Here is a 56,205-nt window from a genome sequence, read left to right on the forward strand (position 1 = left end):
TTTGTCGCGGGACTTAAAAATCATAAGTACCAGATATTGAAAATTCTTAATTCGTCTAGATCTCTCTATTTAAGACGCCGTTCTACCCCAAAAGCCCGATAACGCCTCACCTCAAGTAGCGAAGCGGTAGGCTGGATAACGCCTCACCTCAAGTAGCGAAGCGGTAGGCTGGATAACGCCTCGCCTCAAGAAACACAGCGTCAGACGTGTTAATACCTCATCGACAAGGTGGTCTCTATATCGGACCACTCCTCATCTTTTGGACAGGCCCCGGCGTGACTTACGCTGCTCACTGCACCTGCTGATCGGGTTGGATGGTATCATTTCTCCGCCAACAGGACATCGCCGGTGGCTTGCCGCCCAAGGCCGAGTGAGGACGCCCATGGCTCTGGAAGATCACCAGCCTATTCACCCTATCTTGGCATGGAGCTTGTTGACCTGCTCCTCCTCAATCACCGGTGTTTTGCGGCTGCCGCCTCCGAACACGCCGGACGCACCCTCGACAAGCGCAGGTTTCCAGTGATGGATCATGGTCGGACGCACTCCGCACCCGCTGGTCGGCTCCGGCGCCGTTTCCTCGCCCTACAGGGCTTGCAACGCCATCTTCGCCTCGAACTCTGGCGCGTGTTTCTTGGGTTTCGGCATCTGTGATTCCCGCCTCCTCGAAGATCAGCAGACTGCAAAGCTCAGCCTGTGTCAGCGTCCGAATCTGGCGGTTGTTGGTTGAGGGGGAGCGCGGCTCCGTCTTTACCGTTCAACAGATCCGCAAATGAGACACCCTTTCTCTCTGAACGCCCGACCAACGGTATTGGGGGTTGCACCCAAGGCATTGATCTGATCCTGTTTTCATCCTAGCCGTGTTAAGCGTATCTTTGCTCGAAACCAGTACGGTGTTGTATGAAGTTTTCCATTGTAACGGCTGTCTTCAACAGCGCTGAGACAATCGCCGATACGGTCACAAGCGTCCAATCGCAGAACTATTCCAATATTGAACACATCATCCAGGATGGTGGGTCCAGCGATGGAACCCTGGATGTGATCCGAAGGCTGGACAGTCCGTTGACAAAGCTCGTCTCGCAACAGGATGCCGGAATCTACGATGCCATCAACAAGGGGATTTCCAGGGCGACAGGCGATGTTATAGGCCTCATGCACTCCGATGATTTCTTCGCCCACGACCGGGTCCTGGAACGCATCGCTGGTTTCTTCGACGGACAGGCGGTCGATGGCGTCTATGGTGATCTCGATTACGTGTCTGCATCAGATACCCGCAAAGTGAGACGGCATTGGCGTTCAGGACCATATCGCGCCTCACTCCTTTCGCGAGGATGGATGCCGCCGCATCCAACGCTCTATCTGCGGCGCGAAGTTTACGACCGGTGGGGTCTGTACGATACGAAATTCGATATCGCGGCGGATTATGATGCCATTCTCCGCTACCTTCACCGCGGCAATATACGGCTTGCCTATATTCCCGAGGTGCTGGTCAAAATGCGGACCGGCGGCGAAAGCAATCGGTCTCTCGCCCGCATTCTGCACAAGAGCCGGGAGGATTACCGGGCCATCCGTCGCAACGATATCGGCGGACTTGCCACCCTGACGATGAAAAACGCCAGCAAGCTGGTGCAGTTCGTTCAAAGAGAAAGATACTGATCATGACCAAACGCGCGCTCATTACCGGCGTTACCGGGCAGGACGGTTCGTATCTGGCGGAGCTCTTGCTGGAAAAGGGCTACGAAGTGCACGGCATCAAACGCCGCGCCTCGCTGTTCAACACAGACCGCATCGACCACATCTACCAGGATCCACATGCCAACCACCAGCGCCTCAAGCTGCACTACGGCGATTTGACCGACAGCTCCAACCTGACCCGCATCCTCAGCGAAGTGCGCCCTGACGAGGTCTACAACCTCGGGGCACAGAGCCACGTGGCCGTCAGTTTCGAGGCCCCGGAACACACCGCCGATGTCGACGCAATCGGCACGCTGCGGTTGCTCGAGGCGATCCGCTTCCTCGGGTTGGAAACGACGACACGGTTCTACCAGGCCTCGACCTCGGAGCTTTTCGGCCTCATTCAGGAGATGCCACAGAGCGAGACGACCCCCTTTCACCCCCGCTCGCCCTATGCGGCGGCCAAGCTCTACGCCTTCTGGACCTGCGTGAATTATCGCGAAGCCTATGGCATGTATGTCTGCAACGGAATCCTGTTCAATCACGAGAGCCCGCGACGAGGCAAGACGTTCGTGACGCGCAAGATCACGCGCGGCCTTGCCAACATCGCCCAGGGGCTGGAGAACTGCCTTTACATGGGCAATATCGACGCGCTGCGCGACTGGGGCCATGCAAAGGATTACGTGCGCATGCAATGGATGATGCTGCAACAGGACTTGGCGGAGGATTTCGTGATCGCCACGGGCAAGCAGTATTCGGTACGCGAGTTCATCATCTGGTCAGCGCGAGAGCTGGGCATCGAGCTGGAATTCTCCGGTGCGGGGCTCGAGGAAATCGCCACGGTCGCGTCGGTCGCGGGCGACAAGGCACCAGCGGTCAATCCCGGCGATGTGATTATGCGTATCGACCCGCGGTATTTCCGTCCCGCCGAGGTCGAAACGTTGCTTGGTGATCCATCAATGGCCAAGGAAAAGCTCGGCTGGGAACCCAAGATTACGGCACAGGAAATGTGTGCCGAAATGGTCGCTCACGATTTGCACACCGCTCGGCGGCATGCCTTGCTCAAGGAACATGGCATGGAATTGCCCGTATCATTGGAAGTATGAGCACATGACGAGGATATATGTGGCAGGCCATCGCGGCATGGTCGGTGGCGCCATCCTGCGCCAGCTGGAGGCGCGCTCTGCGGCCGGCGAGGACATCACCCCAGTTACCGCCACCCATTCCGAGCTGGACCTGACCCACCAGTCCGAAGTGCGCGATTTCATGGCCGACGAGCAACCAGACGTGGTCATCCTGGCGGCGGCCAAGGTGGGCGGCATTCATGCGAACAACACCTATCCGGCGGATTTCATCTACGAAAACCTGATGATCGAATGCAACGTGATCCACCAGGCCTACGCCGCGGGTGTGCAGCGTCTGCTGCAACTCGGATCGAGCTGCATCTATCCCAAGGCGGCGGCGCAGCCGATGGCCGAGGATGCGCTTCTGACAGGACCTTTGGAGCCGACGAACGAGCCCTACGCCATCGCCAAGATTGCGGGCATCAAACTGTGCGAAAGCTACAACCGGCAGCACGGGACCGATTACCGGTCGGTCATGCCCACCAATCTTTATGGGCCCGGCGACAATTTCCACCCGGAGAATTCCCATGTGCTCCCCGCGCTCATCCGCCGCTTTCACGAGGCGCGCCAACACGGGCGCGCGCAGGTCGTGCTATGGGGTAGCGGCACGCCAAGGCGTGAGTTCCTGCATGTCGATGACATGGCCAATGCGTCGCTGTTCATCATGGACCTCGACAAGGCCACGTATGACGCCAACACCAACCCCATGCTCAGTCATATCAACGTGGGCACCGGAGAGGATATCACCATTCTGGAGTTGGCAAGGATGGTGGCGCGGGTCACCGGTTACGACGGGCACATCACCACCGACCCGTCAAAGCCCGACGGGACGCTGCGCAAGCTCATGGATGTCGACCGCCTTGCTGACATGGGCTGGCGGGCCTCCATCGATCTGGAAGAGGGGATCGCGCAAACCTACCGCTGGTTTCTGGACCATCGGCACGGTTTGCGCGGCTGAACAAAATTCAAGGATAAGGTGAATCATTGACACAGGATATTCACCCGCTCTTGCTTTGCGGTGGTTCAGGCACGCGGCTGTGGCCGCTGTCGCGCAAGAGTTATCCCAAACAGTTCACCAAGTTGACCGGCGCGGCAAGCCTGTTCCAGGCCTCTGCCAAGCGTCTTTCCGACGCGGGCTTTGCCGCGCCCGTGGTAATCACGGGCGCGGACTACCGCTTTGTGGTAACTGAGCAGCTTGCTGGCGTCGAGATCGTCGCAGCCGCGACGCTTATCGAGCCGGCGGGCCGCAATACCGCGCCCGCGATCCTCGCCGCGGCGATGGAGTTACATGCCCGTGCACCGGGTGCGCTGATGCTGGTCGCACCGTCCGATCACGTGATCCCGGACGCATCAAGGTTCCGTGACGCGGTTCGTGCCGCCGTTCCGGCGGCTGAGGCGGGGCAGCTCGTCACATTTGGCATTCGGCCCGATCGAGCTGAGACGGCCTATGGTTGGCTGGCCTTAAGCGAACGGTCCGACGACACCTTCACACCGGTGCCGCAAGCGCTCAAAGGCTTTGTCGAAAAGCCCGATAAGGCCGCGGCGCAAGAGATGCTCAACGGCGGGATGCACCTGTGGAACGCGGGTATTTTCCTGTTCTCAACCGACACCATTCTGTCCGCTTTCGAAAGCTATCAGCCCGAAATTCACGCCAATGTCGCAAGGGCTTTCGAGGGATCGCAGCGTGATCTGCACTTCCTGCGCCTTGATCCAGAGGCGTGGGAGGCCTGCGACGACATCTCGGTCGATTACGCGGTGATGGAACAGGCCGCCAACCTGACCGTGGTGCCCTATGGCGGCGCCTGGTCCGATCTTGGAGGCTGGGACGCGGTCTGGCGCGAGGCCGACCCTGATGAACAGGGCGTCGTGACGGCGGGTCCCGCAACCGCCATCGACTGCACCCGCAGCCTCCTGCGCGCCGAGGACGGGCAACAGGCTCTGGTGGGCATCGGGCTTGAGGATATGATTGCCGTGGCGATGCCCGATGCCGTTCTGGTGGCCCACAAGGATCGGGCACAGGATGTAAAGCAGGCTGTCGCGGCCTTGAAAGCGCAGGGCGCGTCTCAGGCTGAGACGCTTCCACGCGACTTTCGCCCCTGGGGGTGGTTTGAAAGCCTCGTCGTTGGAGGGCGCTTCCAGGTCAAGCGCATCCATGTCCATCCCGGCGCGGCGCTGTCCCTGCAAAGCCATCACCATCGAGCCGAGCATTGGACCGTCGTCGAGGGGACCGCGAGGGTCACGATTGACGACGAGGTCAAATTGGTCGCTGAAAACCAGTCTGTCTATATTCCGCTCGGCGCGATGCACCGCATGGAAAATCCCGGCAAGGTACCGATGGTCCTCATAGAAGTGCAGACCGGATCGTATCTGGGGGAGGATGACATCATTCGCTATGACGATGTTTATGCACGGGGTCAGGGGCCAAAGGGATGAGCCTATCCTGTTTCAAAGCCTATGATATCCGCGGGCGGCTTGGCACCGAACTGAATACGGATATCGCTTATCGTATCGGACGTGGCTTTGCCCGCACCTTGGGCGCCGGGCGTTTTGTATTAGGACGCGATTGTCGTGAGACCTCGGAAGACCTAGCCCGGGCTGTGTCGCAAGCCCTGAGGGACGAAGGGAGCGAGGTTTTGGATTTGGGACTGTCCGGCACCGAGGAGATGTATTTCGCCACCACGCATTTCGGGGCGAATGGCGGCATTTGCGTGACCGCCTCGCATAACCCCATGGACTGGAATGGCATGAAAATGGTCCGCGCAGGATCGGCGCCTCTTGACGCACAGACAGGGCTGTACTGCATTCGCACACTGGCTGAAGAGGACAATTTTGGCGCTGTGAAAGCCGGTGGACGTTTGCGGGATGTCGCGGAGGAGGCGCGGGCGGCCTACGTCGAGCGGGTCCTGTCATTTGTCGAGCTTGGATCGCTCAGGCCCCTTCATATCCTCGTCAATGCCGGGAACGGCGCAGCGGGACCCACATTTGACGCGATTGATGCGGAACTGACTGCACGTGGGGCACCTTTGCGTTTCACGCGTATGCACCACCGCCCCGATGGCCGTTTCCCCAATGGGATTCCCAATCCGCTCTTGAAGGAGAACCAGCCTGAAACATCCAAAGCTGTCCGCGCAGCAGGCGCCGATCTCGGGGTAGCTTGGGATGGCGACTTTGATCGCTGCTTCTTCTTCGATCATACCGGCGCCTTCATTGATGGGGAGTACGCTGTCGGGCTTCTGGCCGACGCCTTTCTCGCAAAGGATCCAGGCGCCACGATCATCCATGACCCGCGCATTATCTGGAATACGCAGGATATCGTGGCAAACGCGGGTGGCCGCTCTGTGCAGGCCCCCACCGGGCATGCGTTCATAAAGCAGGCCATGCGGGACGAAGATGCCGTTTACGGTGGCGAGATGTCGGCGCATCACTATTTCCGGGATTTCGTCTATTGCGATAGCGGCATGGTTCCCTTGCTCTTGATAGCTGAGCTGGTTAGCCGAAATGGCACACTGCGCGATCTGGTGGCCGCGCGACGGGCCGCTTTCCCGTCGTCCGGCGAGATCAATTTTACGCTGACGCACCCAGGAAAAGCGATTGCGCGGGTGCATGCCGAATTTGCGCCCAAGGCAAGGGCCATCGACGATACCGACGGGCTTGGGTTTGACCTTGGCGTCTGGAGGTTCAATCTGCGCAGTTCCAATACTGAGCCTGTCGTTCGACTGAATGTTGAAGCGCGCGGTGATGTAGCGAAAGTCGCGGAGGGTGTCGCACTGGTGCGATCGTTGCTGTCGGGTTAACGCGATCCGTCACTTTGTTCTCACCGAACGAGTCGATTATCGCCTTGGGCTTTATGCCGCTTTGTATCCGTTCAGGCCTTAGTCGAAGACGATGGCTGATCACACTCTAAAACGGTCCATCACGACCAAGCCCCGTGACAATCCAGCCACCGCCGGCACATCGTTCACGATCTGCCGAGTCATGCAAACCGGTCAACCCGCAGGGACCCGTTCCTTTAGGTGCACATGGCTGAACAGTGCCCCGCTGGCCGCGTCGGTTCCGCGCTCCGTCACCTCCATTCATGACCGGAGAAGGGGGAATCATGTTCTAAGATCCCTGTCGAAGCGGCGTCTTTGAGCAGCTTTCTCAAGGATGCCGGATCTGTCGCTGCAAAAGTCAGAGCACTTTAGCCGCGTGATTTGTGCGGCCCAGCTGCGGCCCAGACGTCGTCAGAGGGAAAACGACACGTCTGGTGATGCGCCTAAGTACTTGAAAATAGTGGTGAGCCGTGCAGGATTCGAACCTGCGACCCACTGATTAAAAGTCAGTTGCTCTACCAACTGAGCTAACGGCCCACTAGGCGGCGTCTTTAGAAAGAGCATGGGCGGGGGTCAACCCCGGAATCGATTCAATCTCTGGATTCGGGTCACGGCCTCTACTATACGCCCGCGCATGGGTGCGACGGATCGAAAATCATTGGCCTTCATGAAAATGCATGGGCTGGGCAACGACTTTGTCGTCATCGACGCACGTGCGGGCGATCCGTGGCCATCAGAGGCAACGGTCAAGGCCATGGCCGACAGGCACAGGGGCGTCGGGTTCGACCAACTCGCCGTGATCTCGGCGGCGGACGGTGTGGACGCCCACCTGACCTTCTACAATGCCGACGGCTCGCGCTCGGCGGCCTGCGGCAACGCCAGCCGCTGCATAGCACGTCACCTCATGGAAGAGAGCGGGAAGGTCGCACTGACACTGGCCACCGACCGAGGGCACCTGGCCGCGCGGGACGCCGGTCATGGCAATACATCCGTTAACATGGGCCCGGCCCTGACCAACTGGGAGCAGGTGCCGCTAGCGCGAGAGATGGACACGCTGGAATTGCCCGTCGCAGGGGCCCCGACCGCCACCGGCATGGGCAACCCGCACTGTACCTTTTTCGTGACGGATGCCGAGGCCGTGGACCTTGCTGCCCGCGGCCCCGAGATCGAGCATCACCCGTTGTTTCCAGAGCGAACCAATGTGCAGTTCGCCCATGTGATGGGGCCGGATCATTTGCGAATGCGGGTCTGGGAACGCGGCACCGGGATCACCCTGGCCTCGGGGTCGTCCTCTTGTGCAACCGCGGTCGCCGCGCATCGGCGCGGCCTGGTGGGCCGGGACGTGTCCATCGAGTTGGACGGTGGCACGATCCGCATTCACATCGGCACGGACGGCGTCTGGATGACCGGGCCCACGGCGCATGTGTTCGACGGGGTCTGGCATGGCTGAGACCCCGCATTTCACCACGCTCGGCTGTCGCCTCAATGCCTATGAAACAGAGGCGATGCGCGACCTGACCCGGCAGGCCGGGCTGGAAGATGCCATGGTGGTGAACACCTGTGCCGTCACCGCCGAGGCCGTGCGCAAGGCCAAGAAAGAAATCCGCCGCCTGCACCGCGACAATCCCGTGGCCCCGCTGATCGTGACCGGCTGCGCGGCCCAGACCGAGCCCGAAACCTTCGCCGCCATGCCCGAGGTCAGCCGCGTCATCGGCAATACCGAAAAGATGCAACCCGAGACCTGGGCCGCCTTGGCCCCTGACCTGATCGGAGAGACGGAAAAGGTGCAGGTCAACGACATCATGTCGGTGACGGAAACCGCGGGCCACCTTATCGACGGGTTCGGGACGCGCAGCCGCGCTTATGTTCAGGTGCAAAACGGCTGCGACCACCGCTGCACCTTTTGCATCATCCCCTATGGCCGGGGCAATTCGCGCTCGGTGCCGGCGGGCGTGGTTGTAGAGCAGATCACGCGACTGGTCGACAAGGGCTTCAACGAGGTCGTGCTGACCGGCGTGGACTTGACCAGCTGGGGCTCTGACCTGCCCGCCAGCCCGCGACTGGGCGACCTGGTCATGCGCATCCTGAAGATGGTGCCGGACCTGCCGCGTCTGCGGATCTCGTCCATCGACTCGATCGAGGCGGACACGGCGCTGATGCAGGCCATCGCCGACGAACCGCGCCTGATGCCGCATTTGCACCTGTCGCTGCAGCATGGCGACGACCTGATCCTGAAGCGGATGAAACGCCGCCACCTGCGCGACGATGCCATCGCCTTTTGCGAAGAGGCCCGCCGACTGCGCCCGGACATGACCTTCGGAGCCGACATCATCGCCGGCTTTCCGACCGAGACCGAGGCGCAGTTCGACAATTCCCTGAAGTTGGTCACGGACTGCGGCCTGACCTGGCTGCATGTCTTTCCCTATTCCAAGCGCTCGGGCACCCCGGCGGCGCGGATACCCGACCAGGTGGCAGGCCCTGTGATCCGCGACCGTGCGGCGCGGCTGCGGGCGGCCGGAGCCGAGCGCGTTCAGGCCCACTTGGCAGAACAGGTCGGTCGGACGCATTCCGTGTTGCTTGAAAGCGCCCGGATGGGCCGGACCGCGCAGTTCGCCGAGGTCGCCTTTCAAACAGATCAGCCCGAGGGGGGCATGGTCACCACCCGGATCACTGGCACCGCGGGTGATCGGCTGGTGGCATGACACCAATCCTCTGGTCCTTTCGCCGATGCCCCTATGCCATGCGCGCCCGGCTGGCACTGGCGAGTGCCGGGCAAGGGGTCGCATTGCGCGAGGTGGTCCTGCGCGACAAGCCGCGGGCGTTCCTCGATACCTCGCCCACGGCGACCGTGCCATGCCTGAGCGGCCCGGACGGGGTGATCGACGAAAGTCTCGACATCATGCTCTGGGCGCTTGGGCGTCACGACCCCGAGTCGCTCTTGGACATGCCGGAAAATGGCTTTGCCCTGATCGAGACCTGCGACGGCCCCTTCAAGGCGGCGCTGGACCGCTACAAGTACGCCAGCCGTTTCGACGACGCCGACCCGAATGCCGAGCGCACCCTCGCGGGGGCCTTCCTCGCCCGGCTTGACGATCAATTGACAGATCGGCCATGGCTGTTCGGAACAGCGCCACGGCTGGCCGACCTGGCCGTCCTGCCTTTTGTCCGCCAGTTCGCCCATGTTGACCCGGGCTGGTTCAAGGCTCAGCCGTGGCCGAACGCTATCCGTTGGCTTCAGGCCTTCAAGGTCTCGGACCGGTTCGAGAGCATCATGGCCAAGTATCCCAGGTGGCATCCCGGCGATCCCGAGGTTCCCTTTCCTTGAGGCGCATGTCCCTTTCCCGGCGTCCGAGAGGCTGGCGCGCATGATTCGAAAAGCCACACCACGACGCGCTTGATGGACACCCCGGACGGCGCCCAGGGTGCCGACACCATTGCGAAAGGCCGGCTTGTGCGGTTTATCATGTCCCCGCCATCCCCCTACGCCCGCAAGGTTCGCATATTGATCCGCGCGGCGGGCCTTCAGGACGCGATCACCGAGCACGAGGTCACCGCGACGCCGCTTCAAAGCGGTCCGCAGGCCCTCGCGGCCAACCCTCTGGGCCGAATTCCGGCGCGGATCCGGACCAAGGGTCCGGCGCTTCACGACAGCCGAGTGATCTGCCGCTATATCGACAGCCTCTCCGATGTCGCCCTCTACCCCGAGGCCCACCGGTGGGAGGTGCTGACACTCGGGGCGACCGCCGGGGGAATCCTCGGCAGCGCCGTGTCCATGACCTGCGAGTTCCGCCTGCGCGGTGACGGGGCCTGGGACGACTGGATCGAGGCGCAATGAGCTAAGATCGACCGCGCGCTTGACGCGCTAGAGGCACGCTGGATGAGCCACCTTGCCGGCCCCGTGACCATGGGTCAGATTGCCACCGGCTGCGCGCTGGGCTATCTAACCCTGCGGTAGCCCGAGCGTGACTGGCGCGCCGGGCGCGCCGCCCTGGCCGAGTGGGAGAGGCGATTCTCGACACGCCCGGCCATGCGCGCCACTGCCACGGACTAAACCCGAACCTAGGCCCGCAAGGGGAACCTGCCATTGCCATCGCGACAATTTGGCCCTCTGGACGGCTGCGCCAAACGCCGCATCTGTGCTGTGCGACCGATTGGAAACTGGACTGCACCGGTTTGTGCCGCTAGAAGCGGCGCGAATGGCGCCTGTCTAGGGCACCCCATCGTATACGAGTGGCCCGGTTTCATGACCGTGCCTGAAGAAAATCGGAGATGAACACCGTGTCAAACGCAGAAGACCACCAAGGAACGCGCCGCGACTTCATCTATTATGCGACCGCCGGTGCCGGCGCCGTCGTGACCGGCGCCGCCGTTTGGCCGCTGGTCGACCAGATGAATCCCTCGGCAGACGTTTTGGCCCTGGCCTCGATCCGGGTCGATGTCAGCACCATCTCGGCGGGCAGCCAGCTGACCGTGCTGTGGCAGGGCAAGCCGGTGTTCGTGCGCCGCCGCACCGAGGAAGAGATCGCATTGGCCCGCAGTCAGGACGAAGCCCTGTCTTCGATGCCCGACCAGATGGCCCGCAACGCCAATCTGGGCAGCCCGGCCGAGGCGCTGGACGAGAACCGCACCCTGGACGAGAACGGCGAATGGCTGGTTCAGATGGGCGTCTGCACCCACTTGGGGTGCGTGCCGCTGGGCAACAGCGCCGGTGACTTCGAGGGCTGGTTCTGCCCCTGCCATGGCTCGCACTACGATGCCTCGGGCCGTATCCGCCGCGGCCCCGCCCCGGAGAACCTTCCGATCCCCGTCGCATCCTTCGTCGACGACGCCACCATTCAGCTGGGTTAAGGAGAGCCGAAGATGTCCGGAATCCCCCACGATCACTACGAACCGAAGTCCGGCGGCGCCAAGTGGCTTGAAAGCCGCTTGCCGATCATCGGGCTGCTGCACGACACACTCATGATCCCCACGCCCAAGAATCTGAACTGGATGTGGATCTGGGGGATCGTCCTGGCATTCTGCCTGGTCATGCAGATCGTCACCGGCGTTGTGCTGGTCATGCACTACACGCCGCACGTGGACATGGCCTTTGCCTCGGTCGAGCATATCATGCGCGACGTGAATGGTGGTCACATGATCCGCTACTTCCACATGAACGGCGCCTCGCTGTTCTTTGTGGCCGTCTACGCCCACATTTTTCGCGGCCTCTACTACGGTTCCTACAAGGCCCCGCGCGAGGTCACCTGGATCATCGGCATGCTGATCTACCTGATGATGATGGGTACCGCCTTCATGGGCTACGTCCTGCCCTGGGGACAGATGTCGTTCCACGGCACCGCCGTGATCACCGGCCTCTTCGGGGCCATTCCCTTTGTCGGGGAAAGCATCCAGACGTGGCTGCTCGGCGCGTCCTCGGTGGGTCAGCCGGCGCTGAACCGTTTCTTCTCGCTGCACTACCTGCTGCCCTTCGTGATCGCCGGGCTGGTTATCGTGCACATCTGGGCCTTCCATTCGACCGGCAACAACAACCCCACCGGGGTCGAGGTGCGCCGCACCTCGAAAGCCGAAGCCGAGAAGGACACCCTGCCGTTCTGGCCCTATTTCGTCATCAAGGACCTCTTCGCGCTGGCCGTAATCCTGGCCGTGTTCGTCGCGATCGTCGGCTTCATGCCGAACTACCTGGGCCACCCCGACAACTACGTTGAGGCCAACCCGCTGGTGACACCCTCGCACATCGTGCCGGAATGGTATTTCCTGCCCTTCTACGCGATCCTTCGTGCCTTCGACGACAGCGTCTGGGTCGTCCAGTTCACGAGCTGGATCTCCTTCGGGATCATCGACGCCAAGTTCTTCGGCGTGCTGGCAATGTTCGGCGCGATCATCGTGATGGCCCTGGCCCCCTGGCTGGACACCTCCTCGGTTCGTTCGGGCCGCTATCGCCCCATGTTCAAGTGGTGGTTCGCCCTGCTGGTCGTGGACTTCATCGTCCTGATGTGGGCGGGGGCCATGCCCGCCGAGGGTATCTACCCGATCATCGCCCTGATCGGCTCGGCCTATTGGTTCGCCTACTTCCTGATCATCCTGCCGCTGCTTGGCGTGATCGAGAAGCCGGAAACCCCGCCCGCCACGATCGAGGACGATTTCAACGCGCACTATGGCAACCAGGCCGCCGATGGCTCGGCGACCCCGGCCGAGTGAGAAAGGACCGCAAGACAATGATCCGCACACTCACCCTCACCGCAGCCGTCGCCCTCGGGCTGGCCAGTGGCGCCAGCGCCGCGGGGGCCGACGACACGCATATCACCGACTATTCCTTCTCTTACGAAGGACCGTTCGGGGCGTTCGACCAGTTCCAGCTGCAGCGCGGCCTTCAGGTCTACACCGAGGTTTGCGCGGCCTGTCACGGTCTGAAATACGTCAACTTCCGCAACCTCAGCGACGAGGGCGGTCCGCAGATGCCGGAAGATCAGATGCGCGCCTACGCGGAACAGTTCTTCATGAGCGACTATGACTCGCCCGAGAACTTTGACCTGATCGACCCGGATACCGGCGACCAGAAAACCCTGACCCCGGCCGACCACTTCCCGGCCAACAACACCCAGGGTGCGCCCGACCTGTCGCTGATGGCCAAGGCGCGCGCCGGGTTCCATGGCCCCTACGGCACCGGACTGTCGCAGCTTTTCAACGGCATGGGCGGCGGTGAATACATCGCGTCGCTTCTGACCGGCTACACCGGCGAGACCAAGGACGAGGCGGGCACCCTTCTCTACGAGAACGAGGCGTTCTCAAGCGGCTACATCAACATGGCGCCGCCGCTCTATGACGATGGTGTCGTCTACGCCGACGGGACAGAGGCCACGATCGAACAGCAAGCCATGGACGTTTCTGCTTTCCTGATGTGGACGGCCGAGCCCAAGATGATGGCGCGCAAGCAGGCTGGCCTGACCGGCGTCATCTTCCTGACCGTCCTCGCGGTTCTGCTCTACATGACGAACAAGAGACTCTGGGCGCCGCATAAGAAGACAGCGCGCAAAGACTGAGGTCTGCCACACGTCATTCCAAAGGCCCGCCCGAACCGGCGGGCCTTTTCTATTTGCCCAAGTAGGCCCGCAGCGGCCCGGAGGGGGCGTCCAGCACGTCGGTCACCGGGCGCGGCGGAGACATCGTGCCGTCGATGACCACGCAAATCGCATCTGCTTGCGCAGCATCCACGGGGTCATGGCTGACAAACAGCACCGTGCGCCCCGCTCCGCCAAGAACCTCGCGGCAAAGGGCCAACATCTCTTGCCGCTGGCCGGGGCCAAGCGCCGAGAACGGCTCATCCAGCATTACGAGGGGCTTGTTCTGCAATAGCACACGCGCCAGCGCGGCGCGGCTCTGCTGGCCACCCGACAGCGTGCCCGGCATCCGCGCACCCATACCACTCAGCCCGACCCGCGACAGAGCCTCTTCGGCACGCCGGGTGTCGTCCTTCGACGGTCGTGCGCGGGTCGTCAGCGCCAGCGCCACGTTTCGCGCCACGTTCAGATGTGGAAACAGGTTGTTGTCCTGAAACAGGGTTGCGACAGGTCTGTCCCCCGGCGGCAGGTGGTCGATCCGCGCATCGCCCCAACGGATCGCGCCCGATGCGAGGGGCACGAACCCGGCCACGGCATTCAAAACGGTCGACTTGCCGGCACCCGAGGGGCCCAGAAGGGCAATGAAGCCGCCCGTACCGACCTTCAGATCGGCGCAGAGCTCGAACCCATCAAGGGCGATGTTCACATGTTCAAGTTCCAGCGCCAACGCGGCCTCCTCTGTCAAACAGCCAGAACACGCCCAGGCTCAACGCAACGAGCAGGACCGCAGCGCCCGCCGCTGCCTCGGTCTGGTAGGCGGCCATCAAGCGAAACATGGCCAGCGGCAGGGTTTCCTGCCCACCCGAAGCGAATAAGGTGATCACTCCCAGATCGCCCATGGACAGCGCCGCCGCAAGCCCGGCGGCAAAGCCGAGCGGGCGCCGGATACGTGGCAGGATCAGCAATCGCATCCGCGCCCACCCCTTCAAGGCCAATCCGTCCGCCAGGCGCCCGAATTGCGCCTCGGCATCGTCCCGCGCCGCTGACAGTATCCGCACCGCGAAAGGCAGGGCGAAAAGCGCGTTCATCAGCGCCGTGACCGGCAGCGCCACACTGGAGGGCCGCAGCATCGGAAAGACCACGATAAACAGGCCCGTGCCCAGCACGAGTGCCGTCAGCGACAGAGGCAGGGTCGCCACGATCCGTGGCCAGGTGCGGCCATGGGTCACGATGGCAATGGCCAGCCCCATGCACAACGTCATCGACGCCAGCGCCACGAGGACCGACCGACCCGCCGCCGCATACACAGAAACAGGCATTCGTTCCAATCCCGTCAGTCCCGATTGCAGGATTGCCAGCAGAGGCAGGAGCAGGAACATTGCCGCAAGTCCCAGCACCGCGGCATCCCGAACGGTCGAGCCGTCCCAGCGGTCGACCGTCCGGTCCAGTCCCGCGCCCAGCGCGTCGGGGACATCGGTCAGCAACAGGGCCGCCATGGCCAACACGCAGATTCCCAGTTGCACGAGGGCCAGCGTCGCCGCACCGCCTAGGTCGAAATCGAACCTCACCGCCTGGTAAATCGCCAGTTCCAGCGTCGTGGCACGGGGTCCACCCCCAAGGATCAGCGCCACCGCGAAACTGGTGGTGCAGACAAGAAAGACGACGGCAAGGACGCCCGGCACCGTGCGCCGCAGCATGGACTTTTCCAGCAGCCGCCCCACCGGCTGTCCCAGTTGCGCCGCGACGCGGAACCGCTCCGCCGGGATGGCAAGCCAGCCATGCAGCAACATGCGCACCGCCAGAGGCAAGTTGAAAAAGACGTGGGCCAGGATTACGCCTTGCGGCCCGTAAATGGTCATCGGGGGCAGACCCAACACTCCGATGACCGTATTGACCAGGCCAGACCGGCCGAATATCGCCAACAAACCCATGACGGCGACGATTACCGGCAAGACGAATGGCGCACCAAGAAGCGTGATCAACGCGGACCGCCCCCGGAACCGCCGCCGCGCCAGCGCGCGGGCCACGGGAATGGCCAGCCCCACGCTCAGCGCCGCCGAGACCAGCGCCTGCCAGACGGTGAAGCGGAACGCCGCCCAGTCGGCGGCGTTCAGCCCGGCGATCCCCCCGGCTGTCCAGATCACGGCCCCGATCGGGACCGCGATCAGCGACAGCACGAAAAGCGCCGCTATTGAGCCAGGGCGGCGCGCCATTCCTCAAGCGCCGCGTCACGTTTCGCGGCCGCCTCTTCCGGGGACAACAAAAGGGCCCGGGCGGGTTCGATCAGGGTCTCGAAGCCATCGGGCAGGCCGCCCTCGGGCACCACTGCCGGATACATCCAGTTGGTCGTCGGAATAGCCGACTGGAATTCCTCGGCGAGCATGAAGGCCAGAAACCGATCGGCCAGGTCAGGGACATCGGTGCCAGCAACCTTGCCGGCCACCTCGACCTGCATGTAATGGCCTTCTTCGAAGGCCCAGGCCACCTTGCTCTCGTCCTCTTCGGCAATCAGGTGGTAAGCGGGCGACGTCGTGTAGGACAGCACCGCGTCGGACTCGCCTTCAAGGAACAGGCCATAGGCTTCCGACCAGCCCGGCGTGACCGTCAGGATGTTGTCGGAAAGATCCTGCCACAGCGTGCCGGCCTCCTCGCCATAGGCGGTCTTGATCCACATCAGCAGACCAAGCCCCGGTGTGGACGAGCGCGGGTCCTGGATCACGATCGAAAGGTCACTGTCGGCAAGTTCGCGCAACGAGTCCGGCGCCGGATCCCCGGCATTGCCGACAAAGGCGAAATAGCCCCAGTCAAAGGGCAGGAAGTGATCGTCGGTCCAATCCACCGGAAGGTCCAGGTCGGGCGAGATTCCGTGTTTCGCGAACAGCCCGGTTTCACGCGCCGCCGCCGTCAGGTTGGTGTCCAGGCCCAGCACGATATCGGCCTCGGTGCGCGGACCTTCGAGTTGCAAGCGCGACAGCAGCGCGGCACCGTCGCCGGCGCCCTCGAAGCGCAGGTCGCAATCGCAGGTCTCTTCAAAGGCAGCCTCGACCACGGGGCCGGGACCCCATTCGGTGACGAAGCTGTCATATGTGTAGACTGTCAACACGTTGTCCTGTGCCACGGCGCTCGTGGCCAGAAGTCCTGCGATGACGGAAAAGGTGATCTTCATTTGCATCCTCCATACCGCCGGACGGACGTCGGGGATTGAGGATCGCTCAACACCTTCCCTCCGCCGGTCTTAACCGGTTCAGGTTCAACGGGTTCGCGTGACGCATCTCAGCCCGTGCGGGCACCCCGAGGTGGGCCAGAACGTAGGCCGTACCGATGGGCTTGGCAAGGGCCGCACTGCCCGCTAGACGGAACATAGCAAGGGAGCGCACGAAATGAGCCTGAACACCTACGGTCATCTTTTCCGCGTCACCACGTGGGGCGAAAGCCACGGCCCGGCCTTGGGCGCCACCGTGGATGGCTGCCCGCCGGGTGTGCCGCTGACCGCGCCCATGATCCAACACTGGCTGGACCGGCGGCGTCCCGGTCAAAACAAGATGACCACCCAGCGCAATGAACCCGACGCGGTGGAAATCCTGTCCGGCGTGTTCGAGGACACCACGACCGGCACCCCGATCCAGTTGATGATCCGAAACACAGACCAGCGGTCCAGGGACTATGGCGAGATTTCCCGCACCTTCCGCCCCGGTCATGCGGACATCACCTATCACCAGAAATACGGGTTGCGGGACTATCGCGGCGGGGGGCGCAGCTCGGCCCGGGAAACCGCGGCCCGGGTGGCCGCCGGGGGCGTCGCCCGCGAGGCAATCAAGCAGCTGGCACCCGCCGTGCAGATCAAGGGATGCATGGTCCAGATGGGCGAAATGACCATCGACCGAAGCCGCTTCGACTGGGATTCCATAGACGGCAACGACTTCTGGTGTCCCGACCCGCAGGCGGTGCCCGAGTGGACCGAATACCTCAACTGGCTGCGCAAGGACGATCACAACTCGGTCGGGGCCATGATCGAGATCACCGCCCGTGGCGTGCCCGCCGGAATCGGCGCGCCAGTATATGCCAAGCTGGACGCCGACCTGGCCGCCGCGATGATGAGCATCAATGCCGTCAAGGGCGTCGAGATTGGCGAGGGCCTGGCCGCGGCGGGGCTGACCGGGCGCGACAACGCCGACGAGATATTCATGGGGCCGGATGGTCCGGAGTATTCGAGCAACCACGCGGGCGGCATTCTTGGCGGGATCAGCACCGGGCAAGACATCGTGATGCGTTTTGCCGTGAAACCGACAAGTTCGATCCTGTCGCCGCGCCGGTCAATCCGCACCGATGGAAGCCCTACGGAGGTTGTCACCAAGGGCCGTCACGACCCCTGCGTCGGTATCCGCGCCGTGCCCGTGGGCGAGGCGATGATGGCCGCCATCATACTCGACCACATTCTTCTGAATCGTGGCCAGACCGGCGGTCTACTTGGGCGGATCGGCTAGGCCGGCTGTTCGGCCGGTACCGTCGGTTTTTGCTTGGAAAGCTGCACCACGAGAATCCCGACGGTGATGATCGCAACTCCGATCACATCGCCCCAGCCCATCGGCTCACCCAGCAACGCCCAAGCGGTCAGCACACCGAAGAAGGGCGTCAGGAAGTGAAACACCGCGGCGCGCACTGCGCCGATGCGGTTGACCAACACGAACCAGACCAGCGTCGCCATCAACCCCGGCACGATCACGGTGTAACTGAAAGCCAGGCCGAGTTGCCATGTCCAGGTGACCCTGAAAGTCTCAAGCGACAGCGCCGCGACCGAGAGCAATGCGCTGCCGACAAGCATCTGAATTCCGACAATCATCAGGAGGTTCCCACTCGAAGAGGCCCTGCGCACCGACATCGTCGCGACGGTCAACGAGAGAACGGCGACGGCACACAGCGCGATCCCGTATAGATCCGCCCCGCCCTGCAAACGCTTTCCCATGATGATCGCCACGCCGACAATCCCCGCGAACAGCCCTGCGATGCCGATGGACGGCAGCTTTTCCCCGAAAACGGCCCAGCCCGCGATGGCCACGACAAGCGGCATTGTGGAGGCGATGATCGCCGCGAGCGAGGCCTCGACCGTCTGCATGGCCACGAAGTTGAGCCCGAGGTAGAGCGCGTTCTGGCAAATGCCAAAAATGATCGTGGCAATCCACTGGCGTCGGGTCAGGCGCCAGCTCTGGCCCAACATCCGCGCCAGCACCACGCCGATCAGCCCCGAGATCAGGAACCGGATCGCCAGCGCATGCAGGGGCGCGACATATTGGACGATAACCCGTGCCGACGTGAAGGCCGAGGACCACATCACAACAAATGCCAGGCCCAGCGCAATGGCCCTGATATCCACCTCGGTCTTCATGGCTTCGGGGTGTCCTTGCCGTTGTGCCGCCGGGACCTGACCACGAACCGTCGATATTGGAAAGGGTTGTCCATGAACGAAAAAGGGTCACCCGCAAAGGCGACCCTTTTCCGCCGATCCCATCAGGGATCAGGAATTCACGCTGTCCTTGAGCGCCTTGGCGATGGTCATCTTGACCACCTTGTCGGCGTCCTTCTTGATCTGCTCACCGGTGGCCGGGTTGCGGACCATGCGCTCGGGGCGTTCGCGGCAGTAGATCTTGCCTACACCGGGAAGGGTCACGGCACCGCCGCCCGAAACCTCGCGGGTGATGACATCGGTCATCGCATCAAGGGCCGCGCCAGCGGATTTCTTGTCGGTGCCCATTTCCTCGGCCAGTGCTGCGACCAGCTGGGTCTTGGTCAGGGGTTTTGCCATGTGTCGTCTCCTCGCTCTGCCCGATTGATAGGGCTTTTCTACCGATATTAAACGGCATCTTGTGTGTACCCACAACGGTTAGTGTAAATCCGAGCACAAAAAAACCCTATTTTGTTGGCATTTTTGTCGATCAGAGGAAAGCTGTCTCCTCGAATGACCGCAGTTTTCGGCTGTGGATACGCTCCAGCGGCATTTCGCGGAGATGTTCCATCGCGCGGATGCCGATCATCAGGTGACGTGCCACCTGTGTCTTGTAGAAATCACTGGCCATTCCGGGCAGCTTGAGTTCCCCGTGCAGCGGCTTGTCGCTGACGCAAAGAAGAGTGCCATAGGGCACCCGGAACCGGAACCCGTTCGCCGCGATTGTCGCGCTTTCCATGTCCAGCGCAATGGCGCGGGACTGTGACAACCGCTGCACCGGGCCAGTATGCTCGCGCAGCTCCCAGTTGCGATTGTCGAGCGAGGCGACCGTGCCCGTCCGCATCAGCCGCTTGAGCTCGTACCCCTCCAGCGCGGTTTCGCCGGCCACGGCGGTTTCCAACGCGATCTGTATTTCGGCCAGCGCCGGGATCGGCACCCAGACCGGCAGATCGTCGTCCAGCACCTTGTCTTCGCGCAGATAGCCGTGGGCCAGGACGAAGTCTCCCAACCGCTGGGAATTACGCAGTCCGGCGCAATGCCCCACCATCAGCCAGGCATGCGGGCGCAGCACGGCGATGTGGTCGGTTGCAGTCTTTGCGTTGGATGGTCCCACCCCGATGTTGACCAGCGTTATCCCCGCATTGCCCGGCCGTTTCAGATGATAGGTGGGCATCTGCGGGAGCTTTTCAGGTAACGACAGCGGCGCAAGCGGATCGCTGATCTCGTCGCAACCGGGCGCGACGAAACCGGTGTAGCCGCTTTCGGGATCGGCCAGCATGGCGCGGGCAAAGGCCTCGAACTCCTGCACGTAGAACTGGTAGTTCGTGAACAGCACATGGTTCTGGAAATGCTCTGGCGCGGTGGCCGTATAATGCTGCAACCGGGCCAGTGAATAATCGATGCGCGGGGCAGTGAAGGGGGCCAGCGGGGCCGAGCCGTCCTCGTGCCGAAATCCGATCCCGTTGACGATGTCATCATGCATCTGGGCCAGGTCCGGCACGTCGAAGACATCGCGCAGGGCATAACGGATCGCTCCATCCTGAGGCACCGTGATCTCTCCGCGAACCGCGAAATGCACCGGCATCGCCGTGTCCGAGACCCCCACGGTCACCGGCTGGTCATGGTTCTGGATCAACAGGTCGATCTGCTGGGTCAGATAGCCATCGAAGAGATCTGGCCGAGTGATGGTCGTGGAATAGGTGCCCGGCTCGGCCACGTGACCAAAGCTCAGGCGGGTGTCGTTTTGCGCGAAGGTCGTGGTGGTGAACCGCAGCTCGGGATAGAAGGCGCGGAAGCGGGTGTCGGGCCTCTGGCCTACCACGTTGTCCTGAAACGACCGCGTGAGGAAATCCACGGCGATATCGTAGATTTCGCGCAATCGCGCCACGGCGCTGGCCGCATCGGAGAAGCTCTCTGGCCCCGGGACCTCGGGGGACCGGACAGGCAGGTCTGCATCGGACGGGATCATCGCGCCTCTCCCCTCTGGCGTATATCAAAAAGCACCGCCTGCGCCCTGCGGGTGCGGTGCATGTCGGTTATCGGCTCTGCCGACCGCAACCCTGACACCACATTGCCGCTGGCCGCAAGTCGTTGATCCGGGCTTTTCGCCTTCCCGCGTGGCACTCTGGGTCCAGGGCGGCTCGCGCGGGCCTGGAAAGCGGACAATCCTCTTGCCAGCCGGGCACACCTGCCCCAACTAGGGATCATGACGCGGCTCATCTCCTTCGGACACGGCTATTCGGCCCGCGCACTTGCGCGGCGGCTTCTGCCCCAAGGCTGGGATATCGCGGGCACCACCAGAAACCCGGACAAGACGGAAGACCTGCGCGCAGACGGTGTCACTCCGCTGCCCTGGGACCGCACCGCGATCGAGGCCGCGCTTGACGGGACAACCCACCTGTTGATTTCGGCAGGTCCGACCGAGGCTGGCGACCCGACGCTGGCGCTGATGGGCGCGGCGCTACGCGACCGGGCCGACCAGTTCACTTGGGTCGGCTACCTATCGACCACCGGCGTCTACGGCGACCACGGCGGCGCCTGGGTGGACGAGGACACCGCCCTGACCCCGGGTACCGAGCGGGGCGCGCGCCGCGTCGCAGCAGAGGCCGCCTGGGCCGACCAAGGCCTGCCCGTGCACACCTTCCGCCTGGCGGGCATATACGGGCCCGGGCGCGGCCCCTTCGAAAAGGTCCGCCAAGGGACCGCCCGCCGCATCATCAAGCCTGGCCAGGTCTTTTCGCGTATCCACGTGGACGATATCGCACAGGTGCTCGAAGCCTCGATCACCCGGCCCGACCCCGGCGCGGTCTACAATGTCTGCGACGACGATCCGGCCCCACCGCAGGACGTTCTGTCCTTCGCCGCCCGGCTCCTGGGCCGCCCCGAGCCGCCCGCGGTGAATTTCGAGGACACCGATATGGCGCCAATGGCCCGCAGTTTTTACGCGGAGTCGAAGAAGGTCCGGAATAACCGCATCAAGACAGAACTTGGCGTGACGCTGCGCCACCCCGATTACCGCAGCGGCTTGCGCGCCCTGCTCGCCGCAGAGGCCCTCGCCGATTGACAGAAACCCCATTTCAAGACCGCGTATCATGACCTTCAGAAACAGAACCGCCATATTCATGGACAGACCGCTGGTGCGCAACGTCATCATCGGCGTGATCATCTTCAACGCGATCATCCTGGGACTGGAGACCTCGGACGTCGTGATGGGCCGATGGGGCCCGCTGATCTATGCGCTCGACACGGCCTGTCTTGTCATCTTCGTGATCGAGATCGGGGCCAAGCTCTTCGCCCATCGCCTTCGCTTCTTCGCATCGGGGTGGAACATTTTCGACTTCACCATCGTGGCCATTGCCCTGGTGCCTGCCGGACAAACCCTGTCAGTGCTGCGCGCGCTGCGCATCCTGCGGGTGCTGCGTGTCGTTTCCGCCGCCCCGCGCCTGCGCCGGGTGGTCGAGGGTTTCGTCACGGCGCTGCCAGGCATGGGCAGCGTGTTCCTGCTGATGGCGATGATCTTCTACATTGGCGCGGTCATCTCGACCAAGCTCTTTGGCGATGCTTTCCCCGACTGGTTCGGCACGCTCGGGCTTTCAGCTTACACGCTGTTCCAGATCATGACCCTGGAAAGCTGGTCCATGGGTATTGTCCGCCCGGTCATGGAGGTTTATCCTCAGGCTTGGGTTTTCTTTGTGCCCTTCATCCTGCTGACGACCTTTGCCGTGGTGAACCTGCTGGTGGGTCTCATCGTCAACTCAATGCAGGACGCCCACCACGAGGAAGCCGACGCCGCCACCGACAGCTACCGCGACGAGGTACTCAAACGGCTAGATGCAATCGAGCGGCGGCTGAACGACCGGCGCTGACAACACGCTCTTGATCCCGACAGATACACCCGCCCAGCGACCCCGTGGCACAGAACCCGTCGTGGTGACCGGCAGATGTCCCCGGCGAACCTGCGCGGCGGCGCCGCACAACGGGATCACGCCCGCTTGCCCATGACGCCGATGCCAAGAACATCAAGCACCTTCGCTTCGATATGCTCGGCGTTCATGCCGGCCACCTCGTACATGTCGCGTGGGCTGGCCTGGTCGATGAAGATGTCCGGCAACACCATGGAGCGGTATTTCAACCCCCGGTCGAAGACACCTTCCTCGGCGAGAAACTGCGCGACATGGCTGCCAAAGCCGCCTACAGCGCCTTCTTCTATCGTGATCAGCGCGTCGTGATCCTCGGCCAGTTTCAGGATCATGTCCCGGTCCAGCGGCTTGGCGAAACGGGCATCGGCGACAGTGGGCGTGATCCCCTTGCCACCCAGTGCCTCGCAGGCCTTTTCGACTTCGGCCAGCCGCGTTCCGAAGGACAGGATGGCGACGCCCTGCCCCGCCTGAATGATGCGGCCCTTGCCGATTTCCAATGGCGCGGCATCGGAGGGGATTTCGACCCCCACCCCCTCGCCGCGTGGAAAGCGAAAGGCGATGGGGCCCTCGTCATGTGCAGCCGCCGTGGCCACCATACGCACCAGCTCGGCCTCGTCGGCGGCCGCCATCACCGTGAACCCCGGCAGCGCTGCCAGGTAACCGATATCGAATGATCCTGCATGGGTCGCCCCGTCGGCCCCGACCAGACCGGCCCGGTCGATGGCGAAACGCACCGGCAGCCGCTGGATGGCCACGTCATGCACCACCTGGTCATAGCCGCGCTGCAGGAAGGTCGAGTAGATCGCGCAGAAGGGCTTCATACCGCCGGCAGCCAGCGCCGCGCAGAACGTCACGGCATGCTGTTCGGCAATTCCCACGTCAAAACAGCGGCTGGCGTACCGGTCCATGAAGCGGGCAAGCCCGGTCCCGTCGGGCATCGCAGCTGTGACCGCGACGATCCTGTCATCCGCGTCGGCCTGCTTGATCAGCGCCTCGGAAAAGACAGAGGTATAGCTGGGCGCATTGGACGGTGCCTTCTTCTGCTCACCTGTCACCATGTCGAACTTGGCAGTGGCATGGCCACGGTCCGTGGCGCTTTCGGCGGGGGCATAGCCCTTGCCCTTTTGCGTGATGGCATGAATCAGGATCGGCCCGGTCGCCCGCGCATGGACCGTGCGCAGCACGGCAAGAACCTGGTCAAGGTCATGGCCGTCGATCGGCCCAACGTAGGAAAAGCCCAGCGACTCGAACAGCGTCCCGCCCACGGCCATGTGCTTGAGCACGTCCTTGGCCCGGCGCGCGCCCTCCTGCAGGGGCGGCGGCAGGAAGGAAACCGCCCCCTTGGCCGCCGCCTTGAGGTCCTGGAACGGCGCCCCGGCGTAAAGCTGCGACAGATAGGCGGACATCGCGCCCACCGGCGGGGCGATAGACATCTCGTTGTCGTTCAGGACCACGATCAGCCGCTTGCCCAGGTGCCCGGCGTTGTTCATCGCCTCGAAGGCCATGCCAGCGCTCATCGCGCCATCCCCGATCACGGCGATGGCGTCGCCTCCCTCGCCGCCCAGGTCCCGCGCCACCGAAAACCCCAGAGCCGCGCTGATAGAGGTGCTGGAATGGGCCGCGCCAAAAGGGTCATAGGGGCTTTCGGATCGCTTGGTGAACCCGGACAGACCGCCCTTCTGCCGCAGGGTCCGGATACGGTCGCGCCTGCCAGTCAGGATCTTGTGCGGATAGGTCTGGTGGCTGACATCCCAGACGATCTTATCCGTCGGTGTGTCAAAGACCGAATGCAGCGCCACGGTCAGTTCCACTACACCCAGTCCCGCGCCAAGGTGCCCACCGGTCTCGCTGACCGCAGAGATCGTCTCGCGCCGCAATTCGTCGGCCAGTTGCCGCAGTTGCGCATCCGAGAACCCCTTCAAGTCCGCCGGGATTCGCACCTGGTCCAACAGTGGGGTGTCGGTTAGCTGGCTCATCATTTCTTCCGCGCAATCACGTAGCGGGCCAAATCCCGCATCATCTCCGCGTCTTCACCATAAACAGCTAGGGCATCGCAAGCCTCTGTCACGAGATCGCACGCGCGTCGCTTGGCCTCGTCCAGCCCCAGCAGCGACACGAACGTTGCCTTTCCCGCCCCGTCGTCCTTGCCGATGGCCTTGCCCAGGGTAGCGATATCGCCCTCGACATCCAGCACATCGTCCCAGATCTGGAAGGCCCGGCCGAGCGCATCGCCAAAGCACTCCAACGGCTTGGCATCCGCCCCTGAGAGCACCGCACCCGCGGTCGCCGACCAGAGGATCAACGCACCGGTCTTGCCCGCTTGCAGGGCCTCCACCTGGGTCAGGGCCGGCGGTCCCGCGGCACTTTCGGCGGCGATGTCCATCGCCTGGCCGCCCACCATGCCGCGCACCCCGGCCGCGCGGGCCAGGCCGCGGCTCAGGGCCAGCACATTGACCGCATCCCCGTCCGCCTGTGATACCAGCTCGAAGCCGAGCGATTGTAGGGCATCGCCCACCAGCACCGCCGTGACCTCGTCCCACTTCACATGGACCGTCGGCTGCCCACGCCTCAGGGCGTCGTTGTCCATGCAGGGCATATCGTCATGGACCAGCGAATAGCCATGAATGCACTCGATCGCCGCGGCGGGCGCGATGGCATCGCCGATCCCGTGCAAGCGCGCACTCTCTGCGACGAGGAAGGCGCGCAGCCCCTTGCCGCCGCGCACGGCATACAGCATCGCCCGCGCAACCGGCAGATCCACACCGGCAAGCTCCGCTGAAATCCGCGCCTCGGCCGCGAAACGAGCGCGCTCGACCGCCGCCTGCAACGCCAAGGCTCAGCCCGCGTCCAGCGGTTCGGTGCCTTGCGGCACCCCCTCGCCGTCCAGCGTCAGCTTGGCGACCTTCTCCTCGGCCTCTTTCAGCTTTGCCTCGCAGCGCCGGCGCAACTCTGCGCCCCGTTCGTAAAGCTTGATGCTCTCGTCCAAGGGCACTTCGCCGCGCTCCAGTTTCCCCACGACCTCTTCCAGTTCGCGCAGGGCCTCTTCGAAACTCATCTCGGCAACAGGGCGGTCACTCATCAGGCATTCTCCATCAGGACAGTCACATGGGCGGCTACGCTGGGGCCCAAGGCCTCCAAATCATACCCACCCTCCAGCGCCGAGACCACACGCCCCCCGCATGTCTCGCGCGCGATTGCGCAGAATTTCTCGGTGATCCAGGCGAAATCAGCCTCATCCCAGTTCAACTGCGCCAGCGGATCGTCCCGATGCGCGTCGAACCCGGCCGAGAGCAGGATCAACTCGGGCGCAAAGGCCCGCAGACGGGGAAAGACCTCTGCCTCGTAGACCCGCCGCATGTGTGCGCCGTCGCTGTCGGTCGGCAAGGGCAGGTTCATCACATTGTCGAACGCGCCGGTCTCGTCAGATCGCCCCGTCCCAGGCCACAGCGGCATCTGGTGCGAAGATATGAACAGCGCGCGCCGCTCGTCCCAAAGCAGGTCCTGCGTGCCGTTGCCATGATGCACATCGAAATCGACCACCGCCACGCGGGACAGGCCATGATGCTCCAGCGCATGTTTCGCGGCCGCGGCCACGTTTCCGAACAGGCAAAACCCCATGGGCATCTCTGTCTCGGCATGGTGCCCCGGCGGGCGCACGGCAGCAAAGGCGTTGCCCACTTCTCCGGTCAGCACCATGTCGACCGCGCGCAGAACCGCCCCTGCCCCCCGCCAGGCCGCCGCCAGCGACCCGGGTGAAACATGCGTGTCCGCGTCCAGCGCCCGCGTACCCGTCTCGGGCACCGATGCGGCAATCCGGTCCAGATAGGCCCGGGGATGAACGCGCAGCAGATCCGCCTCGGCGGCCATCGGGGCCTTTACGCGGAGCAGGTCCATGTCGCCGAGCGCGCGATGGACGGCATCCATCCGCGCCACCTGCTCGGGGTGTCCGGGCGGGGTGACGTGGCCGAGGAAATCGTGGTGGGTGACAAGTGCCGTGGTCATGGCGCCAGAGAAACCCCATCCGGCGGCATAGCACAAGGGCCGTTCATCCCGTCACCGAACGCACGACGCGACCGGCACCGGTGGGCGCCGCCCCTTCCCGTGGCACCGCCTGCGCAAATGCCACCGAGGCCCCGCGACGCCGTTGATATCACAAGTCGACTCGGGTCAGTCCGGGGCCAGCATGTAGCCGGCACCCCGGACCGTCTGAAGATAGCGCGGCTGCTTGGGGTCGTCTTCCAGCTTGCGGCGCAACCGGGTGATCTGCACGTCCACCGCACGTTCCTGCGCCTGTCCGCCGCTTCGGCCCAGCCGCACGACCAGGTCGGCCCGGCTGACCGGCGCCCCTGGCTGACCCGAGAATATCTGCAGCAGCTGGCTCTCGGTTGCGGTCAGCCGCACCAAGTCCTGGCCGCGCCACATCTCGCCGCGCTCCAGATCATATCTTAGCGGCCCCATATGCAGCACCTTGGGCACGCCCGCGCCGGGCTCGGCAGCGGGCATCCGCCGCAGGATCGAGTTGATACGAAGCAACAGCTCCTTTGGCTCGAAAGGCTTGGCGAGATAATCGTCAGCCCCCGCCTCCAGCCCCGCAATCCGGTCTTCTGTCCCGCCACGGGCGGTCAGAAGCAGAATCGGCGTCGCCCTCTGCGCGCGCAGTTCGCCGCACAAGGTCACGCCGTCGTCGCCAGGCATCATCACGTCCAGCACGATCAGGTCAAAGTCCAACCCCGCCAATATACGCCGCGCGTGTTCGGCATCACGCGCCGTAGTGACCAGGAAGTCATTCCGGGTCAGGAATTTCTGCAACAGTGCGCGAATGCGCTCATCGTCATCCACCACCAGAAGATGCGGCCTGTCCGCCGCCTTGTCCCCCGTCCTGTCACTGGTCATGTCACACCTTCACATCCTTCATCTCGTGGTAGTGGCGGTGCAAGTCATCGTCCATCATCGCCTCCAGAACCTGGCGGAACCCGGCCACCGCCTCAGGCCCCGCGGCGCGATAGGCGGCACGCATACGGTCCCGCTGAGCGTCCGACAGCCGCTGTTCCAGCGCCCGGCCTTCGTTTGTCAGGTAAAGGTTGCGCTCGCGCTTGTCCGTCCGCCCGATTTCGCTCGTGACAAGGCCATCCTCGATCAGCGTGCGCAACACACGGTTGAGCGATTGCTTCGTGACCCCAAGGACCGAAAGAAGGTTGTTCACCGTCGTCCCCGGCCTGCGCCCGATGAAGTGCACGGCCCGATGATGCGCACGGCCGTAGGCCAATTCGGCCAGGATACGATCAGGATCGGCGGTGAACCCGCGATAGGCGAAGAACATCGCCTCGATTCCCTTGCGCAGCTGGTCGTCGGTCAGGAACAGAAGCGCCTGTCCGCCCTCGGGTCCCTCCGCCACATCTGCCTCCTATTCACGCTTACCGTAACAATACGTCAGTGTTGTTGACATTCCAAGACGTGATCAGTATCGAATGACGGATTTTGCGAAACTTTGTGTCCGGTGCGGACCTAAATAGCGCAACAAATGCAAAGACTGGAGGAGGTCGCAATGGCGGGTGCCTATGATGATCGCGACGGAAAGATCTGGATGGACGGCCAACTGGTGGAGTGGCGCGACGCCAATGTCCATGTCCTGACCCATGCACTGCACTATGCTTCCTCGGTGTTCGAGGGCGAGCGCGCCTATGGCGGCACCATCTTCAAGAGCCGCGAACACTCCGAACGGCTGCACTTCTCGGCCGGAGAACTGGACTTCGAAATCCCCTACACGGTAGACGAGATTGAGGCCGCCAAGCACCAAGTTCTTGCCGCCAACGGCCTGTCCGATGCCTATGTCAGGGCGGTCGCCTGGCGCGGTGCTGGCGAGGACATGGGCGTCGCTTCGGCGCGCAACCCGGTCCGGCTGGCCATCGCCGCCTGGGAGTGGGGCGCCTACTATGGCGATGCCAAGTTCAAGGGCGCGAAGCTGGATATCGCCAAGTGGAAACGACCCAGCCCCGAGACGATCCCGGTTCATGCCAAGGCTGCCGGGCTCTACATGATCTGCACCATCTCCAAGCACGAAGCCGAGGCCAAGGGCTGTTCGGATGCGCTGTTCATGGATTATCGCGGCTATGTCGCGGAATGCACGGGGGCGAACATCTTCTTCGTCAAGGATGGTGAGGTGCACACGCCCAAGGCGGATGTCTTCCTCAACGGACTGACCCGCCAGACGGTGATCGAGATGTTGCGGGACCGACACGTCAAGGTGCACGAGCGGGTGATCATGCCGGAAGAACTGGAAGGTTTCGAACAATGCTGGCTGACGGGTACCGCGGCCGAGGTCACGCCGGTCGGCCAGATCGGCGACTACAACTTCGATGTGGGCACCTTGGCCAAGGACATGGTCGAAGGCTACGAAAAACTGGTGCGGGGCCAGGCCTAGGCCTTCGGGTGCAGGACGCCCCCGGAATAACCCGGTGGGCGCCGCTGTTCCGGTTCAGGCCGAGCGTCCCCGCTCGATGCGCAGGAATTGCTTGAGTCGCCCAACGCCATGCTCGCGCGGTTGGCGCTGAAGCCGCTGAGTCGAAGCGTTGGGGTGCACATCCCTTTGAATCCTGAGGAATGCCTTTGCCCGGGACGTGTCGTCACGGGATTGCGGGCGGTCCACGATATGGCGCGTCATTGGGTCCTCCTTTCGTGTTTCAAGGTTTCTCCTTATCATGTGGGGGCACGGAATGCACTCGTTCAACCCCGACGCCGCTATTGCAGCCCTTTCGCACGGACTTTGCGGCGCGCCGTGGTCTCATTTCCCAATTGCCTTTCACGCAGCACGATGACAACGCCCGCCAGGATCACGAGCGCCGCCCCGAAAAGCATTGGCCGCGTCGGCACCTCGTCGAACCAGACGTAGCCGATCACGACCGACCACAGCATCGAGACATAGGTAAACGGGGCCAGCACCCCCGCATCGGCCAGCCGGTAGGACGAAGTCAGCAAAATCTGCCCCATGCCGCCCACCAGCCCCGCGCCCACCAGGTAAGCCGCCTCGCCCGGATCGGGCCAGACCCAGCCGAATGGCAGGGTCAGAAGCGAGGCGCCGGTCGAAGTCAGCGAGAACCAGAAGACGATGGCCGCTGTCGTCTCGGTCCCACTCATGCCCTTGACAAAGACCTGTGCCAGCGCCGCAAGGCAGGCCGAGCCCAGAACCATCAGCGCGCCCAGCGCCTCGGTGTTGTTCAGGCCGAAACTCAGCCTTGGCCAGATGATGATCACCACGCCGACAAGACCCAGCGCCACGGCGGTGATGCGGATCAGCCGCAAGCGCTCGCCCAGCATCAGCGCGGCCAACACCACCATGACCACCGGCGTGGCAAACCGGATCGCCGTGACCTCGGGCAGGGGCAGGTATTTCAGGCCGGCAAAGCCAAGCCCCATGGCGGCAGACCCGACCAGTCCGCGAACCGCATGGTTGCGGATGCTGTTGGTGCGGATCCCGTGCGGCCAGTCCCCCTGCCATGCCAGCCAGACCAGGATGATCGGCATCGCAAGGACCGAGCGGAAGAACATCGCCTCACCCGCCGGGACCCCCGGCACCGCCTTTATGAAGGCGGACATGACGGTAAAAACCGTCACGGCTGAAATCATCAAGAAGATGCCCCGGACAGGGCTTGCGGCGGATGTGGCAGCGAACATGCGCACTGATTACGCCCAGCGCCGCAAAATGGCCAGTCACCCCGCCGGACGGACCCGCAGGATGCCGCCGTCTGCCGCGTCGATCAGGAGCAGCACGGTGCCATCGTCCAGCACCTCGACATCCCGGACCCGCCCGATTTCAGGCAGCAGGCGCTCCTCGCCCGCGACACGGCCCTGTGCGAAACGCAACCGAACCAACCCGCCGGGATTGAGCGAGCCGATCAGCAAGTCATCCTCCCAGTCGAATCCGCCGCGACCGTTGTGAAACATCATGCCGCCCGGTGCGATGACCGGGTCCCAGTAGTAGACCGGCTGCTCCATCCCCTCTCGCACGGCCCGGCCAGACCCGACGTCGGAGCCGTTGTAATTCACCCCGTAGGAGATCACCGGCCAGCCGTAGTTGCGCCCGGGCAGGGGGCGGTTCAGTTCGTCCCCGCCCGCCGGGCCATGCTCGATCGTCCAGAGCCTGCCACGCGGCCCCATCGCTGCACCCTGCATGTTGCGATGCCCGTAGGACCAGATCGTGTCCAACCCGTCGCGCCCGACGAAGGGGTTGTCGGGGGGGACCTCGCCCTCCGGTGTGACGCGGAGGACCTTGCCGTAGGTGGTTTCCAGATCCTGGGCCAGTTGACGGTCGTCTCGGCTGAAATGCTCGCCGGTGGTAATATGGGCCATACCGTCATCCCCGAAGACGATGCGGCTGCCGTAATGCATCGGGTTCCGCGAGGGCGGTTCCTGCACGAAGATATCCCTGACGTCGCCCATGCGGCTGCCGTCATCGCTTAGCACCCCGGTTGCTGCGGCAGTCACCGTGCCGCCCGTCACCCGCTTGGCATAGGTCCACCAGACCCGGCGCGTCTGCGCGAAGTCTTCGCGCACCGCGACATCCAGCAACCCGCCCTGCCGGCGCGCGTCCACATCCGGCAGGCCACTGACGGGGGCCGAGGCGCCCTCGGGCCCCACCAGCCGCATCCGCCCAGGCCGTTCAGTGATCAGCAACCGGCCATCAGGCAACACCGCAATGCCCCAGGGGTGTTCCAGCCCCCGTGCAAGCCAACCGGCCTGCACGGGGGTCGTCTCCAGCGCCGGGGCACGGGTCTGTGCCCGAAAGGCTGGATCGAAATCGGCATTGGGGCGCCCCTGCTCGACCTGCGCGGCGAGGGGCGCAGCCAGGCTCATCAGGATCAGTGCAAGTCCTCTCATTCAGTCCTCCCGTCTTTCAATCGACCGACGGCCCAGCGCGCCGCATCCGCGACCGTGGCATCGGAGTCTTCACAAAGCCCCTGCACCCCCGAAACCAGGGCCGGATCACCGGAATTGCCGATCGCGTAGGCGACATTGCGCACGAACCGGTCACGACCGATGCGCTTGATCGGGCTTCCTGAAAACATGGCCCGGAATCCGGCATCGTCCAGTTTCGCCAGATCGGCCAGCGCCGGCGCGCGCAGGTCTTCGCGCCCGAGATAGCGCATCTCGGTGGCCTCCTGCGCAAACTTGTTCCACGGGCAGATGGCCAGGCAATCGTCACAGCCGTAGATGCGATTGCCCAGCAGCGGGCGCAATTCCTCGTCCACCGGCCCCTTGTGCTCGATCGTCAGGTAGGAGATGCACCGCCGCGCATCCAGTTGGAACGGCGCAGGAAAGGCATGGGTCGGGCAGATATCCAGACAGGCGGTGCAAGACCCGCAGTTCTCTTCTCCCGGTTGATCGGGCTCCAGTTCGGCCGTTGTAAAGATCGCGCCCAGAAAGAACCAGTTACCAAGCTCCCGGCTCAGCAGGTTCGTGTGCTTGCCCTGCCAGCCCAGGCCGGCGGCCTGGGCAAGGGGTTTTTCCATCACCGGGGCCGTGTCCACGAAAACCTTGATTTCGCATCCTTCTTGCTCCACCAGCCAGCGCCCGACCCGCTTGAGCCGCTTTTTGACGATGTCGTGGTAGTCCCGGTTCTGCGCATAGACGGACACCGCCGCGCGGTCGCGCTGCTCAAGCACATCCAGCGGATCGTGGTCGGGCGTATAGAGTTCGGCCAGCATCACGACCGACCGCGCCGCAGGCCAGAGAGCGGCCGGATCGCCCCGCCATTGCATGCGCTCGGCCATCCAGCCCATCTGCCCATGCCGTCCCTGGGCCACGAACCTGTCCAACCGCTCGGCGATTCCGGGCGCTGAATCCGGACGGCAGACGCCCACACCCGCGAACCCCTCGGCCAGGGCCTTGTCCACCAGCCGTGCCTTCAGGTCAGCCAAAATGCCCCCTTCTTCTTCTGGCTCGAAATATCCCGGGGAGCGCGAGGGGCAGCGCCCCTCGCCCGGGTCGACGCCGAAGGCGGCGAAATCGGATCAGAAATCAAGGTCGGCATAATGATCCGGCTGCGGGAACCCCGGCACCTGGTCGGCCAGGATCGACCGGAAGGCCGGACGAGACTTGATCTTGGCATACCAGTCCTTGACCACCTCGGACCGGTTCCAGTCCACGTCCGAGATATAGTCGAGGCAGCTCAGGTGCGCGGCGGCGGCAAAATCGGCGAGGCTCATCTGGTCGCCTGCCAGCCAGCGGCGCTGGTCCAGAAGCCATGCCATGTAATCGATGTGGTACTTGATCGCCTTGGCCCCCGCCTTGACGTTGGTGCTGTCCGGGTAGCCGGTGCCCATGACCTTGCGAAACATCCGTTCGCCCATCAGCTTGGTCGTGACCTCGTCGTTGAACTTGTCGTCGAACCAGGCCACGAGGCGGCGCACCTCGTAGCGAGCCTCGGGTGTGGGGGGCAACAGTGCCGGGGCGGGGTACGCCTCTTCGAGATATTCGCAGATCGCTGTGCTTTCGGCCATGGTGCGGTTGCCCATCTTCAGCACCGGCACCTTGCCTGCCGGGTTACGGCGCAGGAAATCCGGGTCTTTCTCCCAGTATCTTTCCTCGACCAATTCCACCTCGATCTTCTTCTCTGCCAGGCTCAGGCGCACCTTTCGGCTGAACGGCGAGAGAGGGTAGTGGTAAAGGCGGTTCATCTTGGCTGTCTCGGTCAGAGGGTCCGCCCCATCCATGCCCGATGCGCCGGTCGGGTTCAATCCCGCGTCAGTCCTCGAAGCAGTCGGCCCGGCCATCCTTGCGGATCGTCGCCGCCCCGTCGATGATGTTCGCCGCCCGGGCGCGCACGAAATCCGAGGGCCGCGCCGCCGATCGCCCGCCGGGATCGGGCAGTACCGCCGCGAGGCGCGCGGCCTGAACCGGGGACAGGTCCCGTGCTTGGACCCCGAAATAGTGCTCCGCCGCTGCCTCGACGCCAAAGACGCCCTCATCGAACTCGGCCACGTTCAAGTAGACTTCGAGGATCCTGCGCTTGGACCAGATGGCCTCGACCACCGGGGTCAGTAACGCCTCGAGGGATTTTCGGAACCAGCTGCGCCCGTGCCAGAGATAGACGTTCTTGACCGTCTGCTGGCTGATGGTTGATCCGCCCCGCCCCGTCCCGTCATTCATGGCAGCGCGGATCGCCGACAGATCCAGCCCCCAGTGCAGGCAGTAGTCGGCATCCTCTGCGGCCACTGCGGCGCGGGCCATGACAGGCGCGATCTCCTCCATTGCCACCCAGCTGTGGTCGACCCCGTCCAAGCGGCGGCTTTCGGCGAACATGTAAGGCGTCGTCGGCGGGTTGATTATGGAAAACAGCCCGACGAACAACATCGTGATACCAATCACCAGCAGCCCCCCCCTCAGCAGCCAGCGCCGCAGGAAACGACGCAGGCGCCGCAGACGCGGCACCTTGCTGGACTTGCCTGTGCGGGATGCGGGTTTCCTCGCCATGCGGCCCATTCACACCGTTCAACGCGAACGGTCAAGCAACGGCCCGACATTCCGGCACACGTTGTGTACAGAGCACTTCCGCCTGAGGCCTGACCGTCGGCAAAAACGGCTTCGTGCCGGGCGAACATGAGATGGTGATGGGTGACCGAACGGGTGGTGACCCGTCCGCCAGGTAGAAGGTCACGCCGGTATAGGTCGCGTTCCCGACACCTTCCAAGTTCAAGATGACCGAAGCGCCCGGATAAGATGCGGTGATGTCTATGCCGTTCACACTGTCATTGTCGAACCGGTCGCAATCCGAATCATCGTTCTGGTCGGTCAGGGTCAGGACTGACTTGGTCATAGATGTTCCCGCCGCCGGTGGAACAAAGGGGTCAATTTTCAGTAACTGATCCGCGTAACTGTTGGGCATGATGGAACTCGCTCGGGCTGATTCCTGCACGATTCTGCTTTTTCATGCTCACAAAAATAGCGTGAAAAAGTTCGGGGCGCGAAATGGCTTTTCGCGCCCCGGAAACGAGACCTGCAATAGCGGGTCGATCATGCCAAACCTTTGGTCACTCGGCTGGAACTGCGCTGTCCTCAAGACCCAGCGGCGCCGACAGATGCGGCAGCATCTCCTTGGGACAGATCTGCACGAAGTTCGGCTTTTCGACCTCCCAGTGCTGCAACAGATCGGCGGCCTTTCGGCTGCCGGTCTCTGCGGCGTGACGCTCGATCAGGCCCTTCAGTTCGGCCTCCCAGTGATCCACCGTGACCGGGCAGGTCACCAGAGTTTCCATGTTCATCAGGTTCCGCGCCGTCCCATCCGGATCGTGCAGATAGGCCATGCCGCCAGTCATACCGGCCCCGAAATTCGCGCCGATTTCGCCCAGGATCACGGCGACCCCGCCAGTCATGTATTCGCAGCCGTTCGACCCGCAGCCCTCGATCACGACATGCGCGCCCGAGTTGCGCACCGCGAAACGTTCCCCGGCCCGTCCGGCGGCGAAAAGATAACCGCCGGTCGCCCCATACAGAACCGTGTTGCCGATGATCGTGTTCTCGCTGGCCACGAGCGGGCTGATCTGCGGTGGGCGCACCACGATCGTGCCCCCTGACAGGCCCTTGCCTACATAGTCGTTTGCATCACCGGACACCTCGAGCTTGAGCCCCGGCGCGGCGAAGGCGCCCAGGGACTGGCCCGCGCTGCCCTTGAGCTTGACCGTGAGGTGATCGGGCTGAAGGTCATTGTTCATTCCGAAGTTGCCCACGATATGGCTGGAGGTGCGGGTGCCGATGGTGCGCAGCGTGTTCTGCACCGCGTATTCCAACTGCATCTTTTCACCGTCCTGAAGGAAGCGCGCGGCATCCTTGACGATCTGCGCATCCAGCGTGTCGAGGACCTCGTTGCGGGGCTTGTCCCGATCGTGAACGATGTCCTGGGCGCCGTCGACGGTGATCAGCAGCGGGTTCAGGTCCAAGTCGTCCAGATGTGCCGAGCCGCGGCTGACCTGCGCAAGAAGATCGGCGCGCCCGATCACCTCGTCCAGAGAGCGCGCCCCGATCTCGGCCAGTATCTCTCGCACCTCGGAGGCGTAGAAGGTGATCAGGTTGACCACCTTGTCCGCATTGCCTGTGAATTTCTCGCGCAGGCGCTCGTCCTGGGTGCAGACGCCCACCGGGCAGGTGTTCGACTGACACTGGCGGACCATGATACAGCCCATGGCGATCAGGCCGGCGGTACCGATGCCGTATTCCTCGGCGCCCATCATGGCGGCCATGACAATGTCGCGCCCAGTGCGCAGCCCACCGTCGGTGCGCAGGGTCACGCGCGACCGAAGATTGTTCATCGACAGCACCTGGTGCGTCTCGGTCAGGCCCATTTCCCAGGGCAGGCCCGCGTACTTGATGGAGGTCGCGGGGCTGGCCCCGGTGCCACCGTTGTGACCGGAGATCAGGATCACGTCGGCCTTGGCCTTGGCCACGCCGGCCGCGATGGTCCCGACCCCGCTGGAGGCGACGAGCTTTACCGTCACCTTGCAGCGCGGGTTGATCTGCTTGAGGTCGTAGATCAGCTGCGCAAGGTCCTCGATCGAGTAGATGTCGTGGTGCGGCGGGGGCGAGATCAGCGTCACACCCGGTGTCGAGTGCCGCAGCCGCGCAATGAGCTTGGTCACCTTCATCCCCGGCAGCTGGCCGCCCTCGCCGGGTTTGGCACCTTGGGCGACCTTGATTTCCAGTTCTTCACACTGGTTGAGGTATTCAGCCGTCACGCCGAATCGTCCTGATGCGACCTGCTTGATCTTGGCCGAGGGGTTGTCACCATTGGGTTCGGGCACGAAATGCGCCGGGTCCTCGCCGCCCTCGCCGCTATCGGACTTGGCACCGATGCGGTTCATGGCGACGTTCAACGTCTTGTGCGCCTCGGGCGAGAGCGCGCCCAGCGACATCCCCGGGGTGACGAACCTCTTGCGGATGCTGGTGATGCTCTCGACCTCCTCGATGGGAACGGGATGGCCCATGGGCTTGATCGCCAGAAGGTCGCGCAGGTGGATCGGTGGGTTCGACTGCATGGCTGCCGAATACTGCTTCCACAACTCGAAAGAGGCGCGGTCGCAGGCCTGCTGCATCAGGTGCATCGACGTGGCTTCCCAAGCGTGTTTCTCACCCGAGCGGCGCGCCTTGTAGAAACCGCCGATCGGCAGGATATCCTGGTTGCCGCGCCAGCCCTGGGCATGGACCTGCTCGACCTTCTTCTGAAGACCGTTGAGCCCGATACCCGAGATGCGGCTGTGCATACCGGGGAAATACTCTGCCACCATGGCGCGGGAAAGGCCCACCGCCTCAAAGTTCAGCCCGCCGCGATAGGACGAGATGACGGAAATCCCCATCTTGGCCATGATCTTGAGAAGCCCCTGGTCGATGGCCTTGCGATAACGTGCCACGGCCTCGGTCAGTGTCCCGTCCAGCAGGCCGCGGTCTATCCTGTCGGCCAGCGAATCCTCGGCCAGGTAGGCGTTGACCACCGTGGCGCCGCTGCTGACCAATACGGCGAAATAATGCGGGTCGACGCATTCGGCCGAGCGCACGTTGATCGACGTGAAGGTCCGAAGGCCCTTGCGCGTCAGCCAGCTGTGGACGGCGCTGGTCGCCAGGATCATGGGCATGGGCACCTTGTCAGGGTCCTGGTGCTGATCAGTCAGGACCAGGTGCCCCGCGCCCGAGCGTACAGCATCCTCGGCCTCTTCGCGGATGCGCGACAGCGCGTCGCGCAGTGCCGAGGTCCCGCCGCCGACGGGAAAGGTGCAGTCGATCTCGACCGAGGGGGCGTTGAAGGCGCTCACCAGCGCATCCCACTGAGCATTCCCCACGAAGGGGCTTTCCAGCACCAGGATCTCGGTCTGGCTGCTGTCCTCGTCCAGGACGTTCTTGAGGTTGCCGAAACGGGTCTTGAGGCTCATGACGCGGAATTCGCGCAGGCTGTCGATCGGCGGGTTCGTCACTTGGCTGAAGTTCTGCCGGAAGAAGTGGCTGAGCGGGCGATACTTGTCCGAAAGTACCGCGCTGGGCGTGTCATCCCCCATCGAGGCGATGGCTTCCTTGCCGTCCTCGGCCATGGGCACCAGAATGCTCTCCAGTTCCTCGATGCTGTAGCCCGCAGCGATCTGGCGCTTGCGCAATTCGGCCCCCGAATGCAGCGGGGTCTCGGAGACGCCGGCCAACCTGTCGTCGAGGTTGTTGATCTTGCCTACCCATTCGCCAAAGGGCAGCGCGCGGGCCAGCTTGTCCTTGATCTCGGCGTCGTGGAACAGCTTGCCAGTGGCCATGTCGATGGCCAGCATCTGGCCGGGGCCAAGCGCACCCTTTTCGGTCACCGCGGCCTCGTCCGTGGGCACCATCCCCACCTCGGACCCGGCGATGACCAGCCCGTCGCCGGTGACGACGTAGCGCATGGGGCGCAGACCGTTGCGGTCGAGCCCCGCGCAGACCCAGCGCCCATCGGTCATGGCCAGGGCGGCAGGGCCGTCCCAGGGTTCCATCACGGAATTGCAGTAGGAATACATGTCGCGCCAGGCCTGCGGCAGTTCGGTGGCCTGCTTGGACCAGCTTTCGGGCACCATCAGGGTCTTGGCCATGGGTGCGGATCGACCCGAGCGCACCAGCACCTCGAAGACCGCATCAAGCGCCGCCGAATCCGACGACCCGCCCGGCACGATGGGCTTGATGTCCTCTGCCATGTCGCCGAACGCCGCCGAGGCCATGCGGATCTCGTGGCTTCTGAGCCAGTTCAGGTTGCCCTTGAGCGTGTTGATCTCGCCGTTGTGGGCCAGCATCCGGAACGGCTGGGCCAACCACCACTGCGGAAAGGTATTGGTGGAATAGCGCTGGTGGTAGATCGCGAAAGCGCTTTCGAAGCGTTCATCCTGCAGGTCGGGATAGAACTCGGCCACTTGCTCGGCCAGCATCATGCCCTTGTAGATAATCGATCGGCACGACAGCGATGCGAGATACAGTTCCGCCACGCCCGCAGCGGCGGCGGCCTTCTCGATCCGGCGGCGGATGACGTAGAGCTCGCGCTCGAAGGTCTCCTCGTCCACGCCCTTGGCGTTGGAGATCAGGATCTGCTCGATCTCGGGGCGGGTCGCATTGGCCTTTTCGCCCAGGCAGTCGACGACCACGGGCACATGGCGCCAGCCGTAGATGGAATACCCCATGCGCAGGACTTCGGACTCCACGATGGTCCGGCAGGTCTCTTGCGCGCCGAAATCCGTGCGCGGCAGGAACACCTGCCCCACGGCCAACAACTCGTGACGGCGCGGGGTATGGCCCGTGCGCTCGACCTGGTCATAAAAGAAGGGCACCGGGATCTGAACGTGGATGCCCGCGCCGTCGCCGGTCTTGCCATCGGCATCCACCGCGCCGCGATGCCAAACCGCCTTGAGCGCGTCGATACCGTTCTGCACAACCTGCCGCGAAGGCTTGCCGTCGACCGAGACGACCAGTCCAACACCGCAGTTGGCTTTCTCATCCTCGGGCCTGTACAGGCCGTTCTCGGCCACCCAGTCGCGCTTGGCCTGTTCCTTGGCAGCCCAGCTTGCATCGAACTTGGTCATGGTCTCGCTCCTCGTTTCGCGCCAAGGCGGGCGCGTGGTCGGTTGCCTGTCAGTCCGTCGCCAGCGACGACATCACGACGCCGCAGCCGTATTTCGGATTGACGGAAAGAAAGCCCGGCTCGCCGGGAAAGATGAACTCGACGGGGCTTCCGTCGATCTCGAAACTGTCATCGGGGGTGGTATATTCGCTGATGCCCGACAGGAAGACGCGCCAGTCGGGGTGGACAAATTCGCGCCCCTGCCCGCGCCATACCTCGGCGCCATCGCCGTCGCGGGTGACGATCTCGTATTCCGTGCGCAACAGGGTGACGCCGTCGATCACCACACTTTCGCCGGTCAGACGGTCCTCGCCGGTGTAGCGGGTCGGGCCGATCTCGTCGCTTTGAGTGACAAAGTCCCAGGTATCGCGATCCGTGGCCAGGAGTTCGGTCAGCGAGGCCCGGTCGGCGGGGCTGCTTTCCAGCCGCTCGGTATGGCCCGAGGCCAGGTGGAAGCTCTCGATCCACTGCGCCTCGGAGTCGACGCGCCCGACATAAGTGATCATCTGTTCATCCAGGTCTGCGCGGCGCGTGTGCCCCTCGGGATCAGATATACAGGTGAACATGTGGCTTACCGTGCAGTCCTTGCCCTGGACCGTCACGAAGGCTTCGCAGCCCTGCGGCAGGTCAAAGGTCTGCGCAGCCGCCAGTCCGGGGGCGGCCAGAATGGTGGCGATGCTCATCAGTCCGGCTGTCTTCATTCTGTCCTCCTGCACGGTGGTTCGGCGGCCGCGATACCCTTGGAATACCTTGGGTTGCGACCTATTCCGCCGCGACCGCAGCCCCTTGCGACACGTACTCCAGGATCGCGTCTGCGGCGTCGCGCCCGTCGCGGATTGCCCAGACGACCAAGCTCGCACCCCGCACGATGTCCCCGGCAGCATACACGCCTTCAAGGCTGGTGCGGCCGGTCGTGAACTCGGCCTTGACGGTGCCCCAGCGGGTAACCTCCAGGCCCTCGACACCCCAGAGCTTGGGCAATTCTTCAGGCTCGAAGCCCAGCGCCTTGATCACAAGATCGGCCTCTTCGACGTAGTCGCTGCCCTCGATCAGTTCGGGCATCTGGCGGCCGCTGGCGTCGGGGGCGCCCAGACGCATTTGCTGCACCATGACGCCCTCCACCGCATCGCCGGCAAAGCCCTTTGGCGCGGTCAGCCAGACGAATTCCACACCTTCTTCCTCGGCATTTTTCACCTCGCGCTGCGAACCGGGCATGTTGTCGCGGTCGCGGCGATAGAGGCACTTCACGCTTTCCGCGCCCTGCCGAATGGCCGTGCGCACGCAGTCCATGGCCGTGTCGCCGCCACCGATCACGACAACTTTCTTTCCTTGGGCGCTCAATTCGCCGCTTTCGAATTCTTCGACGACGTCGCCGAAGCTCTTGCGATTGGAGGCGGTCAGGTAGTCGATGGCGCGCACGATCCCCTCGGCACCCGATCCCGGGGCCTGCAACTCGCGCGACTTGTAGACGCCGGTGGCGATAAGCACCGCGTCGTGCTTTCCGCGGATGGCATCGAAGGACAGGTCGTCGCCCACGTCACAGTTCAGAACGAACTCGACCCCACCCTGTTCCAGCTGGTGGTTGCGGCGCATGACCACGTCCTTTTCCAGCTTGAACCCGGGAATGCCGTAAGTCATCAGCCCGCCCGCGCGATCGTAGCGGTCGTAGATTGTCACCTGAATGCCTTCGCGGCGCAGTTTGTCGGCCGCGGCCAGACCAGCCGGGCCTGCACCGATGATGCCGACGCTTTCGGTGCGTTCCGCGTAGGGCACGATGGGCTTGACCCAGCCCTCCTCCCAGGCGGTATCGGTGATGTATTTCTCGACCTGGCCAATGGTAACGGTGCCATGGCCGGACTTTTCGATCACGCAGTTGCCCTCGCACAGACGATCCTGCGGGCAGATGCGGCCACAGATCTCCGGGAAGGTGTTGGTGGCCTGGCTCAGTTCATAGGCCTCTTGCAGGCGATTCTCGGCCGTCAGGCGCAGCCAGTCAGGGATGTTGTTGTGTAGAGGACAGTGCGACTGGCAGTAAGGCACGCCACATTGGCTGCACCGTGCGGCCTGCTCCTTGGCCTTCTCGTCGGCGTATTCGGCATAGATCTCGTGGAAATCCGTCCGGCGAAGGTCGGGCGGACGCTTGTCCGGCATGTCCCGTTCCACATCGACGAACTTGAGCATCTTCTGACCAGACACGTTCCGTCCTCCTAAAGGGTCCACTGACGGACCTGTCTAACTGGATCGTCTCAGAAAGAAAAGTCATAGTATCTGACCTATTTATCAGAAAGACTTGGCAGAACTGCGCAAAAGCCGCCGACGGTCCATCATTTTAAGTCCGGTACGGACCTATTTCCCGATCTTTCGTATTTCGCTGCCTTGGTTAGAAACGGGGGAAACGAATCAGGCGGACCCATGTCCCTATTCACCCTCGCCCTCGTCGCCGTGATCCAGGGCATCACCGAGTTTCTGCCGGTCTCGTCGTCGGGGCACCTGGTCCTGATACCGCAGATGACCGGGCGCGCCGACCAGGGCCTTGTAATCGACGTGTCCGTTCACTTAGGGACCCTACTGGCGGTGATCCTCTACTTCTGGCGCGACGTGCGCGGGGCGCTTCTGGGGCTGCCGCGGCTGGCGAAGGGCCGCGCGGACACCAAGGGCGCGCGTCTGGCACTGCTACTGATCGTTGCGACGATCCCGGCGGTTCTTTTCGGGCTGGCGCTCAAACTGACCGGGCTGGACGCGGCCATGCGCTCCGTGGCGCTGATCGGCTGGACGATGCTGATTTTCGGCCTCGTGCTTTACTGGGCCGACCAGACCGGAGGGGTGGACAAGCAGGCCCGCGACTGGTCCCTGCGCGACGCGGCCATCATGGGGGCCTGGCAGGCCCTCGCGCTCATCCCCGGCACATCACGTTCCGGCATCACGATCACCGCGGCTCGGCACTTGGGCTATGCCCGCGAGGACGGCGCGAAACTGGCCATGCTGATGTCGATTCCGGTCATCCTGGCGTCGGGCGTGCTGTTGGGGGCCGAGGTGGCACTGGCCGCCGATGCAGAAGCCGCCCGCAACGGGGCACTGGCCGCCGCCATGGCCTTTGTCGCGGCGCTTGCCGCACTGTCGCTGATGATGCGCCTGTTGAAATCAGTCAGCTTCACGCCCTACGTGATCTACAGAGTGGTCCTGGGGGTGGTTCTGTTGGTGATCGCCTATTCCTAGGACTTCAGGTTGCGCGCCGAGTCCTTGATGGCCGAATACTGACCCGAGGGGCGAAAGCGCCAAAGGTATTCGGGCAGGATCGCCTCCATCGACTTGGGTGAAATGCCAAGCTCGGCAAAGCCGCGCGCGCCCTCGGAGACGACGTTGTCCTGTTGCAGTTGCAGAACCTGGTCGCGGCTGATCGGCCCCTTCAGCAGGCCAAAGCTCATCCGTTCGCCCAGCGCGAAGACACGCGCCATCAGACCGGCCATCCAGAACGGCATGTTCAGGACCAGGCGGCGGCGGCGGATCACGCCCAGCATTTCCTGCATCAGTTCGCGGAAGGTGTTCACGTCCGGTCCGCCCAGTTCGTAGACGCCTGGCGCCGCATTGCCCAGCGCCCCGAGAGTGGCGGCCTCGGCCACGTCGTCCACATAGGCCGGCTGAAAGCGTGTTTCGCCCCCCACTACAGGCAGGACCGGACTGTAGGTTGTCATCGCCGCGAACCGATTGAAGAAGGCATCGGTATCCCCGAACAGGACCGAGGGCCGCAGGATCACGGCCCCTGGCACATGCGCCAGCACACCGGCCTCGCCAGCAGCCTTGGTCCGGGCATAGGTGCTTTCGGACTCGGCATCTGCGCCGATGGCGGAGACCTGCACCATGCGCTGCACCTCCTCCTCGGCCGATATTCGGGCGATACGCTCGGCCCCCTCGGCCTGCACCGCGTCGAAGTTGTTCTTGCCAAAGGCATCGAAGGTGCCCACGCAGTTGATCGCCACGTCGGCACCGCGCAACACGTTGCGCACGCTGTTGTCGTCGCGGATGTTGCAGAAAACCGGCTCGACTTGGCCAACCACGCCGTAGGGCTTCACGAACATCGCCTCGTTCGGACGGCGCACCGCGACACGGACCCGCCAGCCCTCCTTGGCCATGCGCTGGGTGATGTAGCGCCCCAGAAACCCGGACCCGCCGAAAATCGTGACAAGCTTGGACATGGTCCTACCCCTCGTGGCTGCCGTTCCGTCGCATTTATCGCCCAACAGGCCGACAAACAAGGTGGATTTGGCCGGGACATGCCGAACGACGCCGCAGGACGGAGAACTGCGAAAAACATTTCGGAAACGCGTTGACACCACAGCTCAGCGGGCGTAAACGCCGCTTCCACGACATCTGTGCCCAGATGGCGGAATTGGTAGACGCGCCAGCTTCAGGTGCTGGTGTCCGTATGGACGTGGAGGTTCGAGTCCTCTTCTGGGCACCATCCCTCCCCTAGCAGGAGATGATGGAAACGATGGCTAATCACCTTTACAGACGCGACCTGCCCGACGGGCTGAACCTTGGCCCCATCGTCGCGATCGACTGTGAAACGATGGGCCTGAACCCGCACCGTGACCGGCTGTGCCTTGTGCAGATGTCGTCGGGCGATGGCGACTGTCACCTCGTGCAGGTCGAAAAAGGCCAGACAGAGGCGCCCAACCTGTGCCGGATGCTTACCGATCCGAAAGTGCTGAAGCTGTTCCATTTCGGACGCTTCGACATCGCCGCGCTGGATCACGCCTTCGGCGCACTGGCCGCGCCGGTCTACTGCACCAAGATCGCCAGCAAGCTGACCCGCACCTACACCGACAGGCACGGCCTCAAGAACCTGCTGCAGGAACTGCTCGACATCGACATTTCCAAGCACCAGCAGCAGAGCGACTGGGGCGCGACCCGGCTGACGGCAGCACAACTGGACTATGCCGCCTCGGACGTGCTTTACCTGCACCGGCTGAAAGACGCCTTGGATGCCCGACTGGCCCGCGAAAGCCGCACCGAGATGGCCGCGGCCTGCTTCGACTTCCTGCCCATGCGAGCGCGCCTGGACCTGGCCGGTTGGCCGGAAATCGACATTTTCGCCCACTGACATGGACCCGGACATGGACCGCGCGACCAAGTTCCTCGACACTGCCCGCCGCGTCATCCGAACCGAGGCCACCGCGCTGGAAACCCTGGCAGACGGCCTCGATGGCGGCTTTTCGGCGGCCGTCGAGAAGATCCTCGAAACCCCCGGGCGCGTGATTGTTTCCGGGATCGGCAAGTCGGGCCATATCGCGCGCAAGATTGCCGCGACCTTCGCCAGCACCGGCACGCCGGCACAATTCGTGCACCCCGCCGAGGCCAGCCACGGCGACCTGGGCATGATCACCCGCTCGGACGTGGTGCTGGCGATCTCCAACTCGGGCGAAGCCCCCGAGCTGGCCAACCTGCTGGCCTATACCCGCCGCTTCGGCATCCCGCTGATCGGGGTGACCAGTCGCGCCGAAAGCACTCTGGGCCGCGAATCGGACATCCTGATCGCGATGCCCCGCACGGGCGAGGCCTGCACGACCGGCGTGGTTCCGACGAATTCCACCACCATGACCCTCGCCCTTGGCGATGCGCTGGCAGTATCCCTGATGGACCATCGCGCCTTCACGGCCGAGGATTTCCGCGCCTATCACCCGGGCGGCAAGCTCGGCTCACGGCTTGCGCGGGTGCGCGACCTGATGCACGGGGCCGACCGGATGCCACTGGCTGGCACCGACACCCCCATGAGCGACTGCCTGCTGACGATCAGCCAGAAGGGTTTCGGCGTGGTCGGCGTGCTTGATCACGAGGGCGACCTTGCAGGCGTGGTGACCGATGGCGACCTGCGACGGAACATGGCCGGTCTGCTGGATCGAACTGCGAGCCAGGTCATGACCAGTGACCCGCGGACCATCGGCCCCGACGCCATGGCCGAAGAGGCCGTCGCGGTGATGGAGGACAACAAGATCACCTGCCTGTTCGTCGTCGACCCGGAAGCGTCGCGTCGGGTGGTGGGAATCCTGCATATCCATGACTGCCTGAGGGCGGGCGTGGTCTGACATGGCACCTGCCGATCAACTTCGTTCGCGGTGGGTTGCCATCCTCAAGGTGGGCCTGCCGCTGGCTGCGCTCGCCCTGATGTCGACCGTCTTCCTGCTGGCGCGCGCACCGCTGCCCGGCGGTGACATACCCTACGCCGAGATTGAGGAGATCGCCCGCGATCCCCGCGTCTCGGGCGCACAGATCACCGGCATGGCCGAAGACGGGTCGATCATCGAGGTCACGGCCGGGCAGGCCCGGCCCAAGGGCCCGCTCATCCAAATCGATGACATGCGCGCGGATATCACCTCGGCCGGTGGCGTCGACATCGCGATCCGCGCCGGCAATGGCGAGGTGAACAGCGAAACCCAGCACGCCCGGCTTTTCGGGCTGACCCGGATCACCACCTCGAACGGCTACGAAATGGAAACTTCGGGCCTTGCAGCCGATATTGCCGCGGGCCGGATCGTATCGGAGGGCGCCCTCGAGGTCCGCACGCCCTTCGGCGCACTGACCGCCGGGAAGCTGCTGATCGACACCCCCGATGCGCAAACCGGGCAAAGGATGCTTTTCCACGACGGCGTTCGGCTGGTATACCAACCACGGCAAGGGGATTAGAAACGTGCATTTCTTCAAGATCCGGGCCGTGGCCCTTTTCATCACACTGGCCGTCGCGGCGCCCGCGATCGGCACTGGGGCCATGGCGCAGACCAACCTGACGCTGGGGGCGGTGAACGCCGACCCGACCGCGCCGGTGGAGATCACGGCAGACAGCCTGGAGGTGGACCAGAACACCGGCATCGCCACCTTCTCGGGCAATGTCGAGATCGGCCAGGGTGATCTGCGCCTGGCCGCAGCGCAGGTTCGTGTAAACTACAACGATCAGACCGGCGAGATCGACAGCCTGACCGCCTCGGGGGGTGTCACCTTCGTGACCCCGACCGAGGCCGCCGAGGCCCAGCGCGCCGATTACGACATTGCCGGCGGGACGCTGCTGTTGCAGGGCGAGGTGCTGGTGACGCAGGGGGCCAGCGCCCTGTCGGCGGACCGGATGCGTGTCGACCTGGGCACCGGCAGCGCCCGGATGGAAGGCCGGGTGCGCACGATCCTGACCCCGGAAGATGGCTAGAATGGCCGAAACATCGGGACTGAGCGTCACCGAGGGCGGCGCCGGCTTGCATATCCATCATCTGCGCAAGGCCTACCGCAAGCGTCTTGTCATCCGAGATGTGAGCATGGACTTGGGCCGCGGCGAGGTCGTCGCGCTGCTGGGGCCCAATGGGTCTGGCAAGACGACCTGCTTTTACGCCATCGCAGGGCTCATCACCCCCGAGGGCGGACAGGTCGTGATCGACGGGCGTGACGTGACGACGCTGCCGATGTATCGCCGCGCCAAGCTGGGAATCGGCTACCTGCCGCAGGAAATGTCGATCTTCCGCGGGCTTTCGGTCGAGGACAACATCATGGCCATCCTCGAAATCTCGGTAAAGGACCGGCGCCGGCGCCGCGAGCGGCTGGAGGAACTGCTCAGCGAGTTCTCGATCGAGCACCTGCGCCAGGCCCCGGCCATGGCCCTGTCGGGTGGTGAACGGCGCCGGGCCGAAATTGCCCGCTGCCTGGCCGCCGGGCCCAAGTACGTGCTGCTGGACGAGCCCTTTGCCGGGGTGGACCCCATCGCCGTGGGCGAGATCCGTCACCTGGTCGCCGACCTGCGCAAACGCGGCATCGGCGTTCTGATAACCGACCACAACGTGCGCGAAACCCTGCAGATCGTCGACCGTGCCTATATCCTGCATGACGGCAAGGTGCTGATGAGTGGCACCGCCGACGAGGTCATCGCGAACGAGAACGTGCGCCGCGTCTACCTCGGCGACAGCTTCCGTGTGCGCTGACGGCGGCCGGCCGCGCGGGCCGCGCTAGGCCATTGACAAGCCCGCCCGACCTGTCGCCAACTGAGGGTGATGACACGGACAGTAATCCTTGGCTGCTCTGGAATCGCCTTTCCGGCGATGGGTTCGTTCAAGCCACGAAACCCGCGTGTCGTCCATCACGACAGCATGACCTGAGGCCGGGCGGAGATGTCCCGCGCCATACTCGCTGTCGCAACCTGGAAGGAGAAGAAATGCGCTATCAGATCACTGGCAAGCAGATTGATATCGGAGAGGCCCTGCAAACCCACGTTCAAACGGAACTGGGCGATGTGTTCGAGAAATATGCGGGCCGCCCCACCGATGCCAACGTGATCTTTTCCAAGAGCGGGAGCGCCTTCAACTGCGAGGCCGTCGTGCATCTGTCGACTGGCCTGACCACTCAGGCCAAAGGCCAGTCGCACGAGATATACGCCGCCTTCGACGCGGCACGCGACAAGATGGACAAGCAACTCAGACGCTACAAACGGCGCCTCAAGGACCACCACAAGGAGCGCGCCAAGCCGGTTGAAGTTTCGCAAGCCGGTGCCTATATCCTCGCGTCAAACAGCGACTCGGAGGATGCCGGGCCGGACAACGTCAGTTCCATGATCGTGGCCGAGATGGAGACACGGATTCCCTCCCTCTCTGTCGGAGAGGCGGTCATGCAGATGGAGCTGTCGGATGCCCCGCTACAGGTATTCCGCAACGAAGGACATGGCGGGGTCAACGTCGTCTACCGCCGCGACGATGGCAATATCGGTTGGATCGACCCGCGCAATTCGGGCTGATCCGTCCGCCAGTCCAAGACGGAAAGCGAGCGACAGATGCAAATCTCGGAAATCTTGCCCGCCGAGGGCACGAAGGTCATTTCGGCCGCCAGCAGCAAGAAGCAGCTGTTCCGTTCCCTGGCCGAGATGGCCGAGGGGTGTTTCCAGGTCGGTGCCGCGTCCGTCGTCGATGCCTTGCAGGACCGCGAAAGCCTTGGCCCAACCGGCGTGGGCCATGGCGTCGCCCTGCCACATGCGCGGATGCCTGGTCTGGAACGCGTTTGCGGCCTGTTCCTTCGCCTGAAGAAGCCGCTGGATTTCAATGCCGTCGATCGGCAGCCGGTCGATCTGGTCTTCGCCCTCTTCGCGCCTGAATCCGCCAGTGTCGAGCACCTCAAGGCGCTGGCGCTGGTCTCGCGGACGCTTCGGGACGAATCAGTCTGTTCCAAGCTGCGCGCGAACGAGGACCCCGCGACGCTCTTCACCATCCTGACCGAGCACGCGACCTCTCAGGCGGCGTAGTCGCCGAAACCGAACCCCATGTAGTCGCGCGCGTAAACATCGCGCACAGCAGATTCTATCTCGGGGTCGTAGATTTCCGACAGCCGCGTGGCGTGCGGGTCGGTGGGCGTAGCCACCGTGGGCATTGTCGATTGGCCCACCTGCGCGGCAAGCACGGCAAGACCCTCTTCCAGACGATCCTCGCGCAGGATCATGTCAGGCAGGGTGAACCCTGCAAAACCCTGCAGCACCGCCGTCTGACTGGCCCAGTAGGGATCGACCCGGATCGCGGTCTGCCCGGCAAGGTTGGCCTTGAGAAACCCCGCGAACCCCAGAAAGGCCGCGCGGTGGCGTTGGCGGGTATAGGCGGCATCCGGGGCGCCCTCGGGCAGGTCCAGCTTGAACTGCTGGCGCAGCACTTTGCGTATCTCGGTATAGCTGCCCGGCGCGGTGGACAGGATCTTTTCGCAAAAGGCGGCATGGGCCCGGGCAACGGGATGGCGCAGCACGGTGAAACTGCGATGGCCCGGCCGATCGCGCTTCCATTTGCGCAGGGTCTTCTGGGTGAAATCGCTGCGCAGGGCTTCGCGCCCGGCATCATCCAGACCGGCCAGCCAATCAAGCACGGCCTCTTTCGGGCCGCCCCGAACCGGCATGAACAGCAGCGGGGATTGCGCCGCCGCCACGTGGCCGGGCACGACAGGGCCACGGCGGGGTTCGAAATTCGGCGTGCGGTTCAAGTTGAAGCGATCCAGCCGCGCCAGAGCCGACTCCATCCGGTCGAAATTGCGCACCTTTTCGGACATCGGCGCCGGGTTCTGCTTCTTGAGGCTCTGGTCCAGGGCGTCCAGCCGCGCCGGGCTTCCGAGGAATGCGGCCAGCCCATTCATCACGTCGACATCCTGCAAATCCTCGTAGGCCAGGTAGAAAGCCGCCTGGCCGGTCTTCTGCAGGCTGCCCAGCAGGTGCACCTGGAAGGCCTGCAGGGCCGCAACATGGGCCTCGAACTCGGCCGTGTCGAAGACGACATCGCTGGCGCGGGCATGCTTGACGTTGGTCAGCTTCCACTGGCCGGTGGCCTCGGCGATCTTGCGGCTGACATAGGTTTCCGCCGGGTTGCGGGTCAGCACGATCTTGGCGCACCGCGGATCTGCAAGGATCTCGTCAAGCACGCGCGGATCGTGATCGTTGAAGAATCGGAACCCGTTGAGCCCTTCGGCGACCTTGATGCGCCCAAGCAAACGCTGCGGGTCAGCATCACGTTCGGCGCGGGTCACGCCAAGCGTCTCTTCGCGGTTGGGGTAGCTGATGAAGGCGGGATTGAATGCCTCCCCATGGCAGGTCAGCCCCTCCATCGCGTTGATGTTCGATTCAAGGAAATTCGAGCCGGTCCGCATCTCGGCGAAGACCACGAAATAGTCGAATTCGGTCATGTCTTACCTGACAAGATAGGGTTTGCGTTGCTGGCGGCGCGGCTGCTGTGGGGCCGGGTCTGTCGGGAAGTCGCCCATAAGGTAAGGATGCATACCCTGGTTCTTGAGGTTCTGGAGGAACTGCGCAAAGCCGGTCAGGTCAACCATTCGCGGCGCCTCGGTCACGCTACGCCGCGTCTTGTGGCCCATCTCGTCCAGCACCGTCTGCAGGGCCTCCATCGGGCTTTCGACGAACTCGGCCAGTGTCCAAATCCGCACCCGCGCCTTCGCCCAGTACGATCGCAGGGCCTCCAGGTGCTCGGACTCGATGCGCTGAAGCTCTGCCGCCTCGGCCCTGATCTGCGAGAAATTTCGGTTCGACAAGAACAGCGGGATCGACCAGGCACCAGTGATCACGTTGATCTGGGCATTGGGGTCCTTGGCCAGGTCCCAACTGACAAGCTGGCTGTCGCGGGGGCCAAATTGGAAACACTGCCGCTCGCCCCGAGTATTCCAGATCAGGTTTGTCAGGAACATGCGCGCGTTGTGATCGCGCAGCCTGGGATTGTCGCACAGCGCGCCCGCAAAGGTCTGTTGCCGCTCCTCGAATTCCACACCTTCGGCGGCAAAGAGATGCCCGTGCACCCGCGTTTCGGTGACCCGGGCCAGCCACGGCTCGAAATCCTCGAACAACTCGGTGAAACCCTCGAAGATCGAATAGGGCGCCGAGGTAAAGCCGTTCTCATGTCCGTCACGAGGCAGGCGGGATTGCATGAACAGCCCAGCCCGACCGCGCGTGCGCCGCTCCACCGCCTTGGAAAAGATGCGATCGATCTTGCCGGGGTTCGGCTCACTCCCCTTCATGGGATTGGCCGATTTCAGGAAGGTATCATAGAGCAGGTCGGCTTGCGGCCAGATCTTGCGGGCGACGAAACAGTCCGACCGCCGCAGCAGTTGAAGATGATCGTCGTAGAAGATGTGCGGTTTGCCCTGGTAGTCGAACTTCGAAAGCGTCAGGGATCGGCTTTCGACGTTCTGCGAATACAGCCGCACAAGCGTCTGGAAATAGCTCTCGTCGGGGATCCAGACCCGGCGGAAATACCTGTCGTAAGTGGGCCGGTCCGGGTCTTCGAGGATCGCCGAAAGGGTCTGGCGCGTCAGGCACCACCACTGCGACCCCATGTGCGGCACGATCCCCTCGGGCAGTTTGCGATGCAGCTTGAAACGGCGCTGGAACTCGACATAGCGATCGAAAAGGAACCGCTGCCGGCGGAACGAGAAGGGAAAGCGCAGCGTGAAACGCTCTTCGTCCAGCCCGCCGATTGTCCAGGGCACATCGGCGGTGGTCGCACTTTCGATGAAATCCGTGCGCGGACGCGCGGCGAGGTAATCCTGCAGGTCTTCCACCGGGCGCAGCGGCATGCAGGAACCCGAGGCCAGGTAGGCATGGCGCACCCGGGGGAAGTTGCGCAACAATTGCTCGGACGCCGCTTGCGAGGCCGCCACCAGCCCCCAGGTACCCCATTCGCAGCGGTGCCGCTTGCTGAACTCGACATCCGGCAGGTCGGCGAGCGACTGGACGAACCTGTCATAGGTCGACCGGTCAACATTACGATCCACGTGGATCACTACGGGACAGCCCGACGCCGACCAGTGGCGGATCACCTGCTCGGCGCGATTCAGCGCAGTGTGAACAAGCATGACGACCCCGAGGCTCATGCCCAGTTCCCCTTGGACATCAGGCCGAGGATTTCCAGTTGCCGCCAGTTGATGTATTTCTCGGACCACTTGCACCAGAGGTCGGGGTGCTCGGCCAAACCCTCGGCATAGGCCTTGTATTCGTGACCGTTCGCATAGTGCTGGCCGCGCTCCAGTTCCTCGCGGGCCTTTTCGGTGAAGGTATCGAGGAACTTGGCGTGCAACAGGACGCCCGACGCCTTTTCCCCGCCCCATTCGTCGTAGACCAGGTTCAGCCCGCGCGGCAACAGCATGTGGGTGGAACTGACATAGGCATAGCGCTTGTCCCACTTGACAAGCGGCGTCTTGTTGAGCGCGGGCGCGCGCCAGGGTTCCTCGGTAAAGAACTTTCGCGCGCGCGGGCCGCCCTGGATCCAGAGATTGTAATAGAGGTGGTTCTTGGACAGGGTGTAATTGCCCGCATCGAACCACGATGCTATTTCCAACGGGTTCTGCCCGCGCTTGTAGGGCACCGCGTCGATCCGGCCCTTGGGATACATGTCCAGCAGCATGGCCGAGAAGGAGCGGATTTCCGAAGCCTCCAACCAGTCGGTCAGGGCACTGATGGAACGAGTGTCGCTGAAGGGAAAAACGAAGAACTCGTCCGGGTCAACAACAAGGGTCCAGTGGCCGTGGCCATGCTTGCGCTGCAAGTAATTGAGCCAATCAACCCCGAAGCGCGCCCGGCGATAGCTTGCCGTCGTGGTCCAGAGGGAGACATCGGGCTGCCCGGCCAGGTATTCGCACCCGCCGTCGTCGCTGTCATTGTCCACAATGATGAAGTGGTTAACGCCGAGGTCACGATAGTATTGCAGGAAGTACGGAAGCCGGATGTCCTCGTTCCTGAGTGTGGAGAAGACGATTATATCCTTCGGCCTGATCCTGTCGGTCCGGTCGCGCACGACGCGCAGTTCGCGCGATTTGCGGAGCGCGCGCAGATGCGAGCGCTTGCGCTGCAAACGAAGCCGATATGACTGCCAGACTCCCAAGCCTCACCTTTCTGCCCGCCCCGTTTCCGGCGTCACCCGGACCCGCTCTGCGTCACCTGTGCGGCACGGCACAGGTGACGGCATCATTAGCTTCCATTCATTAAACAATTGCAAGGTTTAGGCAAGCTCAGCGCCAGTCACCTGAACTCATCAATCCAAGGGATTCAAGCTGTTCCGGGCCTTCGTAGCGGGTCGCACCCGGGTGCCAGAGGTCCACGCCCGCGATCAGGCTCTCGTGATAGCGGGTATAGAGCGCCGCGTTCTCGAAGTGCTGGCGGCGGTGCAGCTCTTCGGCGGACTTCACCGCGATGTCCGGCAGGAACTTACTGTGCAGCAGCACGCCCGTGGGCCGCCCGGGTTCGAACACCCGGTTGAGCCGCAATGGCAGGGCCTGGTGGGTCGAGGTGACATAAGCGAAGCTACGGCGCCACTTGACCAGCGGGGTCTTGTTCAGCGTCGGCGCCCTTTCGGGCTGATCGACGAAAAAGACCCGATCGCGCGGGCCGCCCTGGATCCACAGGTTGTCAAAGACCGCATGCCGCCGGGCGCGATAGCCGACAGCGTCGAACCATGGCAGGTGATCGCGTGGATCGTCCCCGGTGGCGAACGTCCCGTCGTTCACCGGGCCCCTCGGGAAAAGGTCCAGCATCAGCGCGCCGAAGGCCTCCCGCCCAGTGGCGTCGAGATGGGCGGTCAGCCGACACAGGTCACGCCCCCCCGGCAGGATCAGCAGCTCGTCAGCATCAAGCGTCAGGCACCACTTGCCGTTTCCGAAACGGAGCTGAAGGCAAGTCAACCAGTCGACGCCGAACCGCGCCCGCTTGTAGCTGTCCGCGGCGCGCCAAAGCGAGACATCCGTCTGCCCGCACAGAAAGTCCGCCGTTCCATCGTCGCTGTCGTTGTCCACGATCAGGAAGTGGCCCACCCCGAGCGCGCGATGATGGTCCAGGAAATGCGGCAAGCGCGCACGTTCATTGCGCAGGGTCGCAAAGGCCAGGATGGGCGCGGCGGCGATCCGGGCCGGATCGACGTCAAGCCGATGAAGGTCTCGCCGCCGCCGCAGCGACCGCAACAAGAGGCGCCGCCGCTTCCAGCGCATCCTATAGGCATAGACCGGGGACCGCGGCGCGAGGCGCGGCGACGCGGCGTCCATCTCCGAGAAGATGGACATGGCGGGCTACTGCGCCGCCCGGTGCATCGACATGAGTTCCTGCAGGTATTCCTCGAATTCGGCACCCAGATCCTCGCGGGCCAGGCCAAAGGCCACGGTCGCCTGCAGGAACCCGGCCTTTGAGCCGCAATCGAAGCGCTGGCCGCGGAACCGGTAGCCGAAGACCTCGCGATCTTCGTCGATCTCGGCGGCGATGGCATCGGTCAACTGGATCTCCCCGCCCGATCCGGTCTTGATCCGGCTGAGGTTGCGCATGATGTCAGGGGTCAGGATGTAGCGCCCGATCACCGCCAGGTTCGAGGGGGCCTCGTCCGCGGGGGGCTTCTCGACCATCCCGTTGATGGAAACGGTCGCGCCCATTTCACCCTTTACGTCCAGAACACCGTAGGATGAGGTCTTCTCCTTCGGCACCTCCATCGCGGCCACCATGCAGCCGCCGGTTTCGGCATGTGCCTCGACCATCTGTTGCAGGCAGGGCGTCTGGGCCGCGATCACGTCGTCGGGCAGAATGACCGCGAAGGGCTCGTTCCCGATCAGGCGTCGCGCGCACCAGACGGCATGGCCCAGCCCCAGGGCCTTGTGCTGGCGGATATAGGCGATCGCCCCGCTGTCCATGTTGGTGGTCTTGAGGGTCTCTAGAAGGTCTTCCTTCCCGGCCTTGCGCAGGGTGTTCTCAAGCTCGGGCGTATGGTCAAAGTAGTCCTCGAGTGCGGATTTGCCGCGCGAGGTGACGAAGATGAACTCCCGGATCCCCGCCGCGCGGGCCTCGTCGATGGCATATTGGATCAGAGGGCGGTCCACCAATGTCATGATTTCCTTCGGAATCGACTTGGTGGCCGGCAGGAACCGCGTGCCCTTCCCTGCCACCGGGAAAATCGCCTTCGTCACTCTTTTCTTCATTATTCGGAACCTCTTAAATCCAGCGCCGGGGCCAAAATCCCCACGTATCCTATCGCACAATATACTGTCACAAACATGACCCCAAAACGGTTTCAAATCGGAAACGGTCCAGAATTCCGGTCACGGGTGATTCATTTCTACCATCATCGCTTCGATCCTGGATACGTCCTCGGGATTGTTCAGTTCCCAGAACTGACGCCCGCGCGCCTCGACCTCGACGCAGAGCATGGGCACGTCGCGTTCGAGGAAACGCAGTTGCTCAAGGCCCTCGAGGTCCTCCAGCGCACCGACGGGCCAACGGGCATAGGCAGCCAAGGCCGAGGGCCGGTAGGCATAGACCCCCACATGGTGGAACACGGGCGTCGGATCGGGCCCGGCATAGCTGCGTGGCGTGAAGGGGATAACCTCCTTCGAGAAATAAAGCGCCTCGTGATTGGTGCCGAAAACCGCCGTGGTGCCGCCCACGCGCCCCTTGCTGCGGTCCTCGAGAAGCGCGTTCAGCGCCCGACCGTCGCAGCGCAGCACCGGGGTGGCAACCTCGGCCACCGGGTGATCGTCCAATGCGACGACCAGATCCTCGATGAACCAGGCCGGCGTCAAAGGCGCATCCCCCTGAAGGTTGACGACAACATCGTAACCGCCGCCCAGCGCGTCCAGCGCCTCGGCGCAACGCTCGGTGCCGTTACGGCAGGTCTCCGAGGTCATGACGACCTCGGCGCCGACCCCCTGCGCCGCATCGCGGATACGCGCGTCATCCGTGGCCACGACCACGCGATCAACCCCCGAGACACCGGCCGCGGCCTCCCAGGAGCGTTGGATCAGGCTCTTGGCCTCGCCGGTCGCGCCGGTCAGCGCGACAAGCGGCTTGCCCGGGTAGCGGGTCGAGGCATAGCGCGCCGGGATGACAACAAGAACCGACATCAGGCGGGTTTCAGCCCGACCCCCGGGGCATGGGCGATGAAGAAGGGGTTTGCGAAGCCCGCCTTGCCATAGCGAAGCGGCTGGTGATCGTCGAGGCGCACCACCTCGCCACCCGCCCCGGCCAACACGGCATGACCGGCGGCAGTATCCCATTCCATGGTCCGGCCCACCCTTGGATAGAGATCGGCCTCACCGGTCGCGACAAG

At 63.6% G+C, this 56,205-nt stretch carries 55 protein-coding genes, 2 tRNA genes and 1 riboswitch (1 of these 58 only partly in view); of the genes, 25 read left to right on the plus strand and 32 right to left on the minus strand.

Translation table 11 applies throughout. From position 1 onward, the window contains the following. Positions 1 to 408 precede the first annotated feature (408 nt). Entirely contained in the window at positions 409 to 531 is a 123-nt protein-coding gene (locus VJ897_RS07220; protein WP_324054603.1) for a hypothetical protein, read from the minus strand. A gap of 366 nt (positions 532 to 897) precedes the next feature. Between VJ897_RS07220 and VJ897_RS07225 the strand changes: the two genes are divergently transcribed. From VJ897_RS07225 to VJ897_RS07245, 5 genes are read left to right on the plus strand one after another with little or no spacing between them, the layout of a single operon-like run. Continuing rightward, positions 898 to 1,653 carry a glycosyltransferase family 2 protein gene (locus VJ897_RS07225; RefSeq protein WP_324054605.1) on the plus strand — a complete coding sequence of 252 codons (756 nt, stop codon included), beginning with the start codon at positions 898 to 900 and terminating at the stop codon, positions 1,651 to 1,653. A 2-nt stretch (positions 1,654 to 1,655) separates the two neighbouring features. After that, a complete protein-coding gene (gene gmd, locus VJ897_RS07230; RefSeq protein WP_324054607.1) occupies positions 1,656 to 2,777 on the plus strand; it encodes a GDP-mannose 4,6-dehydratase in 1,122 nt (373 codons plus the stop codon). 4 nt (positions 2,778 to 2,781) lie between these two features. Then, on the plus strand, positions 2,782 to 3,753 hold the full coding sequence (gene fcl / locus VJ897_RS07235; RefSeq protein WP_324054609.1) for a GDP-L-fucose synthase: 972 nt from the start codon (positions 2,782 to 2,784) through the stop codon (positions 3,751 to 3,753). Between the two features lie 26 nt (positions 3,754 to 3,779). Continuing rightward, positions 3,780 to 5,228, plus strand: coding sequence for a mannose-1-phosphate guanylyltransferase/mannose-6-phosphate isomerase (locus tag VJ897_RS07240; RefSeq protein WP_324054611.1), 1,449 nt, complete (start codon positions 3,780 to 3,782; stop codon positions 5,226 to 5,228). After that, positions 5,225 to 6,589: a phosphohexomutase domain-containing protein gene (locus VJ897_RS07245; protein WP_324054613.1), complete on the plus strand. Its 1,365-nt coding sequence runs from the start codon at positions 5,225 to 5,227 to the stop codon at positions 6,587 to 6,589. The genes VJ897_RS07240 and VJ897_RS07245 overlap by 4 nt, the downstream gene beginning before the upstream one ends. A 479-nt stretch (positions 6,590 to 7,068) precedes the next feature. Here the strand turns inward: VJ897_RS07245 and VJ897_RS07250 are convergent. Then, positions 7,069 to 7,144, minus strand: a tRNA-Lys gene (locus VJ897_RS07250). A 97-nt stretch (positions 7,145 to 7,241) separates the two neighbouring features. On the opposite strand from VJ897_RS07250, the gene dapF reads away from it, so the two are divergent. From dapF to VJ897_RS07285, 7 genes are all read left to right on the plus strand, one after another. Continuing rightward, a complete protein-coding gene (gene dapF, locus VJ897_RS07255; protein ID WP_414706699.1) occupies positions 7,242 to 8,057 on the plus strand; it encodes a diaminopimelate epimerase in 816 nt (271 codons plus the stop codon). Beyond that, on the plus strand, positions 8,050 to 9,309 hold the full coding sequence (gene mtaB, locus VJ897_RS07260; RefSeq protein WP_324054617.1) for a tRNA (N(6)-L-threonylcarbamoyladenosine(37)-C(2))-methylthiotransferase MtaB: 1,260 nt from the start codon (positions 8,050 to 8,052) through the stop codon (positions 9,307 to 9,309). The genes dapF and mtaB overlap by 8 nt, the downstream gene beginning before the upstream one ends. Further along, complete coding sequence (locus VJ897_RS07265) at positions 9,306 to 9,932, plus strand: glutathione S-transferase (protein WP_324054619.1); 627 nt, start codon at positions 9,306 to 9,308, stop codon at positions 9,930 to 9,932. Before mtaB ends, VJ897_RS07265 begins: the two co-directional genes overlap by 4 nt. A gap of 138 nt (positions 9,933 to 10,070) precedes the next feature. Then, entirely contained in the window at positions 10,071 to 10,442 is a 372-nt protein-coding gene (locus tag VJ897_RS07270; RefSeq protein ID WP_324054620.1) for a glutathione S-transferase N-terminal domain-containing protein, read from the plus strand. A 443-nt stretch (positions 10,443 to 10,885) separates the two neighbouring features. Then, positions 10,886 to 11,455 (plus strand): ubiquinol-cytochrome c reductase iron-sulfur subunit, encoded by a 570-nt coding sequence (petA, locus tag VJ897_RS07275; protein WP_324054622.1) that lies wholly within the window; start codon positions 10,886 to 10,888, stop codon positions 11,453 to 11,455. Between the two features lie 12 nt (positions 11,456 to 11,467). Next, positions 11,468 to 12,805, plus strand: a complete 1,338-nt coding sequence (locus VJ897_RS07280) for a cytochrome b (protein ID WP_324054624.1) — start codon at positions 11,468 to 11,470, stop codon at positions 12,803 to 12,805. A 17-nt stretch (positions 12,806 to 12,822) separates the two neighbouring features. Next, positions 12,823 to 13,647: a cytochrome c1 gene (locus VJ897_RS07285; protein ID WP_324054625.1), complete on the plus strand. Its 825-nt coding sequence runs from the start codon at positions 12,823 to 12,825 to the stop codon at positions 13,645 to 13,647. A gap of 49 nt (positions 13,648 to 13,696) precedes the next feature. Here VJ897_RS07285 and VJ897_RS07290 read toward each other — a convergent pair whose 3' ends face one another. From VJ897_RS07290 to thiB, 3 genes are read right to left on the minus strand one after another with little or no spacing between them, the layout of a single operon-like run. After that, complete coding sequence (locus VJ897_RS07290) at positions 13,697 to 14,392, minus strand: thiamine ABC transporter ATP-binding protein (protein ID WP_324054627.1); 696 nt, start codon at positions 14,390 to 14,392, stop codon at positions 13,697 to 13,699. Continuing rightward, positions 14,376 to 15,878, minus strand: coding sequence for an ABC transporter permease family protein (locus VJ897_RS07295; protein ID WP_324054629.1), 1,503 nt, complete (start codon positions 15,876 to 15,878; stop codon positions 14,376 to 14,378). The genes VJ897_RS07290 and VJ897_RS07295 overlap by 17 nt, the downstream gene beginning before the upstream one ends. After that, positions 15,854 to 16,831, minus strand: coding sequence for a thiamine ABC transporter substrate binding subunit (gene thiB / locus VJ897_RS07300; protein WP_414706700.1), 978 nt, complete (start codon positions 16,829 to 16,831; stop codon positions 15,854 to 15,856). Before thiB ends, VJ897_RS07295 begins: the two co-directional genes overlap by 25 nt. A 38-nt stretch (positions 16,832 to 16,869) precedes the next feature. Beyond that, positions 16,870 to 16,969, minus strand: a riboswitch (TPP riboswitch). Positions 16,970 to 17,045: 76 nt separating this feature from the next. Here thiB and aroC point away from each other — a divergent pair. After that, on the plus strand, positions 17,046 to 18,149 hold the full coding sequence (gene aroC, locus VJ897_RS07305) for a chorismate synthase (protein WP_324054633.1): 1,104 nt from the start codon (positions 17,046 to 17,048) through the stop codon (positions 18,147 to 18,149). Here the strand turns inward: aroC and VJ897_RS07310 are convergent. The 3 genes from VJ897_RS07310 to VJ897_RS07320 all read right to left on the minus strand — a co-directional run bounded on the left by VJ897_RS07310 (position 18,146) and on the right by VJ897_RS07320 (position 21,074). Further along, entirely contained in the window at positions 18,146 to 19,036 is an 891-nt protein-coding gene (locus VJ897_RS07310; RefSeq protein WP_324054779.1) for a DMT family transporter, read from the minus strand. The genes aroC and VJ897_RS07310 overlap by 4 nt on opposite strands. 141 nt (positions 19,037 to 19,177) lie before the next feature. Continuing rightward, positions 19,178 to 19,465 (minus strand): HU family DNA-binding protein, encoded by a 288-nt coding sequence (locus tag VJ897_RS07315; protein ID WP_324054635.1) that lies wholly within the window; start codon positions 19,463 to 19,465, stop codon positions 19,178 to 19,180. Positions 19,466 to 19,595: 130 nt separating this feature from the next. Beyond that, positions 19,596 to 21,074, minus strand: a complete 1,479-nt coding sequence (locus tag VJ897_RS07320) for an AMP nucleosidase (RefSeq protein ID WP_324054636.1) — start codon at positions 21,072 to 21,074, stop codon at positions 19,596 to 19,598. 237 nt (positions 21,075 to 21,311) lie between these two features. Between VJ897_RS07320 and VJ897_RS07325 the strand changes: the two genes are divergently transcribed. After that, entirely contained in the window at positions 21,312 to 22,169 is an 858-nt protein-coding gene (locus VJ897_RS07325; protein WP_324054637.1) for an SDR family oxidoreductase, read from the plus strand. 28 nt (positions 22,170 to 22,197) lie between these two features. Further along, positions 22,198 to 22,971 (plus strand): ion transporter, encoded by a 774-nt coding sequence (locus VJ897_RS07330; RefSeq protein WP_324054639.1) that lies wholly within the window; start codon positions 22,198 to 22,200, stop codon positions 22,969 to 22,971. A gap of 116 nt (positions 22,972 to 23,087) precedes the next feature. Here the strand turns inward: VJ897_RS07330 and dxs are convergent, their stop codons facing one another. The 6 genes from dxs to VJ897_RS07360 form a co-directional block, all read right to left on the minus strand. Next, positions 23,088 to 25,001, minus strand: coding sequence for a 1-deoxy-D-xylulose-5-phosphate synthase (gene dxs, locus VJ897_RS07335; RefSeq protein ID WP_324054641.1), 1,914 nt, complete (start codon positions 24,999 to 25,001; stop codon positions 23,088 to 23,090). Further along, positions 25,001 to 25,858, minus strand: coding sequence for a polyprenyl synthetase family protein (locus tag VJ897_RS07340; protein WP_414706701.1), 858 nt, complete (start codon positions 25,856 to 25,858; stop codon positions 25,001 to 25,003). The genes dxs and VJ897_RS07340 overlap by 1 nt, the downstream gene beginning before the upstream one ends. A 3-nt stretch (positions 25,859 to 25,861) precedes the next feature. Beyond that, the gene (locus VJ897_RS07345; RefSeq protein WP_324054643.1) at positions 25,862 to 26,104 is read right to left on the minus strand and encodes an exodeoxyribonuclease VII small subunit; all 243 of its coding nucleotides are present in this window, start codon (positions 26,102 to 26,104) and stop codon (positions 25,862 to 25,864) included. After that, positions 26,104 to 27,027 carry a histone deacetylase family protein gene (locus VJ897_RS07350; protein ID WP_324054645.1) on the minus strand — a complete coding sequence of 308 codons (924 nt, stop codon included), beginning with the start codon at positions 27,025 to 27,027 and terminating at the stop codon, positions 26,104 to 26,106. Before VJ897_RS07350 ends, VJ897_RS07345 begins: the two co-directional genes overlap by 1 nt. Positions 27,028 to 27,192: 165 nt before the next feature. Beyond that, positions 27,193 to 27,918, minus strand: a complete 726-nt coding sequence (locus VJ897_RS07355) for a response regulator (RefSeq protein ID WP_324054647.1) — start codon at positions 27,916 to 27,918, stop codon at positions 27,193 to 27,195. A 1-nt stretch (position 27,919) separates the two neighbouring features. After that, the gene (locus VJ897_RS07360) at positions 27,920 to 28,420 is read right to left on the minus strand and encodes a MarR family winged helix-turn-helix transcriptional regulator (RefSeq protein ID WP_324054648.1); all 501 of its coding nucleotides are present in this window, start codon (positions 28,418 to 28,420) and stop codon (positions 27,920 to 27,922) included. Positions 28,421 to 28,570: 150 nt separating this feature from the next. On the opposite strand from VJ897_RS07360, the gene VJ897_RS07365 reads away from it, so the two are divergent. Next, positions 28,571 to 29,446 (plus strand): branched-chain amino acid aminotransferase, encoded by an 876-nt coding sequence (locus tag VJ897_RS07365; protein ID WP_324054650.1) that lies wholly within the window; start codon positions 28,571 to 28,573, stop codon positions 29,444 to 29,446. 54 nt (positions 29,447 to 29,500) lie between these two features. Here the strand turns inward: VJ897_RS07365 and VJ897_RS07370 are convergent, their stop codons facing one another. From VJ897_RS07370 to VJ897_RS07415, 10 genes are all read right to left on the minus strand, one after another. After that, a complete protein-coding gene (locus VJ897_RS07370) occupies positions 29,501 to 29,686 on the minus strand; it encodes a hypothetical protein (RefSeq protein ID WP_324054652.1) in 186 nt (61 codons plus the stop codon). Between the two features lie 77 nt (positions 29,687 to 29,763). Further along, the gene (locus tag VJ897_RS07375) at positions 29,764 to 30,696 is read right to left on the minus strand and encodes a DMT family transporter (RefSeq protein WP_324054654.1); all 933 of its coding nucleotides are present in this window, start codon (positions 30,694 to 30,696) and stop codon (positions 29,764 to 29,766) included. 36 nt (positions 30,697 to 30,732) lie between these two features. Further along, entirely contained in the window at positions 30,733 to 31,899 is a 1,167-nt protein-coding gene (locus VJ897_RS07380; RefSeq protein WP_324054655.1) for a PQQ-dependent sugar dehydrogenase, read from the minus strand. Next, positions 31,896 to 32,939 carry a tRNA epoxyqueuosine(34) reductase QueG gene (gene queG / locus VJ897_RS07385; RefSeq protein ID WP_324054657.1) on the minus strand — a complete coding sequence of 348 codons (1,044 nt, stop codon included), beginning with the start codon at positions 32,937 to 32,939 and terminating at the stop codon, positions 31,896 to 31,898. The genes VJ897_RS07380 and queG overlap by 4 nt, the downstream gene beginning before the upstream one ends. A 93-nt stretch (positions 32,940 to 33,032) precedes the next feature. Next, the gene (gene fzlA / locus VJ897_RS07390; protein ID WP_324054783.1) at positions 33,033 to 33,698 is read right to left on the minus strand and encodes an FtsZ-binding protein FzlA; all 666 of its coding nucleotides are present in this window, start codon (positions 33,696 to 33,698) and stop codon (positions 33,033 to 33,035) included. A gap of 67 nt (positions 33,699 to 33,765) precedes the next feature. Next, the gene (gene mtgA / locus VJ897_RS07395) at positions 33,766 to 34,494 is read right to left on the minus strand and encodes a monofunctional biosynthetic peptidoglycan transglycosylase (RefSeq protein ID WP_324054659.1); all 729 of its coding nucleotides are present in this window, start codon (positions 34,492 to 34,494) and stop codon (positions 33,766 to 33,768) included. A 31-nt stretch (positions 34,495 to 34,525) separates the two neighbouring features. Beyond that, complete coding sequence (locus VJ897_RS07400) at positions 34,526 to 34,837, minus strand: hypothetical protein (RefSeq protein ID WP_324054661.1); 312 nt, start codon at positions 34,835 to 34,837, stop codon at positions 34,526 to 34,528. A 214-nt stretch (positions 34,838 to 35,051) separates the two neighbouring features. Beyond that, positions 35,052 to 39,590 (minus strand): glutamate synthase large subunit, encoded by a 4,539-nt coding sequence (gene gltB, locus VJ897_RS07405; protein WP_324054663.1) that lies wholly within the window; start codon positions 39,588 to 39,590, stop codon positions 35,052 to 35,054. A gap of 49 nt (positions 39,591 to 39,639) precedes the next feature. Beyond that, a complete protein-coding gene (locus tag VJ897_RS07410; protein WP_324054665.1) occupies positions 39,640 to 40,329 on the minus strand; it encodes a hypothetical protein in 690 nt (229 codons plus the stop codon). Positions 40,330 to 40,390: 61 nt separating this feature from the next. Beyond that, positions 40,391 to 41,824 (minus strand): NAD(P)-dependent oxidoreductase, encoded by a 1,434-nt coding sequence (locus VJ897_RS07415; RefSeq protein WP_324054667.1) that lies wholly within the window; start codon positions 41,822 to 41,824, stop codon positions 40,391 to 40,393. 216 nt (positions 41,825 to 42,040) lie between these two features. On the opposite strand from VJ897_RS07415, the gene VJ897_RS07420 reads away from it, so the two are divergent. Continuing rightward, positions 42,041 to 42,844, plus strand: a complete 804-nt coding sequence (locus VJ897_RS07420) for an undecaprenyl-diphosphate phosphatase (RefSeq protein WP_324054669.1) — start codon at positions 42,041 to 42,043, stop codon at positions 42,842 to 42,844. Here the strand turns inward: VJ897_RS07420 and VJ897_RS07425 are convergent. After that, positions 42,841 to 43,821: a complex I NDUFA9 subunit family protein gene (locus tag VJ897_RS07425; protein WP_324054671.1), complete on the minus strand. Its 981-nt coding sequence runs from the start codon at positions 43,819 to 43,821 to the stop codon at positions 42,841 to 42,843. The genes VJ897_RS07420 and VJ897_RS07425 overlap by 4 nt on opposite strands. Positions 43,822 to 44,000: 179 nt before the next feature. On the opposite strand from VJ897_RS07425, the gene VJ897_RS07430 reads away from it, so the two are divergent. From VJ897_RS07430 to VJ897_RS07465, 8 genes are all read left to right on the plus strand, one after another. Further along, positions 44,001 to 44,087: transfer RNA gene (locus tag VJ897_RS07430), tRNA-Leu, on the plus strand. A gap of 30 nt (positions 44,088 to 44,117) precedes the next feature. Continuing rightward, on the plus strand, positions 44,118 to 44,729 hold the full coding sequence (locus VJ897_RS07435; RefSeq protein WP_324054673.1) for a ribonuclease D: 612 nt from the start codon (positions 44,118 to 44,120) through the stop codon (positions 44,727 to 44,729). A 13-nt stretch (positions 44,730 to 44,742) separates the two neighbouring features. Further along, positions 44,743 to 45,711, plus strand: coding sequence for a KpsF/GutQ family sugar-phosphate isomerase (locus VJ897_RS07440; protein WP_324054675.1), 969 nt, complete (start codon positions 44,743 to 44,745; stop codon positions 45,709 to 45,711). A 1-nt stretch (position 45,712) separates the two neighbouring features. Further along, positions 45,713 to 46,309, plus strand: coding sequence for a hypothetical protein (locus VJ897_RS07445; RefSeq protein WP_324054677.1), 597 nt, complete (start codon positions 45,713 to 45,715; stop codon positions 46,307 to 46,309). A gap of 4 nt (positions 46,310 to 46,313) precedes the next feature. Further along, on the plus strand, positions 46,314 to 46,820 hold the full coding sequence (gene lptA, locus VJ897_RS07450; protein ID WP_324054678.1) for a lipopolysaccharide transport periplasmic protein LptA: 507 nt from the start codon (positions 46,314 to 46,316) through the stop codon (positions 46,818 to 46,820). Between the two features lies 1 nt (position 46,821). Continuing rightward, on the plus strand, positions 46,822 to 47,583 hold the full coding sequence (lptB, locus tag VJ897_RS07455) for an LPS export ABC transporter ATP-binding protein (RefSeq protein ID WP_324054680.1): 762 nt from the start codon (positions 46,822 to 46,824) through the stop codon (positions 47,581 to 47,583). A gap of 230 nt (positions 47,584 to 47,813) precedes the next feature. After that, complete coding sequence (gene hpf, locus VJ897_RS07460) at positions 47,814 to 48,389, plus strand: ribosome hibernation-promoting factor, HPF/YfiA family (protein WP_324054682.1); 576 nt, start codon at positions 47,814 to 47,816, stop codon at positions 48,387 to 48,389. A 36-nt stretch (positions 48,390 to 48,425) separates the two neighbouring features. After that, complete coding sequence (locus tag VJ897_RS07465) at positions 48,426 to 48,890, plus strand: PTS sugar transporter subunit IIA (RefSeq protein ID WP_324054684.1); 465 nt, start codon at positions 48,426 to 48,428, stop codon at positions 48,888 to 48,890. Here the strand turns inward: VJ897_RS07465 and VJ897_RS07470 are convergent. From VJ897_RS07470 to cysQ, 7 genes are all read right to left on the minus strand, one after another. Next, positions 48,878 to 50,302, minus strand: a complete 1,425-nt coding sequence (locus tag VJ897_RS07470; protein WP_324054685.1) for a sulfotransferase family 2 domain-containing protein — start codon at positions 50,300 to 50,302, stop codon at positions 48,878 to 48,880. The genes VJ897_RS07465 and VJ897_RS07470 overlap by 13 nt on opposite strands. 3 nt (positions 50,303 to 50,305) lie before the next feature. Beyond that, the gene (locus VJ897_RS07475; RefSeq protein ID WP_324054686.1) at positions 50,306 to 52,000 is read right to left on the minus strand and encodes a DUF5927 domain-containing protein; all 1,695 of its coding nucleotides are present in this window, start codon (positions 51,998 to 52,000) and stop codon (positions 50,306 to 50,308) included. Beyond that, complete coding sequence (locus VJ897_RS07480; protein WP_324054689.1) at positions 51,997 to 53,007, minus strand: glycosyltransferase family 2 protein; 1,011 nt, start codon at positions 53,005 to 53,007, stop codon at positions 51,997 to 51,999. Before VJ897_RS07480 ends, VJ897_RS07475 begins: the two co-directional genes overlap by 4 nt. A 127-nt stretch (positions 53,008 to 53,134) precedes the next feature. Next, the gene (locus VJ897_RS07485; RefSeq protein WP_324054691.1) at positions 53,135 to 54,178 is read right to left on the minus strand and encodes a glycosyltransferase family 2 protein; all 1,044 of its coding nucleotides are present in this window, start codon (positions 54,176 to 54,178) and stop codon (positions 53,135 to 53,137) included. Between the two features lie 6 nt (positions 54,179 to 54,184). After that, complete coding sequence (galU, locus tag VJ897_RS07490; protein WP_324054693.1) at positions 54,185 to 55,078, minus strand: UTP--glucose-1-phosphate uridylyltransferase GalU; 894 nt, start codon at positions 55,076 to 55,078, stop codon at positions 54,185 to 54,187. Positions 55,079 to 55,198: 120 nt separating this feature from the next. Further along, positions 55,199 to 55,999, minus strand: coding sequence for a 3-deoxy-manno-octulosonate cytidylyltransferase (locus tag VJ897_RS07495; RefSeq protein WP_324054694.1), 801 nt, complete (start codon positions 55,997 to 55,999; stop codon positions 55,199 to 55,201). Beyond that, positions 55,999 to 56,205: the final stretch of a 3'(2'),5'-bisphosphate nucleotidase CysQ gene (gene cysQ, locus VJ897_RS07500; RefSeq protein ID WP_324054697.1), read on the minus strand. 591 nt of this gene lie beyond the right edge of the window; the window shows 207 of its 798 coding nt (coding positions 592-798); its start codon lies beyond the right edge, outside the window; its stop codon occupies positions 55,999 to 56,001. Before cysQ ends, VJ897_RS07495 begins: the two co-directional genes overlap by 1 nt.

This window comes from Salibaculum sp. (assembly GCF_035270045.1).
Classification (GTDB): domain Bacteria; phylum Pseudomonadota; class Alphaproteobacteria; order Rhodobacterales; family Rhodobacteraceae; genus Salibaculum.

What these genes read in the sequence shown, in the direction of transcription:
- mtaB (WP_324054617.1), top strand. Translation starts at nt 8,050, where the DNA reads ATGGCTGAGACCCCGCATTTCACCACGCTCGGCTGTCGCCTCAATGCC.
- VJ897_RS07350 (WP_324054645.1), bottom strand. Translation starts at nt 27,027, where the DNA reads ATGACCACGGCACTTGTCACCCACCACGATTTCCTCGGCCACGTCACC.
- VJ897_RS07355 (WP_324054647.1), bottom strand. Translation starts at nt 27,918, where the DNA reads ATGACCAGTGACAGGACGGGGGACAAGGCGGCGGACAGGCCGCATCTT.
- aroC (WP_324054633.1), top strand. Translation starts at nt 17,046, where the DNA reads ATGAGCCTGAACACCTACGGTCATCTTTTCCGCGTCACCACGTGGGGC.
- VJ897_RS07420 (WP_324054669.1), top strand. Translation starts at nt 42,041, where the DNA reads ATGTCCCTATTCACCCTCGCCCTCGTCGCCGTGATCCAGGGCATCACC.
- VJ897_RS07265 (WP_324054619.1), top strand. Translation starts at nt 9,306, where the DNA reads ATGACACCAATCCTCTGGTCCTTTCGCCGATGCCCCTATGCCATGCGC.
- VJ897_RS07365 (WP_324054650.1), top strand. Translation starts at nt 28,571, where the DNA reads ATGGCGGGTGCCTATGATGATCGCGACGGAAAGATCTGGATGGACGGC.
- fcl (WP_324054609.1), top strand. Translation starts at nt 2,782, where the DNA reads ATGACGAGGATATATGTGGCAGGCCATCGCGGCATGGTCGGTGGCGCC.
- VJ897_RS07220 (WP_324054603.1), bottom strand. Translation starts at nt 531, where the DNA reads ATGATCCATCACTGGAAACCTGCGCTTGTCGAGGGTGCGTCCGGCGTG.
- hpf (WP_324054682.1), top strand. Translation starts at nt 47,814, where the DNA reads ATGCGCTATCAGATCACTGGCAAGCAGATTGATATCGGAGAGGCCCTG.
- VJ897_RS07285 (WP_324054625.1), top strand. Translation starts at nt 12,823, where the DNA reads ATGATCCGCACACTCACCCTCACCGCAGCCGTCGCCCTCGGGCTGGCC.
- lptB (WP_324054680.1), top strand. Translation starts at nt 46,822, where the DNA reads ATGGCCGAAACATCGGGACTGAGCGTCACCGAGGGCGGCGCCGGCTTG.
- VJ897_RS07270 (WP_324054620.1), top strand. Translation starts at nt 10,071, where the DNA reads ATGTCCCCGCCATCCCCCTACGCCCGCAAGGTTCGCATATTGATCCGC.
- galU (WP_324054693.1), bottom strand. Translation starts at nt 55,078, where the DNA reads ATGAAGAAAAGAGTGACGAAGGCGATTTTCCCGGTGGCAGGGAAGGGC.
- VJ897_RS07440 (WP_324054675.1), top strand. Translation starts at nt 44,743, where the DNA reads ATGGACCGCGCGACCAAGTTCCTCGACACTGCCCGCCGCGTCATCCGA.
- VJ897_RS07280 (WP_324054624.1), top strand. Translation starts at nt 11,468, where the DNA reads ATGTCCGGAATCCCCCACGATCACTACGAACCGAAGTCCGGCGGCGCC.
- VJ897_RS07315 (WP_324054635.1), bottom strand. Translation starts at nt 19,465, where the DNA reads ATGGCAAAACCCCTGACCAAGACCCAGCTGGTCGCAGCACTGGCCGAG.
- VJ897_RS07245 (WP_324054613.1), top strand. Translation starts at nt 5,225, where the DNA reads ATGAGCCTATCCTGTTTCAAAGCCTATGATATCCGCGGGCGGCTTGGC.
- VJ897_RS07400 (WP_324054661.1), bottom strand. Translation starts at nt 34,837, where the DNA reads ATGACCAAGTCAGTCCTGACCCTGACCGACCAGAACGATGATTCGGAT.
- VJ897_RS07485 (WP_324054691.1), bottom strand. Translation starts at nt 54,178, where the DNA reads ATGTCCATCTTCTCGGAGATGGACGCCGCGTCGCCGCGCCTCGCGCCG.
- VJ897_RS07410 (WP_324054665.1), bottom strand. Translation starts at nt 40,329, where the DNA reads ATGAAGACAGCCGGACTGATGAGCATCGCCACCATTCTGGCCGCCCCC.
- VJ897_RS07435 (WP_324054673.1), top strand. Translation starts at nt 44,118, where the DNA reads ATGGCTAATCACCTTTACAGACGCGACCTGCCCGACGGGCTGAACCTT.
- VJ897_RS07320 (WP_324054636.1), bottom strand. Translation starts at nt 21,074, where the DNA reads ATGATCCCGTCCGATGCAGACCTGCCTGTCCGGTCCCCCGAGGTCCCG.
- dxs (WP_324054641.1), bottom strand. Translation starts at nt 25,001, where the DNA reads ATGAGCCAGCTAACCGACACCCCACTGTTGGACCAGGTGCGAATCCCG.
- VJ897_RS07375 (WP_324054654.1), bottom strand. Translation starts at nt 30,696, where the DNA reads ATGTTCGCTGCCACATCCGCCGCAAGCCCTGTCCGGGGCATCTTCTTG.
- mtgA (WP_324054659.1), bottom strand. Translation starts at nt 34,494, where the DNA reads ATGGCGAGGAAACCCGCATCCCGCACAGGCAAGTCCAGCAAGGTGCCG.
- fzlA (WP_324054783.1), bottom strand. Translation starts at nt 33,698, where the DNA reads ATGAACCGCCTTTACCACTACCCTCTCTCGCCGTTCAGCCGAAAGGTG.
- gmd (WP_324054607.1), top strand. Translation starts at nt 1,656, where the DNA reads ATGACCAAACGCGCGCTCATTACCGGCGTTACCGGGCAGGACGGTTCG.
- VJ897_RS07470 (WP_324054685.1), bottom strand. Translation starts at nt 50,302, where the DNA reads ATGACCGAATTCGACTATTTCGTGGTCTTCGCCGAGATGCGGACCGGC.
- dapF (WP_414706699.1), top strand. Translation starts at nt 7,242, where the DNA reads ATGGGTGCGACGGATCGAAAATCATTGGCCTTCATGAAAATGCATGGG.
- VJ897_RS07425 (WP_324054671.1), bottom strand. Translation starts at nt 43,821, where the DNA reads ATGTCCAAGCTTGTCACGATTTTCGGCGGGTCCGGGTTTCTGGGGCGC.
- VJ897_RS07225 (WP_324054605.1), top strand. Translation starts at nt 898, where the DNA reads ATGAAGTTTTCCATTGTAACGGCTGTCTTCAACAGCGCTGAGACAATC.
- VJ897_RS07345 (WP_324054643.1), bottom strand. Translation starts at nt 26,104, where the DNA reads ATGAGTGACCGCCCTGTTGCCGAGATGAGTTTCGAAGAGGCCCTGCGC.
- thiB (WP_414706700.1), bottom strand. Translation starts at nt 16,831, where the DNA reads ATGAAGATCACCTTTTCCGTCATCGCAGGACTTCTGGCCACGAGCGCC.
- VJ897_RS07295 (WP_324054629.1), bottom strand. Translation starts at nt 15,878, where the DNA reads ATGGCGCGCCGCCCTGGCTCAATAGCGGCGCTTTTCGTGCTGTCGCTG.
- VJ897_RS07475 (WP_324054686.1), bottom strand. Translation starts at nt 52,000, where the DNA reads ATGAGCCTCGGGGTCGTCATGCTTGTTCACACTGCGCTGAATCGCGCC.
- VJ897_RS07445 (WP_324054677.1), top strand. Translation starts at nt 45,713, where the DNA reads ATGGCACCTGCCGATCAACTTCGTTCGCGGTGGGTTGCCATCCTCAAG.
- VJ897_RS07370 (WP_324054652.1), bottom strand. Translation starts at nt 29,686, where the DNA reads ATGACGCGCCATATCGTGGACCGCCCGCAATCCCGTGACGACACGTCC.
- VJ897_RS07330 (WP_324054639.1), top strand. Translation starts at nt 22,198, where the DNA reads ATGACCTTCAGAAACAGAACCGCCATATTCATGGACAGACCGCTGGTG.
- gltB (WP_324054663.1), bottom strand. Translation starts at nt 39,590, where the DNA reads ATGACCAAGTTCGATGCAAGCTGGGCTGCCAAGGAACAGGCCAAGCGC.
- VJ897_RS07325 (WP_324054637.1), top strand. Translation starts at nt 21,312, where the DNA reads ATGACGCGGCTCATCTCCTTCGGACACGGCTATTCGGCCCGCGCACTT.
- VJ897_RS07380 (WP_324054655.1), bottom strand. Translation starts at nt 31,899, where the DNA reads ATGAGAGGACTTGCACTGATCCTGATGAGCCTGGCTGCGCCCCTCGCC.
- VJ897_RS07495 (WP_324054694.1), bottom strand. Translation starts at nt 55,999, where the DNA reads ATGTCGGTTCTTGTTGTCATCCCGGCGCGCTATGCCTCGACCCGCTAC.
- VJ897_RS07465 (WP_324054684.1), top strand. Translation starts at nt 48,426, where the DNA reads ATGCAAATCTCGGAAATCTTGCCCGCCGAGGGCACGAAGGTCATTTCG.